Consider the following 57025-nt stretch of genomic DNA (forward strand, 5'->3'; position numbering starts at 1 on the left):
GACTCGCCCGGGCTTGTCAAGCACTTTTTTGAAGTTCTTTTCAAGCGAACCGGCTATCCGGCCTGCCGCGGCGTCCTGCCGCAACAGCTTGTTTAGTATATCCTCTTTTTAGTCTATTGTCAAGGAAATTTTTCTACAAATTTTATAAAACGTCGCAAAACAGGAAAAGGCGGCGGGAAACCCCTGCCGCCTCGCCTGATTTATGCTTATTCAGCCATTTTATAAATCTTATATATATCGGCCGACGTCAGCTGCCCGAAGCAGCCTTCTTTGACCATATCCCGCTTCGTGCATTTCTTCGCCATGTCCCAATACTGTTCTTCCGTCGGCTGGATGCCCAATTCCGTCAGCGACGTCGGCATGTCGATTTCTTTAAAGAAGGCTTCCATCTTGGCGATGCCTTCCAGGGCCGCCGCTTCCTCGTCTTCAGTCTGCACGTCGAAGACGAGACGGGCTAATTTAGCGAAGCGCCCTACGTCTTTATGCAGGACGTACCGGGCCCAGCTAGGCCAGATAGCCGCCAAACCGGCGCCGTGGGCGACGTCGAACAGGCCGCTGACTTCCATTTCGATATGGTGCGTGCCCCAGTCGCCGCGGCCGTTGCCGCCGTCGAACAAGCCGTTATGAGCGAGGCTACCGGCCCACATGATTTCAAAATTGGCGTTGTAGTCCTTCGGATTTTCTTTTACGATGCGCGCGTTTTTGATGACGTTGCGGATGAGAGCCGCCGCCATGGAGTCGGTCAGGTCGTCTTCTGCATTCGGGTTGAAGAACCGTTCCAGCACGTGCATGATCATATCGACGTTGCCGCAGGCCATCTGATACGGAGGCAGCGTGTACAACAGCTCCGGATTCATGATGGCGAAAATCGGGCGAAGGATGTCGTTCTGATAACCGATTTTATACCAGCCCTTTTCGTTCGTAATGACAGAAGCCCAGCTCGTTTCGCTGCCGGCTGCGGCGATGGTCAGAATGCAGCCCAGGGGCACGACCCGTTCCGGGACGGCGCGGCGCAGATAAAAGTCCCACACGTCGCCGTCATAGTAATAGCCCATGCCGACGGCTTTGGCTTCGTCAATAACGCTGCCGCCGCCTACGGCCAAAATGAAATCAATCGATTCCTGTTTTGCCAATGCAATAGCTTCGTGCGTATGCGAAAGGAGCGGATTCGGGTGCACGCCGCCGAAGGCAACATAGGACACGCCGACGTCTGTCAGGGCCTGTTCCACCCGGTCGAGCAAACCGGAACGCTTGACGCTGCCGCCGCCGTACAGGACCAGCACCTTCGTTGCGCCGTAGCTCTTCACGATATCGCCGACCCGCCGTTCTTCGTCTCGGCCAAAAAAGACCTTTGTCGGCGTATAGTAGGTAAAATTATTCATAGTCATCCCTCCATATCTGATTCTGCGTTGTGATGATACCTTCATTATATAAGGTCGTCCCGTTCTGTGCAATCAAAACAGATGGGGCAATCTGCACGCATACGATACGACCTTGCGCGCTGTATGCAAAAAAAGAGACTCCGCAGAGCCTCTTTTCAGCAGATATTATGCGTCGAACAACGTATCCTGCGAATCCTCTTCGCCTTCTACAGTGATCGTATCTAACGCAGCGACTTTATCGTCGCCTTCCAGTTTTTGAATCTTGACGCCCGACGTATTGCGTCCCTTCTTGATGCCGATGCTTTCGATATCCGTGCGGATGACGATGCCGTTCGACGTAATGAGCATGAGCTCCTGATTTTCGTGGACGACTTCTACGCCGACAATCGCGCCGGTCTTCGGCGTAATCTTGAAATTCTTCACGCCTTTGCCGCCGCGCAGCTGTATCTTATAGGCGTCCATGTTGTTCCGCTTGCCGAAGCCTTCTTCGCTGACCGTCAGGACCTGGCAGTCCGGCTCGAGCACGTCGGCGCCGATGACGCTGTCCCCTTCGGCCAAGGAAATGCCGCGGACGCCGCGGGTATTGCGGCCCATGGGACGGACGTCGTTTTCATTAAAGCAGATCGCCATGCCCAGCTTCGTCGCCAGAATAATGCGCTGATCTCCCTTCGTCAGGCGCACCTTCGCCAAGTGGTCGCCTTCCATGAGGGAAATGGCGATGAGGCCGTGGCGGCGGACGTTTTTAAATTCCTTCAGCTCCGTCTTCTTGACCAGCCCCTTTTCCGTCGCCATGAACAAGTTCATAGACGGGTCTACCTGGTCCAGGTCGATGAGGGCGTTTACCTTTTCCCCGCTGGCCATCTGCGGCAGGATGTTGATCGCGGCGATGCCCTTGGAGTTGCGGCTGTTCGCTTCGGGGATTTCGTAGGCCTTCAGGCGGTATACTCGGCCAAAGTTCGTAAAGAACAAGACCGTATTGAGGGACGACGTATACAGCAAGTGGTTGACGGCGTCTTCATCCTTTGTGCTCATGCCCTTGATGCCCCTGCCGCCCTTATTCTGCGTATGGTATACGTTGGCGTTGATGCGCTTTACGTAGCCCCGGCGCGTCAGGGTAATGACCATCCGTTCGTTCGGAATCATGTCTTCGATAGCAAAATCGGACGAGTCGGCTACGATTTCCGTCCGCCGTTCGTCGGCAAATTTCTTCTTTGCGTCGAGTAATTCCGCCTTGACGATTTCCATAATCTTATGGTCGTCAGACAGGACGTCGCGCAAGTAGGCGATCCGGTCCTGCACTTCCTTGTATTCCTGTTCGATTTTTTCCCGTTCCAAGCCGGTCAGGCGGCGCAGGCGCATGTCGAGAATCGCCGTGGACTGCTTGTCGCTGAGGCCGAATTTGCTCATCAAGGCCTGTTTGGCGATTTCATCGGTCTGAGATTCGCGAATCGTCCGGATGACTTCGTCGATGTGATCCAGCGCAATGAGCAGGCCTTCCAAGATATGGGCCCGGGCCAGCGCCTTTTCCAGCTCAAATTTGCAGCGCCGCGTAATGACGACCTTCTGGTGGTCCAAATAGTAATGGAGGACTTCCTTCAAGGTCAAAATGCGGGGATGGCCGTCGACGAGGGCCAGCATGATGACGCCGAAGGTTTCCTGAAGCTGCGTGTGCTTGTACAGCTTGTTCAGGACGATGTCCGGGTTGGCGTCGGCCCGCAGCTCGACGACGATGCGCAGCCCCTTGCGGTCCGATTCGTCCCGCAGGGCCGTAATGCCGTCGATTTCCTTATTGCGCGACAAGTTGGCAATCGATTCGATGACCCGGGCCTTGTTGACCTGATAGGGAATTTCCGTGACGACAATGCGGTTCTTCCCCTTCGCCATGGGCTCGATGGACGCGCAGGAGCGCATCTTGATGCTGCCGCGGCCCGTAGAGTAGGCTTTTAAAATGCCGTCGCGGCCCATGATTTTCGCGCCCGTCGGGAAGTCGGGGCCTTTGATCTTGGTCATGAGCTCGTCCAGGCTCGCTTCGGGATTGTCGATGAGCATGACGCAGCCGTCGATGACTTCGCCTAAGTTATGGGGCGGAATGTTGGTCGCCATGCCGACGGCGATGCCGGCGGAGCCGTTGACCAGCAGATTGGGGATCTTAGACGGCAGCACGACCGGTTCCTGGAGAGAACCGTCGTAGTTAGGCATAAAATCAACCGTATCTTTGTCGATATCTTCCAACATTTCGCCGGTGATCTTAGCCATACGCACTTCTGTATAACGCATGGCAGCCGCGGAGTCGCCGTCGACAGAGCCGAAGTTTCCGTGACCGTCAACAAGAGGGTAGCGCGTGGAGAAATCTTGGGCCAGGCGGACTGTCGCGTCATATACGGAACTGTCACCATGGGGATGATACTTACCTAAAACTTCCCCGACGATACGCGCTGACTTTTTGTACGGCTTGTTCGGCGTCATGCCCGCTTCATGCATGGCGTACAAAATACGGCGGTGAACAGGCTTGAGCCCGTCCCGTACATCAGGCAGTGCGCGCGTAATGATAACGCTCATGGCATAGTCGATGTACGACGTCTGCATTTCGCTTTCCAGACAAACCGGTAATACTTTATCAGATTGTTGTTCGTCCACAATGTCACCTCAAATATAATGTAATAATATAAATACTGGGACCTCCTGCACATATCATTATAGATATATATTTAGGATATCTGTTCTATTATACCAAAAAATCAGCGAAATAGATAGCTCCGCCGAAAAACAGCCCTGTATCTGCCTTGACGCGCCTTTTATAAAGGATGTAGAATAGAGAAAAAGCATTCTTTAGGGAGAATCCATCATGACAACTTCGCCTATTATACCCGATGATCCGGCAAAGGAAATCGGAAAAATTTTAAAGCGCATCCGCTTTGACCGCGACTTGACATTGGATAATGTCGCCGCCATGACCGGCGTGAGCAAAACCATGTTGGGACAAATCGAACGTGGCGTATCCGTACCGACGATTTCCGTCTTGTGGAAAATCGCCAAGGGCCTGCAAATTTCCTTGTCGACCTTGCTGAACGAACCGCCGCAGCAATACCAGGCCGTCGACATCCTGAAGGATCTGCAGCCCATTTACGATGAAAACAACAACATGATATTGTACAATATCTTCCCCTTCAATCCCCTCAGCGGCTTTGAATATTTCTACATCATCCTTCAGCCCGGCACGAAGCATCATTCCGACGCCCACCGCAACATTGCCGAAGAATACGTCATCGTCACGGAAGGCACCTTGACCCTGCAGGTCGAACAGCAGACCTTTACGCTGACGGCGCCGGCTAAGATCAATTTCCGGGCCAACGCGGACCACTACTACATCAACAACACGGATAAGCCGGTCATTTTCCAGAATATCATGAAATATTAATGCACGCCCGCAGCAAGGGCTGCAGCAAAAAACCTCTCTGCCTCCTATCCCATGGATAGGAAAGCAGAGAGGTTCTTTTTTATTTAAAGGATACGGCGCGGACGCCTTCTCTTTCGATGATATCGGTTAAATGCTGCAGCTCCTCCTGCGTGGGAGTCCGGAACTCGCCCTCGTCATAGGGCATTCCCAGCTGCACATACTTGTCCACGCCATACGGATGATAGGGCAGCAGCTCGATCTGCGGGTCGCGGAGATGGGCCTTGACAAACTGCGCCGTGCGGCTGATGTTGTCGTCGTCGCCGTTGACGCCCATAATCGTCGGAATGCGGACGACGATGCCGCCGCGCTGCGCGCCGAGAGCGGCGATATTGCGCAGGATGAGGTCGTTGTCGACGCCGGTAAAGGCGAGGTGCTTGTCCCTATCCATGTGCTTGATGTCCAGGAACAGCAAGTCGATTTTATCCAACGTAGGCTGCAGGGCCTCCAAGTCGAAATAGGCGCTCGTCTCGATGGCCTGATCCAGCCCCATGTCGTACACGGCGTCGACGAGCTCTGCCAGAAATTCCGCCTGCATGGTGCATTCGCCGCCGGAATAGGTGACGCCGCCGCCGGAATTGCGGAAAAACCGCAGCTGCGATTCCAATTTGGCCACAATCTCATCAACAGTATACTCTGTGACAGTATTCTTGCGTGCCTTTTCCAGGCAAGCGTCGACGCAGGCGCCGCATCCCATGCAGCGTTCCCTGGCCTGGGGCGACTGGAAATCGAAGGGGATGCCTTCGGGGCATACAGCTTCGCAGCGGCGGCAGCCAATGCACCGCGACGCGACGTACAGGATTTGATTTTTCGGCGTATATCCTTCGGGATTTGCGCACCACCGGCAGCGCAGGGGGCATCCGGCGAAAAAGATCGTCGTCCGGATGCCGTCGCCGTCGTTGACGGAATAATTCTGCAGCTGTAAAATGCGGCCCTTAGAAGCCATCGTGAACGCTCCGGCGAATGATGGAATCCTGCAGCGTCTTGGAAAGGTGGACGAACTGCGTGCTGTATCCGGCTACGCGAACCAGGAGGTCTTTGTAATCTTCCGGATGCTTCTGCGCTTCGAGGAGCGTTTCCGTAGACAAGGTGTTGAACTGTACGTGGAAGGCGCCCATATCGAAGAAGGTCTGTACCATAGCGGCCAGGTTGCTTCTGCCCCGTTTCGTCTTGACCAGGTCGTGGCTTAAGCGCATGTTGAGCAGCGTGCCGCCGGAGTGAACGTCCTGGTTCATCTTAGCGCAGGAATTCATAGCGGCCAAAGGCGTAGACGTATCGGTGCCGGCAACAGGCGAAACGCCTTCGGAAATCGGTTCGCCGGCCTTGCGTCCGCATGCCGTCGCGCCGATAACCCGGCCGGTCGGAATGAAGTTGGAAATGCCCATAAAGGCACTCGTAAAGGGATTGCCGTAAATATCCGTGTATTTATGCGTTTCTTCATAGAAATGATTGGAAATGCGCTGGGCGATGTCGTCGACAAAGTCGTCGTCGTTGCCGTACTTCGGCGCGTTCTGAGCCTGCTTGCGCAATTCTTCGTAGCCTTCCCAGTTCTTGTCCATGGCGTCGAGGATTTCGTCCATCGTGCAGACCTTATCTTCGAACACGAGCTTCTTAATCGCCGCCAGGCTGTTGGCCGATTCGGCCAGGCCGATGCCGGTCAGAACGGGGCCGACGTTGTACTTGGCGCCGCCGTCGACGAGGTCCTTGCCCTTTTCCAGGCAGTCTTCAAACAACGCCGAGAAATAGGGACGGGGAATCATGTCCTTCTGCAGGCGCTGGGCGATGAGCGTACCCGTGACGGAAATGTCGATGAGGTTGTCGAACTGTTCCATGAAGGCTTTTTCTACGTCTTCATACGAAGCGAACTTTCTGTCCTGATAGATAGGCAGGCCCATTTGCTTGCCCGTCATGCGGCTCTTGCCGCCGTTCGTCGCATATTCGAAAGCGCCGCTGAAGTTGACGTTTACGGTGCTCGTCCATTCAAAGGTCTTGCGGAAGTGGGGAACAACGCAGCCGCAGTTATTCCAGTCGCGGGCGTCTTCCGTATCGTAGCCGAGGTTTTTCAGCATCTGGTAGCCCGTCTTATCGCTGTGAATGGCCGGGAAGCCCGTACCCAGGGCGATGAGGTCCATGACGGCGTCGACGAATTCCTTCGGGCTGTTCTGGGAAATGCGGACGGATAAGCCCGGCTGATGAGTCTTTACTTCAGCCGTCGCCTTCAGCGCCAGGTAGCTCAGCTCGTTCGTCGCGTCCTTGCCGTAGCGGTCGCTGCCGCCGACGGTCAGGTTCTGGAACTGGTTATAGCCGGCGAAGAAGTCTGCCGTGTTGGCCGAAATCGTCCAGACCCATTCGGACAGCTTGAGCCAGTAGCATTCGATGAGCTCTAAAATACCGTCGTCGTCGTGGAGCTTATTGTCGATATCGTAGCGGTAGTACGGATACATGTACTGGTCGAAGCGGCCCGGGTTGAGGGACAAGGGATTTTCCATCAAGATGCCGCCGAGCTGATAGAACCAGATCATCTGCAGGGCTTCCTGGAAGGTCTGAGGCGGGAATTCGGGAACGCGGCGGCAAATCGCGGCAATCTGCTGCAATTCGCTCTTGCGCACGGCGTCCGTCTCAGCCGCAGCCATTTCTTCCGCCTTGTCGGCATAGCGATGGGCCAGGATAATCATGCCTTCGCCGCACAAGATGACGGAGCGGTAGAAATCGTATTTTTTCAGCGCGTCGGGCTGGGAAAGCTTGAGCTGGGCCATTTTTTCCCGGCACGTATCGATAATGCCGCGGAAGCCTTTCTTAAACAAGACGTCCTGGTAGTCCGGCGTAATTTCGCCGACGGACTGACGCCATTTGGAGTCGATGTCGATGATGCCCGTGTCGACGGCTACCTTCGCCGTTTCTGCCGGAATCTGGGCCAAGAAGGCTTCTTCCAGCGATTTGCCCTTCCAGTAAGGGAAGATATTCTGGCGAACGAAGGCCCGCTGTTCGTCGGTCATTTCATAGGGGTCCTGCACGCGATCGGAGAAATGATCCATTTCCCGATCTACCCAGGTCCAGGAAAATTCAGGCGTCAGGATGCCGCACTTGCGGAATTCGCCGACGGCGCCGACGATGAGCTCGCCGGGGAAAATCGTGACGACGAGTTGTTCGCATACGTCTTTAAACGCCTGGGCGCGGCGAATCGGTTCCGTCTGGCCTTCCGTTTTTTTATACGACTCGGTCCAGATTCTGGCCCGGTCATAAGAAATAGCCGGTTTGTTATTTACATATTCATTTTTTGCTCTTTGAATTCGTTCCGTAAGCATAGGATGTGCCTCCTCTTCGAAGCACAAAGCATTTTGTGCGCTATAACGTCTTTCATGACTTCAATGTATCACATTAATGCTCCATTGTCAATAGAAAAAAGCAGGTCCTTTGCCGCATGCCATCGGGCCCGGCGGCGCGAGCTCCGTCGCCGCTGCGCCTCGCCCTTCGGCGCAATAAAAGGGCCGCCCCGCCGCTGGCGAGACAGCCCTTCATCGTCCGATCCCGACGGAAGGAGCGCCGTCGTCAGGACAGGTTATCCATTGTATTCCTTATATAATTCGTTCAGGATGTGCCGTCTCGTCACGAGACCTACGAGCCGGTTGTTGTCGATGACCGGAATCAGCTTGAGATGCTCCGATACCATGATGCCGGCGATCTGTTCGACCGTCGCCTTCGGCGAAGCGACGACGACGTCCGTCGTCATGAGCTCCTTCGCGTTGCAGGCCATCTTCTTCTGATAGCCCTTTTCATACTCGTTCATGCCGTTGTAATAGACGTTTTCTCCGAGCAAACTGGAATAATGGGCCATATGGGGCTTAACTTTTTTATACACCAGGTCTGCTTCCGTCACGATGCCCGCCAGAGCGCCGTCGTCCCGTACAATGGGAATGACGGCTACGTTATGCTCTACCATCATGTCGATGAGGTCAAAGACAGACGTGTCCGGAGCGGCCGTGACAAAGCTTTTTTCCATAATATCGGCAACAGTACGTTTTTCCATCGAAAACCTCCCCCTCTCAGCGTACTTGTCTGGAATAGGTCGTATGCAGCAGCTTGTGGGCTTTTTCACCCAGCGGCTCGCCCAGCCAGTTTTGATACAGCGCCTGAATCTGCGGATTGTCGTGAGATTTGCGGAGACGGCTGGCGTCGTCGATGCGATACAGCGCTTCCATTCTCTTTTTCTTGATAGCCATGCTCGTCGGAACGGGCTGGCCGCCGCCGCCGATGCAGCCGCCGGGACAGGCCATGATTTCAATGAAATCATATTCGGCGTTGCCGGCCCGGATGCGGTCCATGATCTGCTGCGCCGCTCCCAGGGAATTGCAGACGGCAATGCGGACCTTATGACCGGCTACGTATACTGTCGCTTCTTTCGTCTGATACAAGCCGCGGACGGCCGTATATTCGATGTCCTTCAGTTCTTCGCCGGCTACGATATCGGCGACGGTGCGCAAGGCCGCTTCCATGACGCCGCCGCTCGTGCCGAAGATGACGCCGGCACTGGAGCCGAGGCCAACCAAGGGATCGTCGAAGTCGCTGTCCGGCAGGGACTCAAAGCTGAGCCCGTCTTCACGGAGCATACGGCCCAGTTCACGCGTCGTAATGGAAATATCGACGTCCTGATAGCCCGACGCGCGCAGCTGCGGCCGCAGGCATTCGGCCTTCTTAGCCGTGCAGGGCATGATGGACACGCTGACGATGTTCGCCGGATCGACGCCGGCCTTTTCGGCCCAATAGGTCTTGATGATGGAGCCGAACATGCCCTGCGGCGATTTTGCCGTCGACAGATGATCCAATAAATCGGGATATTTCAATTCACACATATTGACCCAGCCGGGGCTGCACGACGTAATCATCGGCAGGACGCCGCCGTTCTGTACCCGCTGCAGGAATTCGTGGCCTTCTTCCATAATCGTGAGGTCGGCGCTGAAGTCCGTGTCGAATACGCGGTCAAATCCCAGGCTCTTCAGGGCCGATACCATCTTGCCCGTTACGATACTGCCCGGTTCCATGCCCAGCTCTTCGCCGAGAGATACGCGGACAGCCGGCGCGATTTGGCATACGACGACCTTGTCGGGATCGTGGATGGCGTCCCATACGCGTTCCGTATCGTCCTTTTCGCGAATCGCCGCCGTCGGGCACACGCTGGCGCACTGGCCGCAGTAGGTGCAGGCCACGTTGGACAAATCCTGCTCGAAGGCCGTCGAAACCATGGAGTCAAAGCCGCGGCGGGCGTAGCTGTACACGTTCATCTTCTGCACGTCGCGGCACATGCGGATGCAGCGCCCGCAGAGGATGCATTTATCCTGGTCGCGGACGAGGCAGGGGTTGGAATCGTCAATCGTATGGGTTTTCACTTCCCCGCCGTCGAAGCGCCGCGTGCGGACGCCCAGGTCGGCGGCCATCTTCTGAAGCTCGCAGTCGCCGTTTTTCTGGCAGGACAGGCAGTCCTGAGGATGGTTTGCCAGCAGGAGCTCCATGACCATGCGGCGGGCCGCCCGCACCTTGCTCGTATTCGTCTTGACGACCATGCCTTCGGCTACGGGATAGCAGCAGCTGGCTACCAGGCCCTTGGCGCCGCTGACTTCGCAGATGCAGAGACGGCATGCGCCTTCAGGTTTCAAATCGGGATGATAACACAAAGTAGGAATATATATACCGGACATCCGCGCCGCTTCCAAAATAGTAATTCCTTTGGGAACCGTGACGGTCATGCCGTTTATCGTTAAAGTAATCGATTCCATAACACACTCTCCTTACGCCTTTTTAACAGCCTTGAACGGACATTTACTCATGCAGACTCCGCATTTGATGCAGCGCTGCGGATCGATGACGTGCTTTTCCTTCGGCTGGCCCGAAATCGCGTGGACCGGACAGTTGCGGGCGCACAAGCCGCAGCCCTTGCATTCGTCAGAAATGACGTAGTGCAGCAGGTCGGCACAGACGCCGGCAGGACATTCCTTGTTTTCAATATGGGCCTTGTATTCGTCGCCGAAGTAGTGAATAGTGCTCAGTACGGGATTGGGAGCCGTCTGGCCCAGGCCGCAAAGAGCAGACAATTTAATATTATTGGCCAAATCCTGGAGGAGATCGAAATCGCGGCGCGTCCCCTGGCCCTTTGTAATGCGGACGAGGATTTCCAGCATGCGCTTCGTCCCTTCGCGGCAGGGAGCGCATTTGCCGCACGATTCGGCCTGCGTAAAGGTTACGAAGAATTTCGCCACGTCGACCATACAGGTCGCTTCATCCATGACGACCAAGCCGCCGGACCCCATCATTGCACCGATGCCGGACAAGGAATCAAAGTCGACAGGCGTATCAAGCATGGCTTCAGGCAGACAGCCGCCGGAGGGGCCGCCGATCTGCACGGCTTTAAAGGCCTTGCCATGAGGAATGCCGCCGCCGATTTCAAAGATGATTTCCCGCATCGTAATGCCCATGGGCACTTCGGCCAGGCCCGTGTTGTTGATTTTGCCGGTCAGGGCGAAGACCTTCGTCCCAGGAGACGTCTTCGTGCCGATGGAGTTGAACCACGACGCGCCGTTGCGGATAATCGAAGCGACGTTGGCCCACGTTTCGACGTTGTTGTTGTTCGTCGGCTTGCCCCATAGGCCGCTGTTGGCCGGGAAAGGCGGACGGGGACTCGGCGTGCCGCGGCGGCCTTCAATGGAAGCGATGAGAGCCGTTTCTTCGCCGCAGACAAAGGCGCCGGCGCCTTTCTTGATATGAATCTTAAAATTAAAGCCGCTTCCTAAGATATTATTGCCGAGCAGGCCGATTTCTTCTGCCTGCTTGATCGCGACTTCCAATCGGTGAATAGCCAAGGGATATTCAGCGCGGCAGTAGATATACGCTTCGTCGGCGCCGATAGCGTAGCCGCCGATGCACATACCTTCCAATACAGAGTGGGGGTCGCCTTCAAGAACGCTGCGGTCCATGAACGCACCCGGGTCGCCTTCGTCGGCGTTGCAGATGATGTATTTCTTATCGCCCGGCGCGTTGCGGCAGAACTGCCATTTTTTCCCCGTAGGGAAGCCTGCGCCGCCGCGGCCGCGCAGGCCTGAGGCAACAACTTCGTCGATGACGGCCTGCGGTTCCATGGTCAGCGCTTTCGCCAGGCCCTGATAGCCGTCCATGGCGATGTATTCGTTGATGTTTTCCGGATCTACGAGACCGCACCGTGCCAGGACGCGCCGTACCTGCTTCTTGTAAAAGGGAACTTCGTCGTTTGTCTGAACGCGCGTTTCCGTCACGGGGTCCATGTACAGCAGCGATTCTACGACTTCGCCCTTCATGATATGCTGTTCTACAATGTCTTTGGCGTCGCCGGCCTTTACGTGGACATAAAAGGTATTTTCCGGATATACCGTTACGATAGGGCCGTTTTCGCAGAAGCCGTGACAGCCCGTCTGAATCAGCTTAACCGCCGCCGACAAGCCGTTGTCTTCCAAAGCCTTCTGAAAGGCCTCCTGCAACTTTACGGAATTGGAAGCCACGCAGGCCGTACCGCCGCAGACCAGGATGTGCTTCTGCACGCCGGGACGAGTCCGGTCGACAGGCGTTACGGGAACGTTCTTTTCCGGCATCCGTATTTTCATATAGTCTTTCAGGGATTCGCGCAATGCGTTTAATTCTGTTATGGATTTCATTCCTGTATGCTCCCTTCACGGTAAAATGAATCGATCTTATTCGTAGCTGGCCAAAATACGGGATATATCGTCGCTCGTCAGCCGGCCGTACGTTTCGCCGTTGATCTGCATGACCGGAGACATGCCGCAGGCGCCCAGGCAGGCAATGGTTTCCAGCGTAAACTTCTGATCGTCCGTCGTGTTGCCGGCTTTGATGCCCAGCTGCTTTTCCAGCTCGGCCAGAATGTGCTTGCCGCCGCGGACGTGGCAGGCCGTCCCCTGACAGCAGCAGATGATATTGCGTCCCCGCGGGTTCAAATGGAACTGGGAATAAAAGGTTACGACGCCGTACACGTCGGCAATCGGCACGTGAAGCCGTTCGGCAATGTACACCAGCGACGGCCGGGGCAAATAATTAAATAAATCCTGCACGTCCTGCAGGACGGCGATCAGCGAGCCTTCCTGCCCTTCATACTTCCTCATGATTTCATCAATTTTATCTTTTTTCTGTTCAAACGCTTCTTGTACGCTATTCGATGTCATCATATCCGCCTCCCATATTATGCAATTTTCTCATTTTCCAATTGCATTTCGATAATGATACTATACAACTTTTTTATCAAAATGTAAACATTTAAGTATAATATGCATTCTATTTAATTATTTGTGAATCTTTTAACTTTATTAAACGTTTTTGTAATAATTTTCGTCAACTATAAAAAACAGGGATGCAAATAGAGTACGGTCTCCATCTGCATCCCTGAGTCTGCGCCCAAAAGGCTGTATATGTAATTGTCAAACTAGCTGCTGCATCCGCTTGTATACGGGAAGCTTCCGCAAGTGAGCGAGCGTAAAAGAGGCCGTTACGCCGATGAGAATCCCCGTGCCGACGCCGGCAACGGAAAGCACCGGCAAATACAGCATGATTTTGATATTTTCCACGACCAACGAAGCGACGATGACTTGTCCCAGATTATGAAACACGCCGCCGGCTGCGCTGACGCCGATCAAGCTGAACCGTCCCGCCCGTTTCAGCGCAATCATGCTCACCAGACTAAAGGCCGCGCCGGCCGCGCTGTACAAAAAGGCGTTGATGCCGCCGCCGAAGGCCGTCGATAAGGCGACGCGCAGCAGCAAAATCAGGCAGGCGTCCCGCTTTTTCGGCAGGGCGTACAAGGCGATGACCGTAATGAGATTGGCAAGACCCAGCTTAGCGCCCGGCGCAATGAACGGCACGGGCAGCATGCCCTCGACGATATATAAGACGAGGGACTGGGCGACAAACAGGCTCAATATGATGATGCGAAAGGTTTTGTTCATGTGACACCTCTACCGGGCGGGAATAACATCGGGCTCGCCGCCATGGGACGAGCGCACTTCTACGAGGACTTTGTGAGGCAGACAGACCGTCGTCGCACCGGGCTGGGAAATAAAGCCTTCTCCGATGCAGATTTTATCGGGGCAGTCCGCCTCGACGATGCCGATTTCCTGATCTCTCACGACGACCGTATTATAGCCCGACTCGGTACGGATCGTAAACGTATCCGTACCGTGATGATCTGACAGCGGTACCGTTTTATATTCTTTTCCATCGACCTGTATGACGGCGTACGTCCCGCCCTTGTCTGCCGAATTGCCGCCGAGCAGGAATACTCCCTCGGGAATGAAGGAAGCCGCCAGCAGCGCCGCTATGAGGATAATATCCCATTTTTTTATCATGACACGACTCCTATCCGCCGAAAGACAGCCATTCCTGCCTCATCGGCGCGGTGCAGCACCGGTAATCAACGTATTCTAATTATAGCAAATTTTAGTATAATAGGGAAAAGAAATACTATTTGAAAAAGGAGGCCTCGCCATGAAATACAAGATATGCCTCGCCGTCTTAGCGTCCGTCCTCGCCCTCTCCGCCTCGGGGTGCAGCTCATCCCAAGACGAAGGGCAGCCAAACATGCCCCAGCAACAGCAGTCCGAGACGAAAACCGCGCCGCCGATCAGCGCTGAATCAGAACGATTTTGCCAGGAAGGACTGGCCGCCTACAGCCGGTTCGAATACGACGCGGCCATCGCCGCCTACGACAAGGCCATACAGACCGACGGCCGCAATTACCAGGCCTTATCGGGAAAGGGCGTCGCTTTAGCCATGCGCGGCAACGAGACGGGCAGCCGTCAGGACGTCGCCGACGGCATCGCGTCCATCCAAAAGGCCCTGGCCCTGCAGCCCGATTACGTCCCGGCCTTTTACGACCTGGCCCTAGCGTATAAAATCGACGGCCAGTACGACAAATCCATATCCTATTTTCAAAAGGTATTGACAGCTGACCCGAACAATACGTGGAGCTATTACGGCATAGCGACCATATACGGCGATAAGGGCGACGCCAAAAACGCCGTAGTCTATTTGAAAAAGGCCGCCGCACTGGACAAAGAAAACGTCTTGGAAGCGGCCCGCACGCAATCCCACTTTGACTCCATCCGCAATGACGCGGAGTTCCGCGCCCTCATATCGCCGTAGCAGAAATATCTGCAAAATAGGCATTAAGTATCCTCTAATATCATACAATGGTTATAATAAGTCACCGTTTCTTCACAGCTTTAAGCATTACCTTAGTCGCTCTATAATACGCATTTATTCGAGGAATATCCAGCAACGCCACATCCCGTTCTGCCGCTTGTACAAAAAGCTTCGATAATCCATCCCATTGCCGGATATCACCTTTTTCTTTCAGTGTCCATCCCAGTTGTTCCAACGTAAAGTTACCTTTCGCTAAGTTATTCATCATCGACGTCGTTACCCAATTTGATGAATCGTCTATCCCGCCAAGCGAAACGGGTATGATATGGTCTATGGTCGGCTGCCATTCCCAATAAGCTATGTGGCATGCGTCAGTTTTCCAGTGAGGATGATATGGAAATATATCGTTTAATTCTTCCGATCTTCCGACATGACGCGAAGCATACCTGGATTGATAAGTCGTTGTCCCGAATACCTATCAATAAAGCCGTCTTGAAAAAACTGGTTTATCATTTCTTTAACTGAATATTTCCGTTTGTTCGCTGCTACAGGAATAAAGGGATAGCGTTCTTGAATGAGATGTTTTGCCTGCTCTTTCTCATCGGCATTTAAACAGAGCGCAGCTTGAACTAATGCTTCTATATGTAAATCATTCACGATTCGTTTCTCCACCTAAAAACAAAGCACCGGATCCTGCCAAGGAATTCGGTGCTTTTGCAAATTGAATTTACATGTCTTCTTCGGCAATTTCACAGAGGATATGGCCGATCATGATGTGCATTTCCTGGGCCCGGGCCGTCGTCTTTGCCGGAACGGCCAGGATGACGTCACACAGCTCCTTCATCTTGCCGCCGCCGATAGCCGTCATGCCGATGACCTTCATGCCTTTGGCCTGCGCTTCGGCAATGGCCGCCAGGACGTTGCCGCTGTTGCCGGACGTCGAAATGCCGACGAGGACGTCGCCTTCGTTCCCCAAGGCCTGAACCTGGCGGCTGAATACGGTTTCATAGCCGTAATCGTTGGCCACGGCCGTCAGGACAGACGTATCGACGGTCAGGGCAATCGCCGGAAAGGCCCGCCGTTCCTTCTGGAATCGGCCGACGATTTCCGCCGCCAAGTGCTGCGAATCTGCGGCGCTGCCGCCGTTGCCGCAGAACAGGATTTTATGGCCCGTCTGCAAGGCCGTCTTGATTATATCGCCGGCTTCGGCAATGGCCGGGGCCAAGGCCTTCGTCGCCTGAAATACGGCTTCATGTTCTTTCATACGTTCTTCAATGATATTCATACGATAGCGCCTCCTCATCAGACATTGGAATTATCGTCTACTACGCGGATTTCCCCGCTGTGCGGATGGATGACCATGCCATAGACAGCGATATCCTTCGGTAAATAGGGATTAGCGCGCAGCCGCCGTACCGTTTCCTTTACAGACGTATCGACGTCGCCGATCGGGTCGGCCCATTGCCGCAACTTCGGCCGCACGGCTTCGATGACGGCGCTGTCGATGCCGGCTTCGGCCATTTTCCGGCTCAGGCTGTCCGACGTCGTGTTGAGCATGCCGCAGTCGTCGTGGCCCATGACGACGATATCATGGACGTGAAGCTCGTACACAGCTACCATCAGGCTGCCGATTACGCTGTCAAAGTCGTCGAAGGCCGTGTTGCCGGCGACCTTGATGATCTTCGCTTCGCCGCGGCGTAGCCCCATGGCCGGCTCGAGGAAATCGAGAAGGCGCGTATCCATGCAGGTCAGTACGGCCAGATTGCGGTTCGGGTATTTGCTCACTTCGTCCAAACCGCCCTGGGCCAGGGCTTCCTTGACAAAGGCTTCGTTTGCCGTCGTAATTTGCTGTATCAATGCTGACATGATCTATTCCTCCTATGGCCGCGCGGCTCCGGCGAGCCGTTCAGCCTTAATATATTCGTCTATTCGTTTCTATTCATTTCGTCGACTCCGAACGCCTTCCTATCGCCGCATTTCACGACGCCCATAGGAAACAGGCCGTCCGGACTGGCTCATAGATAAAAAAATGGTGCGCCCAAGATGACTCGAACATCCGACACGCAGTTTAGGAAACTGCTGCTCTATCCAACTGAGCTATGGGCGCACAATAATACTATACGCTATGTATGATAGCATGAATCTATAAAAAAATAAAGTGGAGATTGCGCAAAGACCGGTTCCCTTCACACAAAAAAACGTCGCCTCATCGTCGGAAAACGCGGAGGCGGCGTTAGTTATGATTTATATATTCAGTTAATTCGAAGCGAGTTTCCGGCTGTCCTGACGATGGAGGAACGTTTCTCCCGCAATTCCCGGCTTCGTCATCTCTTGCGGCGAAAGAATGACGTCGAGCTGCTCTTTCGTCAAGGTGCCGTGAGCCAGGATGATGTCCCGAACGGGCCGTCCCGTGCTGTACGCTTCTTTCGCCAGCATCGCAGCTTCTTCGTAGCCGATATGGGGCAGCAGCGCCGTAATCACGCCTACGCTGCGGTCCACCCAATGCCGGCATCCTTCCGTATTCGCCTGCAAATCCTTCAGAAGGTAATCTACAAAGGTCTGTACGGCGTTCGTCAAATAGTCCATGGAATGAAAGAGATTAAAAGCCATGACCGGCTCCATGACGTTCAATTCAAACTGGCCGTTTTCAACGCCGAGCGTAATCGCCATATCGTTGCCAATAACCTGATAACAAGTCTGATCCAGCACTTCGGCGATAACGGGATTCACCTTGCCCGGCATAATAGACGACCCGGGCTGACGGGGCGGTACGTTTAATTCATGAAGGCCGCATCTCGGTCCGGACGCCATAAGGCGGATGTCGTTTGCCATTTTAATCAGCACCAGCGCCGCCGACTTCATGCTTCCCGATACGTCGGCAAATACATCCGTATTATTCGTAGCATCGATCATATTGCGGGCCGTAACAAACATTTCCCCCGTCAGCTCCGACAACTTTGCCGCTGCCAGCTTGCTGTATTCCGGTTCGGCGTTCAGCCCTGTGCCGACAGCGGTGCCGCCCATATTGACGACATGCACGTCGTCCAGAGACGTTTCGATTCGCCTGCGGGCGCGGCGGACGGCAGACGCATAGGCGGCCATTTCCTGTCCTAACGTAATCGGCACGGCGTCTTGCAAATGCGTACGGCCCATTTTCAATACGTCTCGAAATTCATCGGCTTTTTCGTCCAGCCAAAATTCCAGCGTCCGCAGCGTACTGGCCAAGGCCTTCCCCTTTGCGGCAAGACATACTTTGATGCTCGTCGGAAATACGTCGTTCGTCGACTGGGCCATATTGGCATGGTTGTTCGGCGAGATGATGTCGTATCGTCCCTTCGGCTTGCCTAAGATTTCCAGAGCCCGATTGCAAAGGACTTCGTTCATATTCATGTTGATAGATGTGCCGGCGCCGCCCTGAATCGGATCGACAGGAAATTGATCGAGCCACCGTCCTTCTATAATTTCATCGGCTGCGCGCGTAAGCGCCTTCCCGACGATATCATTCAGCCGCCCCGTTTCCATATTCGCCAATGCCGCCGCTTTTTTCACAGTCGCCATCGCCTTAATAAAGTCCGGATCCAGCCGTTCGCCCGTAATGTGAAAATTCTTAACGGACCGCATCGTCTGCACGCCGTAGTATGCTTCATCGGGTACGTTCATCGTCCCTAAAAAGTCATGTTCTTTTCGCATGGGTGTCCCTCCAATTATACATTAAACGAAATACAACAGGCTAAACTAACCGCGTCTTGCCGTTTTTCGTCACGGCGCTGACGAGAACAAATACGATAAAGTTCGCCGCTAAGGCGATAAACCCGGCGTTAAAGTGTCCGCCCAGCACTGGCAGCGGGTCCATCTGATTCAGCATGAGATAGAACACGAGGGCTTCGCCGACGACCAGGCCGCAGAGGGCGGCTTTCTTACTGGCCTGCTTCCAAAACATGCCCAAGACCAGCAGCGGGAAAAACTGGGTGACGCCGGAATACCCCGTCAGCAGCAGGTTGACGAGCAGATTGGAGTGGAAAATAGACAGATACAGCGCCGCCGCCGTCAAAATGAGAATCAAGTATCGCGCCGTCCGCTTCATGTGCTCCGGCGAAATCCCTTCGTCGCCGCGGCGCAGCCCTTTAATGTATATATTGCGGGAAATGAGAAGGGACGTGGACAGCAGCAGGTCGGCCGCAGGAATCATGCAGGCCAGGGCGCCGGCCCCTCCGATAATTCCCAGCACCCATACGGGGAAGGAATCCTTGACCATGTATAAGAAGGCCATGTCGGCGACGGGAATCGGATTGTCCGCATATACCAGGACGGCCGTAAAGCCGACGATCATCGGGAAGATGAGAAACAGGTGGCACACGGGCAGCCATACGGCGTTATGCCGCGGCACATCGGGATCCTTGGCGCTGAAGGTGTTCGTCGAAAAATGCGGCCACATGTAAAACCCCGCCGCCATGACGACGAGGGTCGTCATAGCCCAGATGATATCCAGATTGCCTGTGCCTCCGGGAAACATCATAAACCCCGGCTTCATCGCTTCGACCTGGGCAAACATTTCGCCGATGCCGCCGCAGTAATGGTACGGCAGATATAAGCCGAAGAACAACATGGAGCCCATCATCATGACGTCTTTGACGACAGCCGTCGACGCGACGCCTTTCAAGCCGCTCAAAAATACAAACAAAGCGACCATGACGAAGGCGATGACCATGGCGTATACCCGCGGAATCGCGCCCAGGGACGTGACCTCTACGATAAGGCCCAGCGCCGTCAGCTGCAGCTGCAAATACGGAAGCAGAAAGGCGACGCCGATGCAGGATACTAAAATACCTAAAGGCCGGCTGTCGTACAGGTATTCGACCAAGTCGCCCTGCGTGACGAGCTGATGGCGATGGCCGTACTGGCAGACCCTCGGCAGAATATGATAGCCGACGACGTAGGCCAGCGCCCCGTAGCCAAGGATATAGAAGGTCGGGCCGCCCTTGGCGTAGGCCCAGCCGCTGGCCCCCAAAAAAGCAAAGGCCGTATACACCTCGCCGGCCATGATAAACCAGTTCAGCCAGCGTCCGAAATTCCGTCCCCCGACGGCCCAGTTCTCAGCGTTCATGTGCTTATCTTTCAATCCGGGAATTGCGCCCAGTACGGCGATCCCGATGATGAAGACAAATAAAATAACCAGTGCGCTCATTGCCTCCATAATACATTCCCCCTCGCGAACAAATATACTTTACGACGTCGCCTTATCGAGCACGGCCTGCATCCACTGGCCGATCATCGCGCCGACAGTCAGACGTGTTTCATCAAAAGCATGGTCGGCCTCCAGCATATCGAACTGCTGCACAGCCGCCGTCTCATGGAGCTGCAGCTGCCGCCACAGCGGCCCGATCATGTCTGCCGCCGGCGCGACGTCGTCTTTCGCCGCGCCGATGAAGTACAGGTTCCTGTCTTTGAGGTCTTCGGCGGCATGGCGAAGGCCGAACTCGGCGTGAAGACAATACTGCGCGTCTTCATATAAGTCCTTTATACTGGACAGGCGCAGGACGTCGGCTCCCTGAATCAGCAGCTCCTTCAGCGATTCTTCGTCTCCCCTTTCAAACAACGACGGAAAATCGTAAGGAGCCATGACGGCGGCGCCGCAAATCCAGGGGAGACGCCGCATGGCGTTCACGGCGGCAAATCCTCCCATGCTGTGGCCGATGAAGAACATCTTGTCCGTATCAATGCCGTATTTAGAAGCCGTTTCCGTCGTCCGGGCCCACTCCGCCGCAGCCACGGCGTCTTCGATGATGCCCGACAAGGTATATTGGCCTTCGCTTCCCCAACAGCCGCGGTACGATATGCTCACGGCGACGGCTCCCATCCGGCGCAGCCCCTGGCCGATATCGAACAGCGACGTATATCCCGGATACCCGTGCAGCAGGATTGCGCAGGGACGCCGTTCCCCCGGCGGCCTTCCCGGCGTCATCACCTTTCCGTATATGTGGGCGTCCCCGCCGCCGCTGAGAATACTCAGCCCTTCCAGAGCCGGCGGTATCTCTCCGGGACGGCAAGGCGGGTCCTGATACATATATTCCAAATGCAGCGTCATATTACATCTCCTTCTTAGACCGCAGCCGGTCTTTTTTATCCAATACCCACAGCGTATGGATACAGGCCACCGTTACGATGACGCCGGCCTGAATCCAAAAGGCCAGGAAGGGCAGCCCGGCAATCTGCGGATGAAAGGTATTCACAAACGGCAGGGCCGCAATAATCCAAATAAATGGAATCACCGTCAATAGGCATTTCATAGCATGTTCCCCCTTTTCACTGCAAAACAATTTGCGGCGCGGCTGTTAGGAATGAAGCCGCAGCCAGTCTACGGCATACATGGCGTAGATGCCGGCCGCTCCCGGCAGCGCCGATTCGTCAAGCGTAAAGGTATCGCTGTGATGGGAATGCACGGCGCCGACGTCGGGATTATAAATGCCGATCAGTGCGAAACACCCGGGCTTCTTCTCCAGATAGTAGGCGAAGTCTTCGCCGCCCGTCGTCTTTTCCAGGGTCGTCACGGCGTCGCCGCCCAAAATCTTTCTGACCGCGTCTTCTGCAATGGCCGAGCAGCCTTCCTCGTTGACGACGGGCGGTACCATGACCCGGTACTGCAGCTCGGCCGAAGCGCCGTAAGCCGCCGCCGTGTTCTGAACAATCCGTTCCATCGTCGTCTTGATGTCTTCGGCCATTTCCTTTTTGAAATACCGCGTCGTACCGCGCAGCTCCGCTTCGCCGGAAATGATGTTGAACCGCGTTCCGCTCTTCATGGTCCCGACTGTCAGGACGACCGAATCCAGCGGACTGACATGACGCGACACGACGCTCTGCAAATTCAGGACGATGGCCGACGCGACGACCGTAGCGTCCACGGTCTGCTGAGGCTGCGAGCCGTGGCCTGCCCGGCCGTGTACGAGAATGGTGAATTCATCGGCAGCCGCCATCCGTTCGCCTTTTTCGACGGATACCTTCCCCGACGGCACGTCGATCCAAAGATGGCCGCCGAAGATGGAGCCGATTTCTTCATACCAGTTTCCAAAGCGTATCATATACGGCGCGCCGCGCCCCGTTTCTTCGCCGGGCTGAAAAATCAAATACACCGTGCCGTACAGCCGGTCCTTCATGTTGACCAGCATGCGCGCCGCCCCTAATAATGCAGCGATATGGCCGTCGTGGCCGCAGGCGTGCATACAGCCGCTGCAGCGCGATTTGAAGGGCACGTCGTTTGCTTCCTGTACGGGCAGGGCGTCTATGTCGGCCCGCAGGGCCACAGCTTTTCCCGGATGATCCCCTTCAATCTTGGCGACTACGCCCGTATGCTGCTCCGGATTCACTTCGCACGGAATGCCCATGTCTTCCAGAATATTGACGATTCGCAGCGTCGTCCGCCGTTCCTGAAAGCTCGTTTCCGGATATTCGTGGAACTGCCGCCGCCACTGGCGAATCTGTCCTTCGTATGTTTTCATATATGTTTTAATCATATCGGCGTCGTTCATCAGTAGTTCCCCCTCTGCCGTTCAGATTCTTTCACACTACGCGCCGCGCGGCTCCGTTTTCCCTCCAGCCGCGCAAAAAAGCGCCGTTGAATGCAGATTCAACAGCGCCTTTGCCGCACGTACTATGAAATTAAAGCCATTATAGCGGTTCCCTTTCGCCTTGTCAATAAAAGCCCCGTATTTTTTACAAAATAGTTAGAAATAGTTTAGAAAAAGTAAGGCTTGCGCGTCTATGCCATCCTTTCTATAATGGAAGGTATAAGTAAAGAAAGGACCTCTGCATATGATTGATCTCCACGCTATCGCAACAGAACAGCGCAACGAACAGACGCGGCATATAGACCGGCTGTCTACGCTGGATATGATACGCCTTATCAACGAAGAAGATACAAAGGCTGCCCTCGCCGTCGGCGCTATCGCCCCGGCCATTGCCGACGCCGTCGACTTGATTGCCGGCCGGCTGCGGCAAGGAGGGCGGTTATTTTACATCGGTTCGGGTACGTCGGGACGGCTGGGCATACTCGACGCCGTCGAATGTCCGCCGACGTACAGCACGGACCCCGACATGGTCCAGGGCCTCATCGCCGGCGGGTACGAAGCCATCTTCCGGGCCAAGGAAGGTGCCGAAGACTCACAGGACATGGGACGGGCCGACCTGGCAGCCAAGGCCGTGACGGCAAAAGACGTCGTCGTCGGCCTCAGCGCGTCGGGACGGACGCCCTACGTCCTCGGCGGCCTGCAGTACGCCGCTTCCGTCGGCGCAGCGACGATTTCCATCGACTGCTCGCCTCAGGCCCCTATCGCCCAGTATGCACAAATCGACTTATGCGCCCTCGTCGGCCCGGAGGTCATCACCGGCTCGACGCGCATGAAAGCCGGCACGGCGCAGAAGATGATCCTCAACATGCTGTCTACAGGGGCCATGATACGGCTCGGCAAGGTATACGGCAACCTCATGGTCGACGTAAAGGCCTCTAATGAAAAGCTGAAAGAACGAGCCTGCCGCATCGTCATGACGGCGGCCCAATGCGGACGAAGGGACGCCGAACAGGCCTTGCTTCAATGCCGCGGGCAGGCTAAAACGGCCATCGTCATGCTGCGCCTCGGCGTGTCCGCCGCCGAAGCGGAACGGCGGCTTGCCGCGCACGGCGGATACATAGACCGGGTATGCAAGGAGACGCCTCATGACCGATAAAGAATTAGCGGAACAGCTGCTGGCCGCCGTCGGGCCGGCCGAGCGCATCGTCCACGCCTACAACTGCATGACCCGCCTGCGCCTTCACGTCAAGGACGGCGGCATCCCTGCCGAGGAAATCAAAAAAATTCCCGGCGTCTTAGGCGTCAACAAGTCCGGCGACGAATGGCAGATCGTCCTGGGCCCCGGCAAGGCCACCAAGGTGACGAAGGAGTTTAAAGCCCTTCTGGAAAAAGACAGCGCGACGCCCAAGTCCGACGGCGGCACGATTTCCTCCCTTGCCCAGGCCGCGTCGGTCGGCGACGGGAAAGAGCTCCACGACGCCATACAAAAAAAGAACGCCACGCCGGCTAAGCTGGCCTTAAAGAAAATTTCCGCCATTTTCGTCCCCATCATTCCGGCCTTCATCGCCTGCGGCCTCATTACGGGACTGCTGAACGTCGCCTTGAAGATAGAGCCGTCGTGGGCGGCGTCGCCTATCGCGCAAATGCTGGCCGTCGCTGGCAGCGCCGCCTTCTTCGGCCTGAATATATTCGTCGGCATCAACGCCGTCAAGGTCTTCGGCGGGTCACCTATGATCGGCGGCGTATTGGCCGCCGTCATGAGCCATCCGTCCCTGGCGTCGATTTCAGCCGACGGCATCGCCTTTGCGCCCGGCCGGGGCGGCGTCGTCGCCGTCCTCCTCGTGTCGCTGTTCGCCGCCTGGCTGGAAAAAAAGCTCCATCGCCATATTCCGGACATGTTTGACCTCTTTGCGACGCCCCTAATTACAGTCCTCCTTTCCACCTTCGCGGCTCTCTGCATCTGCCAGCCCGTCGGCGGCTGCATATCCGAGGCCATCGGCGCGGCGGCGACGGAGTCTATCCGTTCCGGCGGAGCCGTCACGGGCTTCCTGTTAGGCGGAGCCTTCCTGCCCATGGTCATGGCCGGCGTGCACCAGGGCCTCACGCCGATTCACGCCGAGCTGCTGGCCCGCTACGGCGTGACGATTCTCCTGCCCGTCCTGGCCATGGCCGGCGGCGGACAAGTCGGAGCGGCCCTAGCCGTATATGCCAAGACGAAAAACAAAGGGCTGCGCAAAACCATCGCCTCGGCCCTGCCCGTCGGCATCATGGGCGTCGGCGAGCCCCTCATCTACGGCGTCACCCTGCCCTTAGGCAAGCCCTTTATCGGAGCCTGCATCGGCGGAGCCTGCGGCGGCGCCGTCCAGGCCTACTACATGGTCGGCTCGGCAGCCTTAGGAATTTCCGGCCTGCCCCTGGCGGCCAGCACCGATAATATTCCCATCTACCTGCTCGGCCTGGCCGTATCCTATGCCGTCGGCTTCATCGCCGCCTGGATTCTCGGCTTCGATGACCCCGAGCCATAAGGAGGAACGACATCATGAAAACGGGAATCTCCCTGTACCCGGGCCTGCACGGCACGGCAGAAGAACATTTGGCATTACTGGAAAAGGCCGCCGACGCAGGCATAGTCCGCGTGTTTACGTCCCTGCACATTCCGGAAGCAGACACTGCGGCGCTGCGCCGGGAACTGCGCGCCCTGCTGCAGACGGCACGGCGGCGCGGCCTGGACGTCGTCGCCGACGTATCGCCCCAAACGGCGGCCATCCTCGGCGTCGACAGCCTTCAGCCGCAGCAGCTGCGGGAACTGGGCATCACGACAGCCCGCCTGGACTACGGCTTCGACGTGCGAAAGACGGCCTTATTCAGCCGCATCATGTCCATCCAGCTCAACGCCTCGACGGTACAGCCCGAGTATTTAGACGCCCTGCGCGAAGCCGGCGCGGATGTTTCCCGCATCGACTGCCTGCACAATTTCTATCCCCGGCCTCATACGGGACTGAGCGAAGCCTTTTTTACCGCCCAGACGGCGTGGCTCCAGCGGGAAGGCCTGTCTGTCGGGGCCTTCATTCCCAGCCAGCACGGCCGGCGCGGGCCTTTATTCGAAGGGCTGCCGACGCTGGAAGACCACCGCCGCCTCGACGTCAGCCTGACGGCCCGTCATCTGGCCGCCTTAGGCGTCCAGTCGGCCTTCATCGGCGACGGCCAGCCGTCCGACGCGGAGCTGGAAGCCCTCGCCGCGGCGGGCCGCGAAGAGAAGGGCGTCGTCGTCTTAAAGGCCCGCCTCTGCAGCCGCGAGCCCTGGGTCCGCGATTTCCTGTCCTATACCTTTACGTCCCGCCTGGACCCGTCCCGCGATATGATACGGACGCAGGAAAGCCGCTCTCATGCGAGCGGCTCCATTGTAAGAGACGAGGCTTGCCCCCGCCGCGGCCTGCGGCGCGGCGACGTAACCATCGACACGGATATGTACTTGCGGTACCGGGGAGAAATGGCGATTATGACGGCCGACGCCGAAGAAGACGACAAGACGATGATCGCCGCCCAAATCCTGCCAGAAGAACGGTTTTTGCTGAACTATATCACGCCAGGGCGGCGATTCCGCTTAGAATTCGTCCGCTGATCAGGATTTGCAGTTCAGCAGCACGACGGCTCCCAAAATACAGGCGATACCGCCGAGGCCGGCCGCCGTAAGGAGTTCGTGAAATACGGCGACGCCGACGAGGGTCGACGTCAGCGGTTCGACAGACGCCAGGATAGACGCTTTCCCCGCTTCCATCTTATTGAGCCCCAGCGTATACAGGCCGAAGGGCAGCGCCGTCGACACGACGCCCAGCAGGACGAACAGAGCCGCCGCTTCGGGCACTGCCAGGACGACAGCGGCAATCTGTCCGGCATGGCTGAAACCGATAAGCCCGGCCGCGGCGACGACAAAGGTCCACGTCGTCACGGCAAAGGGCGTGTATTTCGCCAAAGCATAGCGGGCAAAAATCGAATACAAGGCGTAGCCGAAGCCGGCTCCCAACCCGGCCAGGACGCCGGGAACGTTGACCTTCCCTACGCCCAGCCCGCTGACGAGGACGCACCCGGCAAAGGCCAGGACCAGGCACAGGGCTTTCACCGGCGTGAAGGCTTCTTTAAACAACAGGACCGACAGGACCATGACGATGCTCGGCGCGGTGTACAGCAAAATGGCCGCCATGGACAAGGTCGTCAGCTGAATCGCCGTGAAATAGCAGATGTTGAAAAAGACGATGCTGCACAGGCCCGTCCCCAGGAACATCCATATATCCCGTTTGGCAATAGCCAGCTCCGACGCCCTCGTGCCGGCCATGAACAGCACCATGACCGCCGCCGTCACAAAGGAGCGGCCAAAGGCAATCTGGACCGGCGAAAATCCCAGCGCCGCCAGCTGACGGGAAAAAATCCCGATGACGCCCCAGCAGATGCCGGCGGCGATAATAAAAAACGGCGCCGTCTTGCCGTCAAGTCGTATAGTCATAGTCCATCCCTTCTTTTCCCTTTGTTATGCGTTTCATAGTAAAAGACTTTCGTCTCATTGTCAATACGCTGCCTTACGCGCCGCTATCGCCGCGCGCCTATGGCATGGTATACTACATGTATATGCACGATGTATAGTCACGGTATCTGCTTCGCCGATACCGCCTCTGCCGCCCTGCCTGCGCAGGAGAAAGGAGACCTCTCATGTCCGCATCATCATGGAAACGCGCGGCCATACGCGCCGCCATCTGCATCAGCCTCAGCACCGCCATTGCGCCAGCCGCGCCGGTTCAGGCCATTGACCTCGGCACCATCGGCACCCTCATCGGAGCCGGCGTACAGTACGCCAGCCTGAACAAACAGCTCAGCTATCTGGACAACGAAGGGCGCGACGAATTCATGGAACAGGTCAAGGCCCAGTACGGCGTCAATTACGACCCCCAGGCCAACGCCATGACGGCCCGCGTCATGGCAAACCTGTCCCGTTCCGTCGCGGCCATCGACCCATCCATCCTGGATAAGCCGTACAATTATTTCGTCAACAACGACACGTCCTTCAACGCCTTCTGTACTATCGGCCACAACATGAGCGTCAACATCGGCCTCTTCGAGCCCCTGAACTACAACGAAAACGAAGTCGCCTTCGTCCTGGCTCACGAAATGGGCCACGGCCAGAAAAACCATCCCATCGAAGGCGTCAAGAAATCCATGCCCCTTGATTTGCTGGCGTCGCTGGCCGGAGCCAACGGCAGCGCGGCCCAGCTCGGTTCGGCCATCTTGTCGCAAATCGGCACGGCGAATCTGGTCACCAAGCCCATGGAAAAGGAAGCGGACAAGCTGGCCTTCGAATACGCCGTCGGCGCAGGCTACAACCCCGGCGCGGGCGCCGCCTTATGGCAGCGCATGCTGGAAAAGGGCGGCTCCGTCAAGACGAGCGGCGTCATGGAGCTGTTCAACGACCATCCGACCAACGTCAGCCGCCGCGACACGTACAGCAAGACCCTAACGAAATGGAGCAACAACGTCGTCAAGGTCGACGCCGAAACGGGCATGATTTCCATCCGCGGCAAAGAATGGTTCGCCCCGGCCGATACGGCTTCTATGAGCGGCCGGGAACAGGCCTACCTAGTTGCCGGCAACCTGGCCGCCGTCTACCATCAGAACAAGCGGCCGACGGCCTCCGTCCATACACAGGGACAGATGCTCTACGTCGGAGCCCAGCCCATTGCCGATTTGAGCGCCGAGCCGAACCCAGCTGCCGTGACGGCCCGCCTGCAGGCCCTGCTGTAATCGGCATAACACAATATCTTTTATTTTCCCGGCCTAAATGATACAATAGCAGGCAGGAGGAATCACATTTATGGATCATGAAATGAAATTAGCCGTCCTCATCGACGCGGAAAATATTTCCAATAAATACATTGACGTCATCTTATCGGAAGCCAACAACTTAGGCGACGTCATATACAAGCGCATTTACGGAAACTGGACGACACCGCAGATGGCCTCGTGGCGCAGCACCATTCTGGACAACGCTATCCAGCCCGTGCAGCAGTACAGCAACACGACGCGCAAGAATTCGTCCGATTCGGCCCTCATCATCGACACGATGGACCTGCTGTATCAGAGCCATCTCGACGGCTTCTGCATCGTATCGTCGGACAGCGACTTTACCCGCCTGGCATCGCGCCTGCGCGAATCGCAGAAATACGTTCTCGGCATGGGCGAAAGCAAGACGCCCCGCTCCTTCATCTCGGCGTGCAACAAGTTTCTGTATTTAGACGTCCTGCTGGAAGAAGCGGAAGAAAACGAAAGCGAAGAAGCTAAGCCTGTTTCAACGCCGGATACAGCCGTAGCGGCCCAGCCTTACGTACCGGCTCACGAAAAAACGCCGGGCAAGGATTTCCTGACCATCAAGCAGGCTCTCATCAAGCTGACCGAAGAAAACTCCGACGACAACGGCTGGATTTTTTCCGGCACCCTGGGGAATTTGCTGAGCAAGCAGTTCTCCGACTTCGACGTGCGCAACTTCGGCTACAAGAAATTCGTCCCCTTTATCGAATCACTGAAGCTGTTCGACGTAAACACCATTACGGACGACAAGAACAAGACGGTAAAGCACAATTACTTCCGCCTCAAGTCGCAGACGTCGTACCGTCCGGCCCGCTCGTCCCATCCGTATCACAAGAATTACCGCTAATACGGCGAGGTACAATGGAACGGCCCATCCCGTTCCATGGCACCTCGTTTTTCCTATCGGCCTGCTCCCTTGGAAATACAGACGAAAGGAAGGGTTCCCATGTCTGACGAACAAATGCAGAAAACGCTCGAATCGCTGTCCCGAAAGCATCCGAACCGGCCCATCGCCGTGACGGCCGATTTGGCCAACGACAACTTAAACAGCATTTGCCGCCTGTCCCTGGCATGGATCAGCGACGGCAGCGTCCACGGTCTCACCTTCTTGATCAAGCCGCCGACGGACGAGTTTACGTGCCGCAAAATCACGGCCGACATGGTCGCCGACTGCCAGCCCTTCGCCGACGTCTGGGACGGTGAAATCAAGATATTGCTGAAAAACGCCGTCCTTTCGGCGTATTCGTCAGAACAGCTCTTCCTGGCCATCAAGGCCAGCTACGAAGCCAGCGGCAAGCCCTTTTCCATGGAAGACGCCTACGTCCGCGACCTGAAATTTCTCGCCGCGGCCTATATTGCCGACTTGGAAAACTTTTCTTTTTTATCGATTATGCATTACATGAACATTTCTGTAGACCTGGACAATTCCCTCAGCCGGGCTATGGCCTGCGCCTGCGGCATGAACTGGATGGAAAAGCTGTATCCCATCGGCAACTACGGCCTGCCCCTGTCGGCGGTCATGGCCGGCGCGCTCCACGAGCCGACAGAGGAAGAAACGCAGCGCAAGGCTGAGACGCACAAAACGCTGGAGCAGGCCGCTCGCTATTTGCAGCTCCTCTTCCTGCCCTTCGTCCTGCTGTGCCTGATTCTGGCCGGCTACTACCTGTACGCGCTGCAGGAAAACGCCAAGACCCACGTCGACTTTTCGCAGTACTCGTCAGTCAAGGCCGTGCCGCCGGAGCAAAAGCCCTCCTTTCCAGCCATCGAGACGAATAAAGAGTACCTGATGCTCCGCGGCACCTACATCGTCTGCGACGCCAGGACTATTCCAGAATTTCTCGACGCCTTTCAAAACCACGACGTCGAGATGATTCGCCAGATGGTGCGCTCCGACGAGGTCATCGTCTTTATGAATCCGACGCGCGTAAAATCACTGAGCCCGGCCGATGAAAAAGGCTTCGTCCTCGTAAAAATCCTCGGCGGCGAATACGACGGCGCGACGGGCTACGCCCACAGCATGATGCTGGAATAAGACTGTACTTCACATACCGACATACGCCCTCTTTATAGAAAGGACACGATATTGATTATGAAGCACTCTCCTATAGTTACGTTTCTAAAAGGCTTGATCGTCGGCGGAACGATGCTCGTTCCCGGCGTCAGCGGCGGCTCCATGGCCATCGTATTAGGCATATACGACAAGCTCATTCACGCCGTCAGCGCCCTGACGCGGCTCGATAAGGCCTCCTTTTTCTTTCTGTGCGCCTTCTCCGCCGGCGGCGGCCTCGGCATCATCGCCTTCGCCAAACCGCTGCTCCACTTCATGGAAACGTATCCTATTCCCACGTCGTACTTCTTCCTGGGCGCCGTAGCCGGCAGCGTCCCCATTACCTTCCGTCAGGGAAATATTTCCAGCCTGTCGGCCAAGGCCGTCCTGTATATCCTCTTAGGCGTGGTCATCGTCGCCTTGTTTGCCGCCGCGCCTATAGACGGGCTGCACGCCCAGACCGACGGCGGCCTGTTCTTCCTCATTCTGTGGATCGTGACGGGCTTCGTCGCCTCTATCGCCCTCATTCTGCCAGGCATCAGCGTATCGTACCTGCTGTATCTCTTAGGCGTATACGACCAGATACTGCTGGCCATCAGCAGCCTGTCCTTTTCCTTGCTCATCCCCTTGGGCGGCGGCGTCATCGCCGGCATCGTGGCGACGACGAAATTGCTGGAAAAGGCCATGAACCGCTATCCCCAGGCGACGTATCTCATCATCTTAGGCTTCGTCCTCGGCTCCATGTGGGAGCTGTTCCCCGGCGTCCCGACAGACCTGCTCTCCCTCGTATCCGCCGCCGTTCCCCTGGCTGCCGGCTTCGCCGTCATCTACACCCTTTCAAAGCAAGAGCTTTCCTAAATACTTTATAAAAAAAGCTGAATGCACGCGTTATAGGCGTATGCATTCAGCTTTTTTAGTATGCTCTTACATGATGGATAGCTGCGAATTCAGGACGTCTGTAATGAACATGTATCCCGGCGCATGGGTAATCATGAACTCAGGCTTCACGGCCATGGCCACGGCCTGAGGCGTGACGCCGCAGGCCCAGAAGACGGGCACTTCGCCCGGCTTGATGTCGGACCGTTCGCCGAAGTCGGGCTTGTCGATGTCGGAAATGCCGATGGCTTCGGGATCGCCGATGTGGATCGGCGCGCCGTGGACGAAGGGCATGCGCGTCGTAATCTGCACGGCCCGGATCGCATCGGCAGGCTTCATGGGCCGCATGGACACGACCATGGGACCGTGAAATACGCCGGCCGGCACGCACTCGATATTCGTCTTGTACATGGGCACGTTGTGGTTGTCCGTAATGTGGCGGATTTCCAGGCCCGCCTCTATCATGGGGCCTTCAAAAGAAAAACTGCAGCCCAGCAAAAAGGCCACCAAATCGTCGCGCCAGAACGGCGCGGCATCGGTCACTTCGTCAGTCAGCTCGCCATGGCGATAAATGCGGTACCGCGGTATGTCGTGCCGCAGGTCGGCCTCGGGAGCCACGAGCTTCGGAACGGGAGAGCCGGCTTCCGTCACGTCCAATACGGGGCAGGGTACCTTGTTGCGCTGCGTAAACAGCAGGAAATCAAAGGCCAGCTCCTTCGGCAGCACGGCCATATTGGCCTGGGCGTAGGGAGCGCACATGCCGCTCGTCGGCTTATCCAATTCTCCGGCCCGGATGAGGCTTCGCACTTCTGCCGGAGATGCTTTCGCTAAATCCATGACAGTTCCCTTCTTTCTACGTATTTAAAATCTCTTCCAGATGCTCTTCCAAATAATTCGTGTTGACCTGGCCGCAGCGGAAGGCGTCCGTCATCAATATCTTCCGCTGCAGGGGGATATTCGTCGTCACGCCTTCGATTTTAAAATCAGCCAGGGCTTTTTCCATCTTGTCGATGGCTTCCAGCCGCGTCGGGGCCCATACGATGAGCTTGGCAATCATCGAGTCGTAAAACGGCGTAATGACGCAGCCTCTGTACATGGCGCTGTCCACGCGGATACCGCGGCCGAAAGGAGGCGTGTAGCGCGTGATTTTCCCCGGGCAGGGCATGAAATTGTGCATCGGGTCTTCGGCATTGATGCGGCATTCGACGGCCCAGCCGTTCATGCGGATATCGGCCTGCGTCCACGGCAGCTTTTCCCCTGCCGCGACGAGTATTTGCGCCTTGATCAGATCCGTCCCCGTCACCATTTCCGTGACGGGATGTTCGACTTGGATGCGCGTATTCATTTCCATGAAATAGAAATTTCCCGTATCGTCTACGATGAATTCTATGGTGCCTGCGCCGCTGTAGTCGACGGCCTTGGCGGCCATGACGGCGGCTTCGCCCATCTTCTTCCGCATGTCCGGCGACACGGCGGGCGACGGCGCTTCTTCAATGACCTTTTGGTGACGGCGCTGCGTCGAGCAGTCCCGTTCGCCCAGGTAGACGACGTTTCCGTAATTGTCGGCCATGATCTGAATTTCTACGTGCCGCGAATGGGATAAGTATTTTTCCAAATACACGCCGGCGTTGCCGAAGGAGCGCTCCGCTTCCTGCGAAGCCTGACGCAGGGCCTTGACCAGCTCCGTGCTGTCTTCGACAATGCGCATGCCCTTGCCGCCGCCGCCGGCCGTGGCCTTGATCAGCACGGGATAGCCGATGGCTTCCGCCGTGCGGCGCGCTTCGTCTTCATCGCAGATGACGTCTTCCGTCCCCGGAATAACGGGCACGCCGACGCGCTTCATCGTGCTGCGGGCCATGGCCTTGTCGCCCATGTGGCGGATAGCCTCACCGCTGGCTCCGATGTAGGTAAAGTGATAGTTTGCGCAGGCGTCGGCAAAATCGGCGTTTTCCGACAAAAATCCGTAGCCCGGATGGATGGCGTCGGCCTTGGCCGCCTTCGCCGTCTCGATAATGCGGGCAATATCCAAATAGCTTTTCTTGGCCTGGGCCTGTCCGATGCAGTACGCTTCGTCGGCCAGGCGGACAGGCAGGGAATCGCGGTCGGCTTCGGAATACACGACGACGGCGCTGATTCCCAACTCATGACATGCTTTGATAATTCGCACGGCAATTTCGCCGCGGTTGGCAATCAATACTTTCTTAAACATATGCCCAAGCCCTTTCTATACGCCGACATGGCCTTTTTTCACCTTGAACAACGGCTGGCCGAATTCGACGAACTCGCCGTCTTTTGCCAGCACTTCCGTAATCTCGCCTTCGACCATCGCTTCGACTTCCGTAAAGAGCTTCATCGCTTCCAATACGCAGACGACCGTATTTGGCGTCACGGCGGAACCGACCTTTACGAAGGGAGGCGCCTTGGGGTCCGGTGCGCTGTAGAAGGTGCCTACGATAGGCGCCGTAATTTCGACGACGTGCTCGCCGGGCTGCGGGGCTTCAGCCGGAGCGGCGGCAGGCGGCTGGACAGCCGGCATCATCGGCTGCGGCACGGCGACGGCGACGGGCGCGCCGCCCTTTTCCAGCAGGACCTTTCCGTCCTCGTAGGCCAGTTCCATCTTATTCAGGGACGACGTTTCAAGAATTCGTACTAATTCCTTGATTTCTTCTAACGATAACAAACAAATCCCTCCTAGTTATAGCATGCCTGCGACGGCAATCTTTATATTTTCCATGCAGCGTTCCATGTCGATAAACAGACGCTCGCCTTCTTCGTTGCTGATCAGCCTGAAATACATGCGGTCGCCCGGCTTGAGCTGGGCCACGCGGGCCACGTCTACCTGGGCGACCTGGCCGATGACGGGATAGCCTGCCGTCGTCTGGTGGTCAGCCATCAGGATGATGGGCATGCCGTTGGGCGGCACCTGTACGGTTCCCAGCCCGGCAACTTCGGAAATCATTTCCAGGGGCCGCTTCATTTCCAGCTTAGGGCCGTTCAGGCGATAGCCCATGCGGTCGGACTGTGTCGTAATGAGAAAGTCCGTCCCGAAGAAGTCGTACTTGGCCTTTTCCGTAAACTCGTCGTACTGCAGTCCGGCCATGACCTTAATCGGCTTGCGCAGCCGCTCCGGCGTCGTATGAACCTTGCTGATGCTCCAGCGGGCATGCGTAAAGGAATGAGCGCCGCGGGTCAGCAGGTTGAACATCATCTGCTGGCCGTACTCGCTGGGCTCCTTCGTATTCAGCAAATCGCCGCGGCGCAGGGCCCGCCCTTCCAACCCGCCGAACTGAGCCCGCAGATAGGTGCTCTTGCTGCCCATGACGACGGGCACGTCGTACCCGCCGGCCACGGCCAGATAGGCCCGGCAGCCGACGACACAGGGGCCGAAGCGCAGGATCGCGCCGGCCTTGACGGCGACGGGACGGTGCATGGGCACCTTCTGGCCGTCGATCACCGGGCCGAAATCGCCGCCGGTAATAGCGATGAGCGTATCCGACGTAAACTCGATCGTCGGCCCCATGAGGGTGATTTCCAAAGCCCCTTCGGTTTCATCATTGCCGACCAGTATATTCGCCAGCCGCAGGGAATACACGTCCATCGCCCCTGAAGGGATGACGCCGATCTTCTGGTATCCATAGCGTCCCGTATCCTGAATCGTCGTCAGCAGGCCCGGGCGGATAATGTTAAGACTCATGGCCGTATTCCTCCTTTAAGGCTGCAAATTCTTCTTCCGATACGGCGTAAAACTTCACGATGTCGCCGGCGTGCAGCAGGCTCGGATCGTCTTCCTTCTTCAAGGAAAACATATCCATCGGCGTGCGCCCGATAATCTGCCAGCCGCCGGGCGTGCTCAGGGGATATCCCCCGGTCTGTTCGCCGGCAATGCCGATGCTGCAGGCCGGTATGGCTACGCGCGGCGTATCGCGGCGCGGCGTGGCGATGCGCTTGTCCATGCCGCCCAAATAGGGAAATCCCGGACAGAAGCCGATCATGTACACCAGGTATTCCGGCTCCGTATGGATGGCGATGACTTCCTCTACAGACAAATGATTGTACTGGGCCACATAGTCGATATCCGGCCCGTATTCTCCGCCGTAGCATACGGGAATCTGCACGACCCGGGCCGTTTCCTTCTGTACGTCGGCCAGCTGTTCCATGCATCTGCAGAGGTACGCCGACGTAATCTCCAGGGCCGAGTCGCTTTTATACTTACCGGCCTGCTTTTTGACGACGAAGGGATTGTAGTACACGGCCAGGCTCGTATACGAAATGACGTATTCTATCATCCCGGCGAAGGGATGGGTTTCCAAATAATCGGCCAGCGCCTTGACCTTGCAGTGAATTTCCGGGCTGATCGTACTGCCGAAATTCACGAGGACGCCGGCTTCGCCTAACGGTTTTATCGTAAATTCATGGTTCAAGCGTAACAGCCTCCCTGTCACATAAACAATTTAGGCAGCTGCTTCATAATAGTCAGCACGCCCATGTACGCCGTCATGATAACGACGATGACGCCGAAAATGCTCATCCACACCGGATGCTTGTAATCGCCGACGATCGATTTCTTATGGGCCGCGATGATCATGACCAGCAGCGTAATCGGCAGGATCAGACCATTCAGCGTCCCTACGAGGATCAGCGTCTTGACGGGCTGGCCGACGAAGGCGAAGACGACCGTCGAAAAGACGATGAAGGCGATGACAAACCAGCGGTAGTTGTTTTCGATTTTAGGGCTGAAGGTGCGGATAAAGGAAACGGACGTATAGGCCGCGCCGATAACCGACGAAATAGCCGCCGACCACATGACGACGCCGAAGACCTTGTAGCCGATATCGCCGACAGCCAGCTTGAATACCGAAGCCGGCGGATTGGCCGGGTCGAGCTGCAGGCCGCTGGCTACGACGCCCAGCGTCGCCAGGAACAGGAATACGCGCATGACGCCGGTCAGGCAGACGCCGGTAACGGAGCTGCGCGTAATCTGGGGCAGCGCTTCCTTGCCGACAACGCCGGCGTCGACCAGGCGATGGCCGCCGGAGAAGGTAATATACCCGCCGACGGTGCCGCCGACGAGGGTGACGATCGCCAAGGGATCGATGACGTCGGGCACGAAGGTCTTCATGACCGCTTCGCCTACAGGCGGGGCCGAAGACACGGCGACGTACAAGGTCAGCACAATCATGACGACGCCTGCGGCCTGGGTGAATTTATCCATGAGCACGCCTGCTTCTTTAAACACGAAAATCGAAACGGCGATGACTGCGCTGATGGCCGCGCCGGTTACGGTATCCATGCCGAAGATGACGCTGAAGCCCATGCCGGCGCCGGCGATATTGCCGATGTTAAAGCCCAGGCCGCCCATGACGATCAGGGCCGCCACGACGTATCCCAAGCCGGGAAGGACCATATTGGCCACGTCCTGGCCGCGCTTTCCCGAAATGCCGATGACCCGCCATACGTTGAGCTGCGAGCCGATATCCAAAATAATAGACGTCAAGATGACGAAGCCAAAGCTGGCCAGCAGCTGCTCCGTAAACACGGTCGTCTGCGTTAAAAATCCCGGGCCGATAGACGACGTAGCCATCAGGAAGGCCGCGCCCATCAGCACGCTGAAATCAAATCCTTTTTTAGTTTTCATACTCTCGCCTCTTCCTCCTTCATCTCAAGACACCCTTACCGGTGTATAAAGGACGTTATCTGAATCTGTTCCTTCTGCAGCGCCTCGCCGATGCTCTTAGCAAAGACCAGGGCCTTCGGGCTGTCACCGTGAATGCAGACCGTATCGGCTTTGACGGGAATATCCTTGCCCGTCGCCGTACGGACCTTGCCTTCGGTAATCATCGTCAGCACCTGCCGTATCGACGCGGCGTCGTCTGTAATCATGGCGTTCGGCTGCGTCCGCGGCGTCAGCGACCCGTCTTCCTGATAAGTCCTGTCGGCAAATACCTCGCTGGCCGTCTGCAATCCCGCCGCTTCCCCGGCTTTGACCAGCCAGCTGCCGGCCAGGCCGAACAGCACCAGCTGCGGGTCAACGTCGTACACGGCCTTGGCAATCGCTTCGGACATGGCCTGATCCTTGGCCGCCAGGTTGTACAGGGCGCCGTGGGGCTTGACGTGCTGCAGCCTGCCGCCTTCGGCCTTGACAAAGGCCGACAAGGCGCCGACCTGATAGACGATTAAATCGTAGATTTCATCGGGCTTCATGGCGATATTGCGGCGGCCGAAGCCGTTCAAATCCATAAAGCCCGGATGCGCGCCGACTGCCACGCCCCGTTCCAGAGCCAGGCGCACCGTCTTGTGCATGACGAAGGGGTCGCCGGCATGCATGCCGCAGGCGATATTCGCCGAGCTGACGTAATTCAAGACGTCGCTGTCGTTGCCGATAGTATACATGCCGAAGCTTTCGCCCAAATCGCTGTTTAAATCGATTTTCATCATCTGAAATTCCTCCCGTTTATTTTCATATTTTATACAAAAAAGCGCTGAATATTAAACATACTCAGCGCTTTTATCCAGTAAAGTATATTTATAATTCATTATAATATACCACGGAAACCCTTGTCAATATATAGTCATTTCGACTATTTTCTTAAATTTTTAATAAAAACAGGGCCTATCTTCCGTTCTAGCGGTACATTACATATTTTCACATACTTTAAAGATTTTTATTGCATCAATATAAATTTTTTTATTTTTATCGCTATAATCCTGCGTTTTTATTTTCAAATGAAATTTAATTGCGCCATTCGAAAACGCCGCGGTTCAGGACAGCCTTCCCCGTCGTCTTGTTGACCAGCTTGAAGTAAGCCGTTCCTTCACCCATCTTCCAAAGCTGCAGCATAACCGGCGTATCGGGGAACAAGACTGACGTCATCTGCGCCGCCATGCGGGTCATCCGTTCCGGCTCGCCCGGAATCAGCGCGCCTATCGCCATGCGGCAGGCAAAGCCGAAGGAGCACAGGCCCTGCATGAACGACGTTTCAAAGCCCATCTTCTGGGCGTACTGCGGGTCGACGTGCACTAAATTCGTATCGCCGGTCAAGCGGTACAGGAGGTTCTGCACGGGGCTGATATAATCGTCGATTTCAACGTCGGGACCCCTGTCGGGAATCTGGACGGGGCTCTTGGGCATGGGCGCGCCGCCGAAGCCGCCGGCTTCGTGAAAAAAGGTCGTCGAGTAGTTGGTGCATACGTCGTTGCCCGCCTCGTCGCGCACGTCGATGCGCGTACGCACGACGGCGCCCTTGCCTTCGCCGCGGTCGTATACGTCTGTAATAACATCCTGGTACTGGAAGGTTCCCTTAATCGGATCGATAGGCCGGTGCATGATAATTTCGTGGTCCATGTTCAAGAAGGAAATAGTCGGCTTGATGATGTCATTGGCCAGCATAGACGCCGGCAGAGGCATCCACTGATACGGCCGGACGTTGACCGTCCCCCAGTACGGCACGGTACCGTAGGTCGGGATGGCCTTCAAATACTTCTCATAGGTATACATCAAATCGTCCCGCTTGGCTCCGACTGCCAAAGCGTACAATACGACGTCGCGCCAGTTGTACTCCAGATAGCGCGGCTCCATCTTTTTTCCTACGAGGATTTCATCCAATTTCAGCTTCATCATACGTCACTCCTTTATGCGTTCTCGCGTCTAGTATCTACGTACTATTGTACACGATGCACAAGGGAATATCTACAGGACCGTATGCCCCCTGGCTGGACTTTTATTGCCAATACCTGTCCAGACGGGCGGCGGCAGCCTCGATGTCGTTGATCAGCTTGCACGTGTGATACCCGTCGGCCACGGCGTGATGAACTGAGACGGCCAGCGGCAGCAGCACCTTTTTCCCGGCAGCCTCGAATTTTCCGAAGCGGATGAGGGGGAACAGGAGGGAGTTTTCAGCGTACGTATCCTGAGAAAAGGACGTGAAGTGAAGCCACGGCACTGCCGACACGGGACAGAAATTCGGCGGCTGATCCGGCTTGGCCTTGACGAAGCCTTCGCCGTCCTTGTAGGCCTCTATGTCTGCGGCGACGCCGTCGTAAAAGGTCCGCAGATCCGCGTCGTACTCACTCCAAATATCGGAAAAGGTCTTATCTTTTTCGTGAAAGACCGTATAGCAGGGCGCGACGACATCCCAGTACCCCAGTCGGCCGTCGCCGTCAAAGCTCATGCGGAATTCCCGGTTTTCATTGACGGCCCGCATGATCGCGTACAGCATGAGAGGAAAAAACCGCAGCCGCCGCTGCTTTTGGAACTCCCGCAGCGGCGCAATATTGATATGGGCCGTCAGCGTGTAGCGGCACTTGATTTGATTATAATAATAGTTGAAATGGTCCCTGCGGGACCACGTTTCCCAGTCGATGAGATGAAACATACGGTATCGCTCCTAACTATTCAGATATAGGTCAACGGACGGCCTTATACGATTTTTTCGGCAATCAGTATATCCATCGCATGCTGATGCGGCGCGCCGCCGCTGACGCAGTCGAAGATGATTTCTTCGCAGCGGTGGAATTTCCAATCGGCAAACAGCGAAAACAGCTCGCCTGACCGCCAATAGCCGCCGTCGATTTCTTCGTCAGGCGGAGGCGGAATAAAGGGCTTCTGGACGAATACGTTCAAGGCGCACAAGCCGCCGGGCCGGATGCGGCGCTGGTACTCCTGCAGGATGGCTCCTCGCCTGTCCGGCGGAAGATAGTGCAGCACGCCGCTTGCAAACAGTATATCATATTCCTGCTGCGGCACATACTCCAGCATGTCGGCCCGGAAGAATTCTGCCGCCGCCGTCGGATACTGGCTCGCCAGCCATTTCGCCTTCGCAATGCCTTCGACGGCCAAATCAAAGCCGACAGCCCGATATCCGCACCGCGCCAGAAACACGGCGTCCTTTCCCTCGCCGCATCCCATATCCAGGACAAGACGCCGCTGCAACGGCGGTTTCAGCCGCAGGATATCGTAGCACATCTCATTGGGCTCCAGGCCCCAATAAAACTCGTCGGCCTGATACCGGTCGGCATAGACAGTCTTTCCATACTGCCGATGATGCCCCAGCAGCTCGTCGGTGCTCGTCTGCAGCAAATCCGCCAAGGCCGGCAGCAGCAGGATGTCGGGCATCGTCTCGCCCCGCTCCCATTTGGAAATGGCCTGAGCCGATAGGTGCAGGGCCTTCGCGATATACTCCTGCGTAAAACCCAGCTCCTTGCGGCGGCGCAGCAGTATATTTCCAAATTGTGTCTTCATCGCTTTCACCTCTCCCTCTAATGGTACGGCACGACGCTTTGCTATGGCAATAACTGCCTGCGGGAATTATTCAGACAAATTCCCCTATCCGTTGATATGGCAGAATTCCTCGAAATATCCGAATCACTCAGCCCAACGTTGCGATGTATCCTAAAATCAGCTATCATCAAATAAAAACCATATAGGAGGGCAGCTTCATGGCACAACACATCATCGTCGTCGACTACGACCCTTGCTGGGAACAGAAATACCTAGCCGAAGCGGAAACCATACGCGCCATTCTGGGCGAAAACTGCACGGCAATCTTCCACATCGGCAGCACCGCCGTCAAAGGACTGAAAGCCAAGCCCATTATCGACATCATGCCCGTCGTCCGCGACATAGCCGCTGTAGACGAAAAGCAAGGCGCCTTCGAAGGAATAGGCTACGAATACTTAGGCGAATTCGGCATGGCCCGCCGGCGCTACCTGCGCAAAGGCGGCGACGAGAGGACGCACCAGGTCCATATCTTTCAGGAAACGGACAGAGCCAATATCGAACGCCATCTGGCTGTCCGCGATTTCCTGCGGGCCCACGGCGAGATCGCCCGGCAGTACGGCGCGCTGAAGGAAACCCTGGCCCGCCAATATCCCTACGACATCGAAGGCTACTGCGACGGCAAAGAGGCCTTTGTAAAAGACCTGGAGCGCCAGGCCCTGCGTTGGAAACAGAAGGAGCCTTCATCTATTTGACGAGGCGACGCCCAGATGATATAGTAAAAATCAGATACGTTAAACATATGGGCTGCGTCCGTCATTTTCTTTATATAATAAACACTTATGCTCTATATCTCTTGTTTTTAAATGCGATCATGCCATATAGCATCAAATAATGCCATTACGGCATCGTACGAAAGGAGTTTTGCCCTATGAAAAATACCGTCGCTACGCTGCAGGCGCAAAAGGACAACCACGACAAGATTACCATGCTCACGGCCTACGACTATTCGACGGCCAAGCTCATGGACGAAGCAGGCATCAACATGCTGCTCGTCGGCGATTCCCTCGGCATGGTCATGCTCGGCTATGAAGACACCCTGCCGGTCACAATGGAAGACATGATCCATCACACCAAAGCCGTATCGCGCGGCGCAAAAAACGCCTTCGTCGTCGGCGACATGCCCTTCATGTCCTACCAGACATCCATTTACGACGCCGTGTACAACGCCGGCCGCCTCATGAAGGAAGGCCGCTGCCACGCCGTCAAGCTCGAAGGCGGCATGAGTGTATGCCCGCAGATTCAAGCCATCGTCGAAGCGGGAATCCCCGTCGTCGGCCACATCGGCCTGACGCCCCAGTCGGTCAACGCCTTAGGCGGATTTAAAGTACAAGGCAAGAGCGAAGAAGCGGCCCGCAAGCTCATCGAAGAAGCCAAGGCCGTCGAGGCGGCCGGAGCCTTTGCCATCGTCCTCGAATGCGTACCGGCAAAACTCGCCGAGCTCATTACGGCATCCCTGCGCATCCCGACCCTCGGCATCGGTGCCGGCGTCCACTGCGACGGCCAAATCCTGATTTATCAGGACATGCTGGCCCTGTTCAGCGACTTTACGCCGAAATTCGCCAAGCAGTTCGCCAACGTTGGAGCCCTCATGAAGCAGGCCTTCGCCGACTACATCAAGGAAACAAAGGAAGGCGCCTTCCCCGGCCCGGAACACGGCTTTAAAATCGACGACGAAGTCATTGAAAAATTAAAACAGTAGGAAACAAAAAAAGCTATGCCATCCCATGGGAGACATAGCTTTTAGTCATTTATAATCCATATGCAAAATGTATATACGACAGACTTTGACATAGCCCGTATATCGCATATACCAACCATCTAGGCGCTGCAAAAAGCGGCAGGCCGTTAATCCTAGCCCCGGAAATGGGCGATGCCTTATGACACCATACGCCCTGTTGACCTTCGTATTCTTAGTGGTACTTTGTATTATTTCATTGAAAGCATAAAAGGAAATCCGCCCCACAGCTACCAACTATAGGCGGATTTTCTTTTTTCCTATGATATGGGGCTGACCGTTGCCGGCAGCGACTTTTTTCTATGTTTATTATACGTAAATCCTGCCGACTTATCAAATATGCGGGGTGCTACGGCTCGTAAATATCATCGTATTCCTTATGCCGTTTAAGCCACGCCGACGCATAGGAACACGACGCACCGGTTTTACAGCCTGTACTGCGGATATAGTCCGCCGCAGCCTGCACCAGCTTTCCCGCCGTTCCCTGCCCCTGCTGCGACGGGTCGACGCCCGTATGGACAATATCGTATTTCCCGTTCTGATCCTGAAGGAAATCAATCTCACCGACAGTCTTTCCCTCTTCATCTTCTATCCAAATTCGCTTGTCGCTGTATAACATCTTCATGGCATATCATCTCCTTTATTTCTAGTATATCCCATGGAGGCTGCCATGTATGTTGTTTTTCTAACAGAAAAGTATATCAAAAAAGAATGCTATTCCCATTTAATCCTTTTTGAATCATCTACATACAGCTCTTTATTTCGAATATCCTTTTTCAGCATGGAAAAGAAGGTAATCAACAGCAAGGCAATAACCAAAAGCAGCGGAATAACGATGAGACTTGTAACAGACTGTATTGTTGTCAGCACATTTAATCCCGGTACAAACTGCTCTAAACAAAGAATTCCTAATGGTAAAAGCAATACTAAAAATCCCCAAAAAACCTTATACCAGCTTGCAGGCTCTTCATCGTTTTTAAGATTTTTAGACGTTAACGTTGCAACTACCGTCGACGCTGCCGTAGCACCGCAAGCTAAGGTAACAAATACGACGACCATATACACGACGATAGCTATTGCCGACAACGGGAGAGACTGCAAAACAGCCAGCACGGCTACATTATTTCCGCTGTCCATTGCAATTTGAGATAATTGCAGTCCGTTGACCAACTGTTGATAGATGCCGTAATTTCCCAGTACGGCAAAAGCCAGCCAGCAAGCCAAGGTGGTCCAAATGCATCGAACGATTGCAATCTCACGGAAGGTTCTTCCGTATGAAACACGAGCCAGCCATAAGCCGTCCGAAATAGTACAGCCTAAATACCATGCCCAGTAAAATACGGTCCACTGCTGCACAAACCCAGTTTGCGCAATAGCGTCGGTATTAAAACTCATGTGAACAAATTCGCGAATATTCGTACCAACAGCCATTGTAAAATTATTGATAATAAACGACGTCGGTCCCGCCAGAAGGATAAACAAGAAAAACGCCAAAGCCAATTTAACATTGAAATTACTGATAATGCTGATGCCTTTTGCAATACTCTTAGATGTTGAAAGGATAAAAAACACCCCAAACACGACGATAACAGCTATCCGCAACCCAAAAGTAATTTCAACGCCTAACAAATATCCAGCTAATTCTGCCAAGATAGACGTCCCCAAGCCAAATGTGCAAACTAAGCCACCAATATATCCAAAAGCTACTAATCCATCTATTACTTTCCGAAGAACTTTTATCGGCAAAGAGTTTCCTTTTAACACAGATTTGCACAAATCCGAAAGATTTAGAGAATCAACTTTTTTGTTCCAAAAGATATAGCCTAAGGCTAACGACACAGGCAAATAGATCGCCCAAGCGGCAAATCCCCAATGAAACATTCCGTAAGGCAATGCATACTCATACGCCTGAATAGATTGCGGCGCAATGCCAAAGGGCGGCGTCTCCACATAATACATCCATTCAACCATACCAAAAATAAAAATTCCCGCACCGGCAGCAGAGCACATGTTCATCGCCGCCCAGGAAAACGTCTTATAGTGAGGCTTCGCATTCGCGCCGCCAAGACGAATATCTCCGTATTTGGAGAACATAATAAATACAGCAAAGACAGAACTAAGAAACGCAATCAACATAAAGGCCCAAGGAAAATTTATTGTCATGACATCGTAAAAAACGCTAATGACATACGCCGTTCCTTCGGGAACAACAATCATAGGAATGACCAAAGCAAATAGTAATCCTACGCCTAATAATGCAACAGGCAGATTGATATTTTTTAACATTCCATTTCCCCCTTTACTTAGCTTTTGCAAACACAGTAAGAGCTTGGCGAAAATCAGCAATTAAGTCCTGTACGTCTTCTATGCCGACAGAAATGCGAATCAAACCTTCTTCCATTCCCATTTCAATCAACTGTTCTGGAGTAAATTCAAAACGAAACGCCGTTGCCGGATGAGCAATGGTGGTCTTATAGCCGCCCAACGTGCCGAGATATTTAACAAGCTTGAGCCGATGCATGAATTCGTTCACTTTTTCCCGATTATCTTCTACTCGAAAGCTGAGCATTGCACCGCAGCCATTCGGCATCAAATGCATCGCCAGCTCATGCTGGGGATGATTTGTCAATGACGGATAGTTAACGTACTGCACATGGTCGTCTTTCTGCAGCGCTTCAGCCAATGCCTTTGCATTCGCAAACTGTCGGGACACCCGCATCTCCATTGTTCGAATACTTCTCAGCATAAGCCAAGAGCTATTCGGATCCAAGCAGGTTCCAAACAATAAATAATCAGCATATATCTTTTTCATCAGTTCATTGCGTCCTGTAATGCAACCAGCCGTGAGATCGCTGTGTCCACCGAAATATTTCGTCATGCTGTGGATAACAATATCAGCTCCGTGTTCAAGGGGACGCAGGGCAAAGGGGGTAGTAAACGTGCTGTCCACAACGACCAGTGCTCCGACACGATGAGCTATATCGACAATACTGTCTATATCTACTACGCGAATAAGTGGATTCGTTATAATTTCCGTATAGATAATCTTCGTATTGTCTCTAACAGCACGCTGTACTTCCTCGCGATTTGTTAAGTCAACATATGTCACTTCCATGCCGAATTTAGTAATAATCCGGTCAAACAACTCAATCGTTTCACCATAAATTGCATTGCTTGTAATAATATGATCGCCAGCCTTCGCTAACGAAAGGAGGGTTGTAGAAATAGCAGCCATCCCGGAAGAACACACTAAAGATTGTTCTCCCTGTTCCAGAAAAGACACTGCATCCGCTACATTATCCCGATTCGGATTTGCTGTGCGGCAATAATAATATTTATTGCCCTGACTGGCGTTATCATAATCGTCCATATCGCAGATAATATTCGCCGTCGACACATAAATAGGCGGGGTTTCCGGCCTCTCCACCGGCATTTTAGGTTCGCTGCCCACATAAAGAATTCCTGTCTTTTTAGTTACGGTTTCATACATCATGCATTCGCCTCCATTAAATATTGTCAAAATATCGGTTCTTTTCTTTCTACGTAAAGGGTAAACCTTAAGGTCGGAGGCGAGTCAAATAATTCTATATTGAAAAAAAGAATAGCTCCGCTATAATGCAGCGCTATTCTTCTAAAAAAACGATAGTATGCAACTGATTAATTGCATTTTTATCATCACTTTATACATTTTCCTTTGCCTGTAACCTTCTTGCTACAACAATGTTGCGCAAAAACGCCTTATGAAATATAAATTTGAATCTCATACGGCGCATTGCTCCAATCTACCAGATTTTCTTCAAATTCAAGCGCCAATACCATATTCGGCAAATTATGATCGGGAAAAAATTTTTTCAGCGCGTTTACGTCCCACTGTTCTTTCAATATAGGCGTCCTAAAACAAAGATATTCCCCTGCGGGGAGCACCTTATATTCTGAAACATATTCCTTAGGTCGGCGCGTTAAATACGTAAAATACGATTTAGGCCTGAATGTGCCGGAAAAAAAGTCGGAAACAGACATAACATATCCATATTGTCTCCGATAAGGCAAATCCCGAAGACGATCCGAGCCCTTCGCCTCTGCCAAACGGATTTCCATATCGGCCAATTCATCCGTGTCATAGCAAGGCACCTGAATGATATGCCGTTCGGGCAAGTATAAATGATACCATTGCTGCAAATCCGACGTTCGGCTCATATAGGTAAAACAATCAATGTACCATTCTATATCTTTTATACGCTCTTTAACCCGCTCTAATTCCCGATGTGCATTTCGCCATTCTGCTTCTAAGGCTTGAATCATAGCCTCCGCCGTTCCATCTTTAATAATCGCGCCAATTTCCGCTAGATTAAGGCCCAACCCCTGCAAATATTTTATCCGATCAATGATATGAAATTGATCGTACGTATACCATCGATACCCCGTATCTTCTGATATTTTCTTAGGTTTTAAAATTCCGATTTTCTCGTAATGCCTAAGAGTCGTTGTTGTCACGCCTAATAATTTTGCTGTTTCCCCGATAGAGTAATACTCTTTCATCATATTATCCCCTATATACCGCGATTAAAACGCATCCCATTCGGCAAAGCGCTCGTTCATGCGCTTTTTCTTTTGCTTCGCCTTTGCCGGCCCTTCTGACGCCGGGCCGAAGGGCATTCTTCCTGCTTCTACGGTGCGCTTATAAAACAAGGCGACGGCTTCTTCTTCGCTTAATCCCATGCGGGCAAAGATGGCCGCCGCTTCCTTGCGCAGCTGTTCATCTATCATCTTGGTGTTCCGCCCCTTTCTCCATACGCCTGCGATGGCGTTCTTCCGCTTCGCCGTTGATGCCGTCGAGCGTCGCCATATGCCCTACGGCATACAGCATCGTCTTCAGCATGACGACGCCCAGCACGGCCCCTGTGCCTTCACCCAGGGCCATGTCGGCGTGGATGAGCACGTCGTATTCGTCTATACCGCACAGCCGCAGGGCCGCGCTCATGCCGGGCTCGCGGGAAATGTGCGACGGCAGCGCGTACTGCCGCACGGCCGGATGGGTCTTCACGGCGCAGGCCAGGGCTACGGCCGTAATAAATCCGTCGATGTAAAAGGGAAGCCTAGCCTCGGCGCAGGCCAGCATCGCGCCGTACAAGGCGGCCAAATCGAAGCCGCCGACGCAGCGCAGAGCGTCCTCCGGCGACTGGATTTCCTCTTCATATTTTTGCAGCGCCTCCTTGACGACTTGCTCTTTGTGAAACCAAAGGCGGTAATTGCCTCTAGCCGAGCCGTGGCCGACGAGAAACGCGCTGCCAGCCGGCGCTATGGCCGTCAGCACGGCGGCCGACGTCGTCGTGTTTCCTATGCCCATTTCACCGAAGGACAGGATGTTGCATCCCCGGGCTTTCGCCGCTTCGACCCGTTCCCTGCCGACGGCGGCGGCGCGGGTAAATTGTTCCGTTGTCATCGCCGGCTGTACCGAAAAATCGGCCGTCCCTCTGGCGATTTTCCTGTCGACGCCGACGGCGTCTTCACTGTCGATGCCGACGTCTACGACTTCGTAGGGAATGCCGTGACAACGGCAGAAACAGGTCACAGCCGACGTTCCTTCCGTCATATGCACGCTCTGCATGTACGTAATATCAGACAGCTGAGCTACGACGCCGGAGCGGACGACGCCGTTGTCCGCGGCAAAGATAATATGGCGGGGACGAAGTTCCTCCTGAAAGGAGCCCCAGGCCAGGAAAACCTGACGCACCTGCTGCTCCAGCAGGCCCAGGCTTCCCGGCGGCTTGGCTAAGTTATGGAGCCGTTCGTCTACTTGCGCTGCAAAATCCATTATACCGTCATCCCTTTATAAGCCCAATAGGCGCGCCGCCGCGCCTCACCCTGCTCATCCAGCGCCGGCAGCGTTACGCCGTGGGGCCGGGCCTGTCCCGTTTCCTCTTCGATATGGACGAAGGATACGAAGCATTCCGCCGCCATGGCCCCGTCGGAGCGCCGCGTCATGGCCATATGCGCGCCGACGCTCGTCGTCCCGGCATAGACGACGGTACTGGAAATGTCGATGGTGTCGCCTTTGCGGACCGGCCGGAGAAACCGCAGCCCGTCCAATCCCAGGCAGACGATATGGCCGCTGTTCAGAAAGCTTTGCACGGCCAGAAAGCCGCACTCGATCATATACGACGCCGCCTGCCCGGCAAACAACGTATCATGCGGATTCAAGTCCTTTCCCAGTACCATATGGGCCGCCGATACGCGCTTGTCTATTCCCGTCATAGTCATTCCTCCCCAACTCACCGTTAATGTATCTATTGTATCATACTATAGCGAGGAAATAAGCCTATTCTAGCCTTGAAAATTCGTTTTTTTTATGTCAAAATAAAACAATATAGAGGGGGTATAGTATGTCTACGATTAAAGATATCGCTCGTGAAGCCGGCGTTTCCATCGCCACCGTTTCCATCGTCCTGAACGGCAAGGGACAGGAACGAAAAATTTCCAAGGAAACGCAGGCCCGGATACATCAAATCGCCAAACAGCTGAAATACGTGCCGAACCAGTCGGCTAAAAAGCTGCGGGCTACGCAGAAAAACAGTTACGCCATAGCGTTTTATTGGGCGACGGACTTCCGCATCAATTACCTGGCCCGTATTACGCTGGGTATTCAAAAAGAAATTATGCAGCAGAATAAGGTCGTCCACCTGACCGTCGTGCCCTACGAGGTCGACAACCTGAAAAAGCAGATGGAAACGACGCAGAATGAATTTTTTAACGGCATCATCATCGCCAATATGTCTAACGCCGACATGGAATATTTAAACTCCTGCGACATTTCCTATCCCGTCGTCCTGTTCAACAGGGAATCGCCGAAATACAGCAGCGTCACCATGGACAACTACGAAGTCGGGGCCCAGGTCGCCCGCCATTTTCTCGACAAGGGAATCTACGACGCCGGCGTGCTGACCCACGACACGACCTTCCCCATCATGCGCATGTGGATGAAGGGCTTTCTCGACACCTTTGCCGAAGCCGGCCATCCCGTGCCGGAGGAAAATATCGTCCTGTGCGACACGTCGTCTTCCAGCGCTATCGACGCGACGAAGAAGCTCTATGCAGAAAAGCGCCTGCCGAAGGCCATGTTCTGCGAATCCGACGTACTGGCTCACGGCATGCTGTTCGCCTGCCATGAATTAGGCGTCTCCATTCCCGGCGACGTAGAAGTATTTACCATCGGCATCAACATGGCCGAATTCAACGATTACGCCATTCCGTCCTTGTCCCGCATCGATATTCCCATGCGGGAAATCGGCGAAAAATGCCTCCATCTCCTCGTCGACCTCATCGAAAAGAAGACGCCGAATCCGACAGTCGTCTACGCTGAGGGCATTAAAATCATCGGCCAGTCGTCGCCGGAAGCCTAAGGGCCCGGCCGGAGGAGAGGGGATTCCGTTGCGCCGACGCGGCAAACATGGTATACTGAACCTATCTTGGGGGAGTATGGGTTCTGGTGTGCCCTCTGGTCTTCAAAACCAGTATGAGGAGTTAAGAGCTTCTTAGGTAGGTTCGATTCCTACACTTTCCCGCCAACTACCAGACAAGGCAGCCCGCAAAGCCGCCTTGTCTTTTTTAGTATCTAGCCGCTCCGTTTGCCTTTGCAATAGAAGCAGCCCGATAAAAAAGCGAAGACCCGTAGTCGCGGGCTTCGCTGTTTTTACGTTATCCTTCGGCTACGGCCTTGGCAATTTCCGTGCAGATCAGGGGAAATTCGTCGTCCCGCAGCGTCCGTACGGACAGGTACAGCCGGTCTTGCTGCACTCTGGCGACGACGGGGACTTCGGCATGGCGCAGGCGGCGTTCCAATTCTGCCGCCGTCAGGCCTTCCGACGCGACGGCCGCGGCGTACCCCGGCAGCGTATATTCCGGATAGGAACCGCCGCCGACCATGTCGCGGACCGGCACGGTCTGCACCTGCAGGGCCGCGTCGGCAGTCCGCAGCATTTGAGCCAGCATATCGGCCCGCCGCAGGCATTCCTTCTGCGTCCGCGCCAGCATCTGCAGCGCCGGAATAGACCGTATCGCCAGGTCTTCGTCCCGGTACAGCTGCAGCGTCGCCTCCAAGGCGGCCAGGGTCATCTTATCGACCCGCAGGGCCCGCAGCAGCTGGTGTCTTTTCATCGGCTCGATATACTCGGCCTTGCCGACGATAATGCCGGCCTGCGGCCCGCCGAGGAGCTTGTCTCCGCTGAACATGACGACGTCGCAGCCCTGTTTCAGGACTTCCTTTACCGTCGGCTCGTAGGGCAGGCCGAAGCGGCGCATGTCGACGAACAATCCGCTGCCCAGGTCGTTGATGAGGGGCAGGCCCTTGGCGTGGGCCAGCTCGGCCAGCTCTTGGGCGGGCACGCTTTCAGAAAACCCTATGATGCGATAATTGCTCGTATGGACTTTCATAATCGCGCCGGTACCTTCGCCGACGGCCCGGCTGTAGTCCGACAGATGGGTCTTATTGGTCGTCCCGACTTCCCGTATCGTGCCGCCGCTGGCTTCGATGACGTCGGGAATGCGGAACAGGCCGCCGATTTCCACGAGCTCGCCCCGGGAAATAACGACTTCTTTCCCTTTCGTCATCGACGTCAGGGCCAGCAGCACGGCGGCAGCGTTGTTATTGACGACGAGGACGTCCTCCGCTCCGGTCAGCTCTTTGAGCAGCGACTGCAGGTGAGCATAGCGGGAGCCGCGCCGTCCTTCGTCCAGATCGTATTCCAAGTTTGAGTACGACGCGGCGATTTCGCCTACGTGCCGTCCAATGTCTTCACTCAGCACAGACCGGCCCAGATTCGTATGAAGAATCGTCCCCGTCGCGTTGACGACTTTTTTCAGTCGCAGGGATTTCTGCCGGCGGAAATAGGCCAGCACCATGGCATCCAGCTCGTCCTCTGCCGGTACGTCGCTGCGGCGTTCGGCCAAAATATCCCGGCGCAGTCCGGCCAATACGTCCTGTACGGCCTGCTTTATCAGGCTGCGGGACAGGCTTTGTTCCCATTCGGCCAAGGCCGGCCGCTGCAGCAGTACGTCTACCTTGGGAAGCTGCCGCAGCAGCTGTCTCGTATCTTGTTTCATTGCCTCACCTGCTTTCTATGCGGTCTGCGCCGTCGCCAAGGACTCGCCCGCCGTCGGCGCGCCGCGTCACGTGCTGTTCATCCATGTAATCCAGTAATTGAAGGGCCCCTTTGCGCCCGATGCCTAAGAGATCGCGGAAGGCGGCCAGCTCAATGGGCCCCTTTTCCCGCACGTAGCGGCACAGGCGTCGCACGGCGTCGTCATAGGCCCGGCGCGCCACAGCGTATTCCGGCGATAAGATTACGGCCATCTTCCCCCGCATGGCTTCCAGCACGGCCCGGCCATCCGGCCAGGGAGCGATCAAATCGCTGATCTTTACAGGCGTATAGCCCGATTGGATTAAGGCCGCCGTCATGGCGTCGCGGGCCTTTTTCTGCTCCGGCGTAAAGACGACGCGGAACCGGCTGGCCGCTGCGACGGCATCCTCTATGCGGCAGCTCCCGTCTCCTTCCATGAGGCGCAGGATCTCGCCGGCTTCTTTTTCCGACAAGGAACCGCCCAAACGAGAGCGGAACTCGCCGAGGGGCATGCCCGGGCGCAGGGGATATTCCTTGTGATAGGCCAGCAGGAGCTGCACGGCCCGGCCTTTAAGCTTTTGATACGCCTCCCGATGGATATAGCCGGCCGCCGTCTCGTACAGAACGCCCTCTTCCGAAAGGCGGGCTGCAGCTGCGTCCAGTACGGCGGCATCTGCTCCCAAGGCGGCCTGCACGTCGGCCTGACGGGCAAAGGATTTCGCCTTGTGGAGCAGGTAATCGCAGAGCCCTTCGTCGAGGCTGCCGCTGTCCTTCGCTTTTAAGCTCTCCAGCACGGCTTCCTTAAAGCGGCGGTGCTTGCGGGGATTAGCGTCCAGTACTTCGCCGCCGCCTAGGGTGCGCATGGGGGAAAAGGTCCGCAGGATAAATCGATCCCTTGCCTTGACGACGATTTCATCCCCTTCCAGCCGCAGCTGCACAAAGCCTTCCTGTCCGGGAAGAATCGACTCCACGCCCAGGGGGACGGCCCGGACCATGACTTCCTGCGTCCCGACGAGGAGGCGCAGGCGGTCCCACATCTGAATCGGACAGCTCGCTCGCTTCAAGCAGGAAACCTTGGCGTCGATCATTCTCGTCGGCGTCAAATCGCCGGAAGCGCACAGTACGCCGCCGCGGCAAACTTCATCAGTCCCTATATTGGCTAGGTTGAGCGCCGTCCGCTGGCCCGCCTCGGTCTGTCCGACGTTTTGCTCATGAACCTGTATATTCCGGACCCGCACGGCCCGCTTCTCCGGATACAAAAACAGCTCGTCGCCGACGGATACAGCGCCGTCCAGCAGCGTCCCCGTCACGACGGTGCCGAAGCCCTTTACGGAAAAGGCGCGGTCGATATTCAGCCGGGCCGCGCCGTTGGAGCCACGTTCCGCCAGCCCTTCCGTCGTCGCCTGTATCTTGGCGACGAGGTCCGAAAGGCCCCGGCCCGTAAGGGCGTCCGTTTCGACGATGTCAGCGTTGGCAGCTGCCGTATCGGCCAGTTTGGCGCGAATATCCTCCTTGACCAGCTCCAGCATATCTTCGTCGACCGTATCGGCCTTCGTAATGACGACGAGATACTTTTCAATTCCCAGGAGCGTCAAGATATCCATATGCTCGACCGTCTGTGGCATGACTCCTTCATTGGCATCTACGACCAGCAGCACCATGCCCAGTCCGGGCAGGCCGGCGACCATGTTCTTGATAAATCGCTCGTGGCCGGGAACGTCGACGATGCCGGCGCGCGTGCCGTCGGGCAAATCCAAATAGGCAAAGCCCAGGTTAATCGTCAGGCCCCGCCGCTTTTCTTCCTGCGTCGTATCCGTATCGATACCCGTCAGGGCCTTTACCAGGGTCGTCTTGCCATGGTCTACGTGGCCGGCCGTCCCGATGACGACATGTCTTGCCATTTACGCACCGCCTCCCTGTTTTTCATAAGACACCTTCAATCCGTCCCGCACGGCATGATACAAGTTTTCGCAGGAAAGGCCGCATTGCGCCAGCAGCGCCAGCAGCGCCCCTTCCTCCTCCAGGTCGTAGCGCAGGGAAAATCCGCAGCTGGCGTAAATTTTTCCCGGCGTCGGCACGATGCGGGCCTTTATCTGATGCCGCTTAGCTTCCGCCTCGGCCTGCATCGCGTCCTTCGTATTGTAAAACAAAGCGATGCCATACGTTTCCATAGGCCCTCCTACGGCTTGACAATACGGTCGGCCGTCCGCATCAATTCGACGATGCGGTACATATTCGTGATTTCGCCGACAGCGACTTTATCCGTCAGCCCGTAAAAATTGAGGCAGGCGCCGCAGGCGTAAATCGGCACACCCATCTGCGCCAGCTTCTGCAGGTCTTCCAGCGATTCCGAGCCTTCCGTTACCAGGGGCACGCCGCCGTTGTAAAAGACGACGCACTGAGGCAGGACGTCCTGCTCCGTCAGGGTATACAGGAAGGTCTTGAGCAGGCTTTTGCCGAAGGCCTCGTCGCCGACGCCCATGTACGGCGAATTGACGACGACGATATACGAATCGGCGGCCTTCGCCGTTTCGGCTGCTGGAGACGAGACCGCCGCCTGCCCGTTCTTGGCGATGACGACGACGTAGCGATCCGTCGCTTCTTCCGTCAGCGTATACGTGCAGCCCAGCTGATCGGCCAGGCGCTTCAAGTTTTCCGTCGCAATCCGGTTGTCGACAATCGTTTCTACTACATCGTGTTCCTTCAGGGCTTTATGGGTTTGTATTACCGGAAGCGGGCAGGCCTTGCCCGTCATATCGATTTTAAACATGTTGCCATTCCTCCTTATACGATACGTTCTATTTCATCATGTTCCGACAATCTCACGTCTCCATGGCGGCAATATCCTGCAGGGCTCGTACGGCCGCCGCGACGTCGTCTTCCGTCGTAAACCGGGAAAAGGAAAAGCGCACGGCGCCGCGCCGCTCCGTATGGAGCTGCTCGTGCATGAGCGGGGCGCAGTGAAATCCAGACCGCGTCGCCATGCCGTATTGATCCCATAAGATATCGCTGACCAAGGCCGAATCGGCGTCGCCGACATTCAGGGCGTATACGCCGACGCGAGGGCCGGAAAAGTCGCCGTACAGCGTAACGTTCGGCAGGTCCCGAATTCCTTCCGTAAAGATGCGTCCCAGACGATCCTGATGGCGGACTGCCGCCTCTAAGCCTTCGTCAAGCAGCACCTGCACGCCTGCAGCCAGGCCGGCAATCCCGGCGACGTTGGCCGTGCCCGCTTCGAATACGCCTGGAATCTCCTTCGGCTGTTCGCGGGCAAAGGAATGGACGCCGTCGCCTCCCGTAATATACGGCCGCACCTCCGCGTCCTTTCGGATGCAGACGCCGCCCGTTCCTCCCGGCCCATAGAGCGATTTATGGCCCGTAAAGCACAGGGCCGTGACGACGCCGTCGGACAAATCGATAGGATAGGCCCCGGCCGATTGGGACGCATCGACGACGAGCATCAGGGAATGGTTCCGGCAGAAGGCCCTGATGCGTTCCAAGTCCATGACGTTGCCCGTCACGTTCGATGCATGGTTGCACACGACGGCCTTCGTCGACGGCCGCAGCTTCTGTTCCAGTTCATCGTACCGCAGGGCCCCCGTGCCGGCTTCCGAGCCGATAAAATCGACGGCCGTTCCCTGCTGCTCCAGCTGATACAGGGGCCGCAGGACGGCGTTGTGTTCCCATGTCGTCGTCAGGACGTGATCACCCGCTCCGAGCAGCCCTTTCAGCACCATGTTGAGAGCCGCCGTGGAATTATGCGTAAAGGCCACGTCGTACGCCTCGCCGGCATGAAACAGCGTCTTAATCAATTCCTTCGCCTGCAGCACTAACCCGTAGGCTCGCAGCGAATAGGCGTGGGCGCCCCGGGAAGGATTGCCCAGCAGGCCGCCGCTGAGGGCGTCGTACACGGCCTGGGCCACGGCCTGCGGCTTCTGCGCCGTCGTCGCGGCGTTGTCAAAGTAATACATGTCCATCGCTCCTTTCCGCAGAACTCCTAACCGATTTCATTTGTTAAAAAAAGGCAGCTCGCAACGGAGCTGCCTTTTATCTTGCCTGTAGGCGAATTAGAGGCCAAAGCGGGCAAAAATCGTATCGACATGGCTGAGCATCTTATGAACGTCGAAGCAGGCTTCGATGTCTTCGTTGCTCATGAATTTAGCAATATCTTCGTCTTTTTTGAGGTTTTCCAGGAAATCTTCCCCTTCGAGCCAGCGCTTCATGGCGTTGCGCTGTACCCAGCGGTAAGCCTGTTCGCGGACCGCGCCCTTTTCGACGAGGGTGTTGAGAAGAATCGGGCTGTAGATGAGGCCGCCCGTCAGGTTCAGGTCCTGCATCATCTTTTCCGGATATACGATGAGGCGGTCGACGACGCGCGTAAAGGTCTGGAGCATGTAGTCGAGGGCAATGGTGCTGTCCGGCAGGATAACCCGTTCGACAGACGAATGGGAAATATCCCGTTCATGCCAGAGCGCTACGTCTTCCAGGGCCGCCTGGGCGTTGCCGCGGATGACGCGGGCCAGGCCGCACATGCGTTCGCACGTAATAGGATTGCGTTTATGCGGCATGATAGACGAGCCCTTCTGTTTGGGGCTGAAATATTCTTCCGCTTCGCGGACTTCCGTACGCTGGAGGTGGCGGATTTCCGTAGCGAATTTATCGATGGAGCTGGCAATGACGGCCAGCGTCGTCACAAATTCGGCGTGGCGGTCGCGCTGCAGCGTCTGGGACGAAATCGGCGACGCGGCGATGCCCAGGTGTTCGCAGACGTATTTTTCTACGAAGGGATCGACGTCAGCGTAGGTGCCGACAGCGCCGGAAATCTTGCCGACGGCGATCGTTTCCTTGGCTCGTTTCATGCGTTCGATGTTGCGTTCCGTTTCAGCCAGCCAGTTGCAGAGCTTGAGGCCGAAGGTCGTCGCTTCGGCATGGATGCCGTGGGTACGGCCGATGCAGGGCGTATATTTGAATTCAACGGCGCGGCGGCGCAGAACGTCGCGGAAATCTTCCAGATCCTTGATGAGGATATCCGAAGCCTGCTTGAGCATATAGCCCATGGCCGTATCCTTTACGTCTGTCGACGTCAGGCCCAGGTGAACATATTTGCCGGCTTCGCCGATGTTTTCCGAAAGGGTGGAAACAAAGGCGGCAATATCATGATGTGTTTCCGCTTCGATTTCATGGATGCGTTCGACAGAAAACTTCGCTTTTTCGCGAATTTCCTTGGCCGCTTCCTTCGGCACGTTGCCGAGCTCAGCTTGGGCTTCGCTGGCCAGGATTTCTACCTGTTTCAGCGTATCCCATTCGTTGAATTCTGTCCAAATATGACCCATTTCCGGTTTCGTATAGCGTTCAATCACGTTGAATCTCTCCTTTTAAATAGATGCGTATAGTTAATAGCGATTCTAGTTCATTATACACTATCTATCCCCGTGTAGCTAGTTTTATTTCACGCCTTTTTTCCCTAAAACGCGATAATTTTCTACTCGTTTCGTTACTTCTCCAGCATCAGCATATTCTAAAATAAGCATAGACGACTTACGGCTAGACTTT

At 55.5% G+C, this 57025-nt stretch carries 56 protein-coding genes and 2 tRNA genes (1 of these 58 cut by a window edge); 13 read left to right on the top strand and 45 right to left on the bottom strand.

Features of this window, described 5'->3' with window-relative positions:
• Positions 1–206: 206 nt before the first annotated feature.
• The gene (locus B5F80_RS07045; protein ID WP_087478119.1) at positions 207–1382 is read right to left on the bottom strand and encodes an iron-containing alcohol dehydrogenase; all 1176 of its coding nucleotides are present in this window, start codon (positions 1380–1382) and stop codon (positions 207–209) included.
• 165 nt (positions 1383–1547) lie between these two features.
• Positions 1548–4019 carry a DNA gyrase subunit A gene (gyrA, locus tag B5F80_RS07050; RefSeq protein ID WP_087478120.1) on the bottom strand — a complete coding sequence of 824 codons (2472 nt, stop codon included), beginning with the start codon at positions 4017–4019 and terminating at the stop codon, positions 1548–1550.
• 208 nt (positions 4020–4227) lie between these two features.
• On the opposite strand from gyrA, the gene B5F80_RS07055 reads away from it, so the two are divergent.
• Positions 4228–4800 (top strand): XRE family transcriptional regulator, encoded by a 573-nt coding sequence (locus B5F80_RS07055; protein ID WP_087478121.1) that lies wholly within the window; start codon positions 4228–4230, stop codon positions 4798–4800.
• Positions 4801–4879: 79 nt separating this feature from the next.
• On the opposite strand, the gene B5F80_RS07060 is transcribed toward B5F80_RS07055, so the two are convergent.
• The 8 genes from B5F80_RS07060 to B5F80_RS07095 all read right to left on the bottom strand — a co-directional run bounded on the left by B5F80_RS07060 (position 4880) and on the right by B5F80_RS07095 (position 14210).
• On the bottom strand, positions 4880–5782 hold the full coding sequence (locus tag B5F80_RS07060; RefSeq protein ID WP_087478122.1) for a glycyl-radical enzyme activating protein: 903 nt from the start codon (positions 5780–5782) through the stop codon (positions 4880–4882).
• A complete protein-coding gene (locus B5F80_RS07065) occupies positions 5772–8141 on the bottom strand; it encodes a pyruvate formate lyase family protein (RefSeq protein WP_087478123.1) in 2370 nt (789 codons plus the stop codon). The genes B5F80_RS07060 and B5F80_RS07065 overlap by 11 nt, the downstream gene beginning before the upstream one ends.
• A gap of 254 nt (positions 8142–8395) precedes the next feature.
• The gene (locus tag B5F80_RS07070) at positions 8396–8863 is read right to left on the bottom strand and encodes a CBS domain-containing protein (RefSeq protein ID WP_087478124.1); all 468 of its coding nucleotides are present in this window, start codon (positions 8861–8863) and stop codon (positions 8396–8398) included.
• Between the two features lie 16 nt (positions 8864–8879).
• Entirely contained in the window at positions 8880–10607 is a 1728-nt protein-coding gene (locus B5F80_RS07075) for an NADH-dependent [FeFe] hydrogenase, group A6 (protein ID WP_087478125.1), read from the bottom strand.
• Between the two features lie 12 nt (positions 10608–10619).
• Positions 10620–12512: an NADH-quinone oxidoreductase subunit NuoF gene (gene nuoF / locus B5F80_RS07080; protein WP_204246359.1), complete on the bottom strand. Its 1893-nt coding sequence runs from the start codon at positions 12510–12512 to the stop codon at positions 10620–10622.
• A 36-nt stretch (positions 12513–12548) separates the two neighbouring features.
• On the bottom strand, positions 12549–13037 hold the full coding sequence (gene nuoE / locus B5F80_RS07085; protein WP_087478126.1) for an NADH-quinone oxidoreductase subunit NuoE: 489 nt from the start codon (positions 13035–13037) through the stop codon (positions 12549–12551).
• A 249-nt stretch (positions 13038–13286) separates the two neighbouring features.
• Positions 13287–13811 carry a Gx transporter family protein gene (locus B5F80_RS07090; protein WP_087478127.1) on the bottom strand — a complete coding sequence of 175 codons (525 nt, stop codon included), beginning with the start codon at positions 13809–13811 and terminating at the stop codon, positions 13287–13289.
• Between the two features lie 9 nt (positions 13812–13820).
• On the bottom strand, positions 13821–14210 hold the full coding sequence (locus B5F80_RS07095; RefSeq protein WP_087478128.1) for a NusG domain II-containing protein: 390 nt from the start codon (positions 14208–14210) through the stop codon (positions 13821–13823).
• Positions 14211–14349: 139 nt separating this feature from the next.
• Between B5F80_RS07095 and B5F80_RS07100 the strand changes: the two genes are divergently transcribed.
• Positions 14350–15006 carry a tetratricopeptide repeat protein gene (locus B5F80_RS07100; RefSeq protein WP_087478129.1) on the top strand — a complete coding sequence of 219 codons (657 nt, stop codon included), beginning with the start codon at positions 14350–14352 and terminating at the stop codon, positions 15004–15006.
• A 61-nt stretch (positions 15007–15067) separates the two neighbouring features.
• On the opposite strand, the gene B5F80_RS11345 is transcribed toward B5F80_RS07100, so the two are convergent.
• From B5F80_RS11345 to B5F80_RS07150, 10 genes are all read right to left on the bottom strand, one after another.
• On the bottom strand, positions 15068–15274 hold the full coding sequence (locus B5F80_RS11345) for a hypothetical protein (protein WP_204246360.1): 207 nt from the start codon (positions 15272–15274) through the stop codon (positions 15068–15070).
• Between the two features lie 140 nt (positions 15275–15414).
• Positions 15415–15663 carry a hypothetical protein gene (locus tag B5F80_RS07110; RefSeq protein WP_087478131.1) on the bottom strand — a complete coding sequence of 83 codons (249 nt, stop codon included), beginning with the start codon at positions 15661–15663 and terminating at the stop codon, positions 15415–15417.
• Between the two features lie 70 nt (positions 15664–15733).
• Positions 15734–16291: a D-sedoheptulose 7-phosphate isomerase gene (gene gmhA / locus B5F80_RS07115; protein ID WP_087478132.1), complete on the bottom strand. Its 558-nt coding sequence runs from the start codon at positions 16289–16291 to the stop codon at positions 15734–15736.
• A gap of 17 nt (positions 16292–16308) precedes the next feature.
• Positions 16309–16872, bottom strand: a complete 564-nt coding sequence (locus B5F80_RS07120; RefSeq protein WP_087478133.1) for a carbonic anhydrase — start codon at positions 16870–16872, stop codon at positions 16309–16311.
• A 164-nt stretch (positions 16873–17036) separates the two neighbouring features.
• Positions 17037–17113: transfer RNA gene (locus B5F80_RS07125), tRNA-Arg, on the bottom strand.
• 149 nt (positions 17114–17262) lie between these two features.
• Complete coding sequence (locus B5F80_RS07130) at positions 17263–18696, bottom strand: aspartate ammonia-lyase (RefSeq protein WP_087478134.1); 1434 nt, start codon at positions 18694–18696, stop codon at positions 17263–17265.
• A gap of 40 nt (positions 18697–18736) precedes the next feature.
• On the bottom strand, positions 18737–20200 hold the full coding sequence (locus B5F80_RS07135; RefSeq protein ID WP_204246361.1) for a sodium:solute symporter family protein: 1464 nt from the start codon (positions 20198–20200) through the stop codon (positions 18737–18739).
• Positions 20201–20230: 30 nt separating this feature from the next.
• Positions 20231–21091, bottom strand: a complete 861-nt coding sequence (locus B5F80_RS07140) for an alpha/beta fold hydrolase (protein ID WP_087478136.1) — start codon at positions 21089–21091, stop codon at positions 20231–20233.
• 1 nt (position 21092) lies between these two features.
• Positions 21093–21293 carry a DUF3311 domain-containing protein gene (locus tag B5F80_RS07145; protein ID WP_087478137.1) on the bottom strand — a complete coding sequence of 67 codons (201 nt, stop codon included), beginning with the start codon at positions 21291–21293 and terminating at the stop codon, positions 21093–21095.
• A gap of 45 nt (positions 21294–21338) precedes the next feature.
• Entirely contained in the window at positions 21339–22529 is a 1191-nt protein-coding gene (locus tag B5F80_RS07150) for an amidohydrolase (protein WP_087478138.1), read from the bottom strand.
• Positions 22530–22812: 283 nt separating this feature from the next.
• Here B5F80_RS07150 and murQ point away from each other — a divergent pair, with 283 nt between their 5' ends.
• The 3 genes from murQ to B5F80_RS07165 are packed head-to-tail and all read left to right on the top strand — an operon-like array spanning position 22813 to position 26190.
• Positions 22813–23724 (top strand): N-acetylmuramic acid 6-phosphate etherase, encoded by a 912-nt coding sequence (gene murQ, locus B5F80_RS07155; RefSeq protein WP_087478139.1) that lies wholly within the window; start codon positions 22813–22815, stop codon positions 23722–23724.
• Positions 23714–25093 carry a PTS transporter subunit EIIC gene (locus B5F80_RS07160; protein ID WP_087478140.1) on the top strand — a complete coding sequence of 460 codons (1380 nt, stop codon included), beginning with the start codon at positions 23714–23716 and terminating at the stop codon, positions 25091–25093. The genes murQ and B5F80_RS07160 overlap by 11 nt, the downstream gene beginning before the upstream one ends.
• Before the next feature lie 14 nt (positions 25094–25107).
• Entirely contained in the window at positions 25108–26190 is a 1083-nt protein-coding gene (locus B5F80_RS07165; RefSeq protein WP_087478141.1) for a MupG family TIM beta-alpha barrel fold protein, read from the top strand.
• On the opposite strand, the gene B5F80_RS07170 is transcribed toward B5F80_RS07165, so the two are convergent.
• Complete coding sequence (locus B5F80_RS07170; RefSeq protein ID WP_239386320.1) at positions 26191–27069, bottom strand: EamA family transporter; 879 nt, start codon at positions 27067–27069, stop codon at positions 26191–26193.
• Positions 27070–27272: 203 nt separating this feature from the next.
• Between B5F80_RS07170 and B5F80_RS07175 the strand changes: the two genes are divergently transcribed.
• From B5F80_RS07175 to B5F80_RS07190, 4 genes are all read left to right on the top strand, one after another.
• Positions 27273–28358 carry a M48 family metallopeptidase gene (locus B5F80_RS07175; RefSeq protein ID WP_087478142.1) on the top strand — a complete coding sequence of 362 codons (1086 nt, stop codon included), beginning with the start codon at positions 27273–27275 and terminating at the stop codon, positions 28356–28358.
• Between the two features lie 70 nt (positions 28359–28428).
• Positions 28429–29268 (top strand): NYN domain-containing protein, encoded by an 840-nt coding sequence (locus tag B5F80_RS07180; protein ID WP_087478143.1) that lies wholly within the window; start codon positions 28429–28431, stop codon positions 29266–29268.
• Positions 29269–29367: 99 nt separating this feature from the next.
• The gene (locus tag B5F80_RS07185; protein WP_239386321.1) at positions 29368–30453 is read left to right on the top strand and encodes a hypothetical protein; all 1086 of its coding nucleotides are present in this window, start codon (positions 29368–29370) and stop codon (positions 30451–30453) included.
• A 57-nt stretch (positions 30454–30510) separates the two neighbouring features.
• Positions 30511–31326 (top strand): DUF368 domain-containing protein, encoded by an 816-nt coding sequence (locus tag B5F80_RS07190; RefSeq protein ID WP_087478184.1) that lies wholly within the window; start codon positions 30511–30513, stop codon positions 31324–31326.
• Between the two features lie 66 nt (positions 31327–31392).
• Here B5F80_RS07190 and B5F80_RS07195 read toward each other — a convergent pair whose 3' ends face one another.
• The 10 genes from B5F80_RS07195 to B5F80_RS07240 form a co-directional block, all read right to left on the bottom strand.
• Entirely contained in the window at positions 31393–32181 is a 789-nt protein-coding gene (locus tag B5F80_RS07195; protein WP_087478144.1) for a putative hydro-lyase, read from the bottom strand.
• A 16-nt stretch (positions 32182–32197) separates the two neighbouring features.
• Positions 32198–33553, bottom strand: coding sequence for an acetyl-CoA carboxylase biotin carboxylase subunit (gene accC / locus B5F80_RS07200; RefSeq protein WP_087478145.1), 1356 nt, complete (start codon positions 33551–33553; stop codon positions 32198–32200).
• A gap of 15 nt (positions 33554–33568) precedes the next feature.
• Positions 33569–34024: an acetyl-CoA carboxylase biotin carboxyl carrier protein gene (gene accB, locus B5F80_RS07205; protein ID WP_087478146.1), complete on the bottom strand. Its 456-nt coding sequence runs from the start codon at positions 34022–34024 to the stop codon at positions 33569–33571.
• 15 nt (positions 34025–34039) lie between these two features.
• Positions 34040–35038, bottom strand: coding sequence for a biotin-dependent carboxyltransferase family protein (locus tag B5F80_RS07210; RefSeq protein WP_087478147.1), 999 nt, complete (start codon positions 35036–35038; stop codon positions 34040–34042).
• Positions 35028–35765 (bottom strand): 5-oxoprolinase subunit PxpB, encoded by a 738-nt coding sequence (gene pxpB / locus B5F80_RS07215; RefSeq protein ID WP_198643501.1) that lies wholly within the window; start codon positions 35763–35765, stop codon positions 35028–35030. The genes B5F80_RS07210 and pxpB overlap by 11 nt, the downstream gene beginning before the upstream one ends.
• A gap of 17 nt (positions 35766–35782) precedes the next feature.
• Positions 35783–36979 (bottom strand): NRAMP family divalent metal transporter, encoded by a 1197-nt coding sequence (locus tag B5F80_RS07220; RefSeq protein ID WP_087478148.1) that lies wholly within the window; start codon positions 36977–36979, stop codon positions 35783–35785.
• A gap of 35 nt (positions 36980–37014) precedes the next feature.
• The gene (locus B5F80_RS07225; RefSeq protein WP_087478149.1) at positions 37015–37779 is read right to left on the bottom strand and encodes a 5-oxoprolinase subunit PxpA; all 765 of its coding nucleotides are present in this window, start codon (positions 37777–37779) and stop codon (positions 37015–37017) included.
• 295 nt (positions 37780–38074) lie between these two features.
• Positions 38075–38962, bottom strand: a complete 888-nt coding sequence (locus tag B5F80_RS07230; protein WP_087478150.1) for a MaoC/PaaZ C-terminal domain-containing protein — start codon at positions 38960–38962, stop codon at positions 38075–38077.
• A 100-nt stretch (positions 38963–39062) separates the two neighbouring features.
• On the bottom strand, positions 39063–39716 hold the full coding sequence (locus B5F80_RS07235; protein ID WP_087478151.1) for a CatA-like O-acetyltransferase: 654 nt from the start codon (positions 39714–39716) through the stop codon (positions 39063–39065).
• A gap of 44 nt (positions 39717–39760) precedes the next feature.
• A complete protein-coding gene (locus B5F80_RS07240) occupies positions 39761–40582 on the bottom strand; it encodes a methyltransferase domain-containing protein (protein ID WP_087478152.1) in 822 nt (273 codons plus the stop codon).
• Between the two features lie 197 nt (positions 40583–40779).
• On the opposite strand from B5F80_RS07240, the gene B5F80_RS07245 reads away from it, so the two are divergent.
• Complete coding sequence (locus B5F80_RS07245; protein ID WP_087478153.1) at positions 40780–41313, top strand: GrpB family protein; 534 nt, start codon at positions 40780–40782, stop codon at positions 41311–41313.
• 176 nt (positions 41314–41489) lie between these two features.
• On the top strand, positions 41490–42320 hold the full coding sequence (gene panB / locus B5F80_RS07250) for a 3-methyl-2-oxobutanoate hydroxymethyltransferase (RefSeq protein ID WP_087478154.1): 831 nt from the start codon (positions 41490–41492) through the stop codon (positions 42318–42320).
• Between the two features lie 385 nt (positions 42321–42705).
• On the opposite strand, the gene B5F80_RS07255 is transcribed toward panB, so the two are convergent.
• The 7 genes from B5F80_RS07255 to B5F80_RS07285 form a co-directional block, all read right to left on the bottom strand.
• Positions 42706–42981 (bottom strand): GNAT family N-acetyltransferase, encoded by a 276-nt coding sequence (locus tag B5F80_RS07255; RefSeq protein ID WP_087478155.1) that lies wholly within the window; start codon positions 42979–42981, stop codon positions 42706–42708.
• A gap of 89 nt (positions 42982–43070) precedes the next feature.
• On the bottom strand, positions 43071–44642 hold the full coding sequence (locus tag B5F80_RS07260; protein ID WP_087478156.1) for a BCCT family transporter: 1572 nt from the start codon (positions 44640–44642) through the stop codon (positions 43071–43073).
• Between the two features lie 13 nt (positions 44643–44655).
• The gene (locus B5F80_RS07265) at positions 44656–45849 is read right to left on the bottom strand and encodes an aminotransferase class I/II-fold pyridoxal phosphate-dependent enzyme (RefSeq protein WP_087478157.1); all 1194 of its coding nucleotides are present in this window, start codon (positions 45847–45849) and stop codon (positions 44656–44658) included.
• A 245-nt stretch (positions 45850–46094) separates the two neighbouring features.
• Positions 46095–46898, bottom strand: a complete 804-nt coding sequence (locus B5F80_RS07270; RefSeq protein WP_204246362.1) for a helix-turn-helix domain-containing protein — start codon at positions 46896–46898, stop codon at positions 46095–46097.
• Between the two features lie 21 nt (positions 46899–46919).
• A complete protein-coding gene (locus tag B5F80_RS07275; protein WP_239386322.1) occupies positions 46920–47123 on the bottom strand; it encodes a type II toxin-antitoxin system RelB/DinJ family antitoxin in 204 nt (67 codons plus the stop codon).
• On the bottom strand, positions 47113–48171 hold the full coding sequence (locus B5F80_RS07280) for a nicotinate-nucleotide--dimethylbenzimidazole phosphoribosyltransferase (RefSeq protein ID WP_087478159.1): 1059 nt from the start codon (positions 48169–48171) through the stop codon (positions 47113–47115). The genes B5F80_RS07275 and B5F80_RS07280 overlap by 11 nt, the downstream gene beginning before the upstream one ends.
• Positions 48171–48611 (bottom strand): hotdog domain-containing protein, encoded by a 441-nt coding sequence (locus B5F80_RS07285; protein ID WP_158099964.1) that lies wholly within the window; start codon positions 48609–48611, stop codon positions 48171–48173. Before B5F80_RS07285 ends, B5F80_RS07280 begins: the two co-directional genes overlap by 1 nt.
• A gap of 128 nt (positions 48612–48739) precedes the next feature.
• On the opposite strand from B5F80_RS07285, the gene B5F80_RS07290 reads away from it, so the two are divergent.
• On the top strand, positions 48740–49756 hold the full coding sequence (locus B5F80_RS07290) for a LacI family DNA-binding transcriptional regulator (protein WP_087478161.1): 1017 nt from the start codon (positions 48740–48742) through the stop codon (positions 49754–49756).
• A 68-nt stretch (positions 49757–49824) separates the two neighbouring features.
• Positions 49825–49921, top strand: a tRNA-Sec gene (locus B5F80_RS11270).
• A 130-nt stretch (positions 49922–50051) separates the two neighbouring features.
• On the opposite strand, the gene selA is transcribed toward B5F80_RS11270, so the two are convergent.
• The 7 genes from selA to selB (B5F80_RS07325) form a co-directional block, all read right to left on the bottom strand.
• Positions 50052–51455 carry an L-seryl-tRNA(Sec) selenium transferase gene (gene selA, locus B5F80_RS07295; protein WP_087478162.1) on the bottom strand — a complete coding sequence of 468 codons (1404 nt, stop codon included), beginning with the start codon at positions 51453–51455 and terminating at the stop codon, positions 50052–50054.
• Between the two features lie 4 nt (positions 51456–51459).
• Positions 51460–53373 carry a selenocysteine-specific translation elongation factor gene (gene selB / locus B5F80_RS07300; RefSeq protein ID WP_087478163.1) on the bottom strand — a complete coding sequence of 638 codons (1914 nt, stop codon included), beginning with the start codon at positions 53371–53373 and terminating at the stop codon, positions 51460–51462.
• Positions 53374–53643, bottom strand: coding sequence for a DUF3343 domain-containing protein (locus B5F80_RS07305; RefSeq protein WP_087478164.1), 270 nt, complete (start codon positions 53641–53643; stop codon positions 53374–53376).
• 8 nt (positions 53644–53651) lie between these two features.
• A complete protein-coding gene (gene yedF / locus B5F80_RS07310; protein ID WP_087478165.1) occupies positions 53652–54242 on the bottom strand; it encodes a sulfurtransferase-like selenium metabolism protein YedF in 591 nt (196 codons plus the stop codon).
• A 52-nt stretch (positions 54243–54294) separates the two neighbouring features.
• Positions 54295–55443 carry an aminotransferase class V-fold PLP-dependent enzyme gene (locus B5F80_RS07315; protein ID WP_087478166.1) on the bottom strand — a complete coding sequence of 383 codons (1149 nt, stop codon included), beginning with the start codon at positions 55441–55443 and terminating at the stop codon, positions 54295–54297.
• A 96-nt stretch (positions 55444–55539) separates the two neighbouring features.
• On the bottom strand, positions 55540–56832 hold the full coding sequence (gene purB / locus B5F80_RS07320; RefSeq protein ID WP_087478167.1) for an adenylosuccinate lyase: 1293 nt from the start codon (positions 56830–56832) through the stop codon (positions 55540–55542).
• 84 nt (positions 56833–56916) lie between these two features.
• On the bottom strand, positions 56917–57025 hold the end of the coding sequence (gene selB / locus B5F80_RS07325) for a selenocysteine-specific translation elongation factor (protein ID WP_087478168.1). 1853 nt of this gene lie beyond the right edge of the window; the window shows 109 of its 1962 coding nt (coding positions 1854–1962); its start codon lies beyond the right edge, outside the window — the gene reads right to left on this strand; it ends in the stop codon at positions 56917–56919.

Origin of the sequence: Megasphaera sp. An286 (genome assembly GCF_002163455.1) — a bacterium.
GTDB classification, from domain to species: Bacteria; Bacillota; Negativicutes; order Veillonellales; family Megasphaeraceae; genus Megasphaera; species Megasphaera stantonii.

What these genes read in the sequence shown, in the direction of transcription:
- accC (WP_087478145.1), bottom strand. Translation starts at nt 33,553, where the DNA reads ATGTTTAAGAAAGTATTGATTGCCAACCGCGGCGAAATTGCCGTGCGA.
- selB (WP_087478163.1), bottom strand. Translation starts at nt 53,373, where the DNA reads ATGGCAAGACATGTCGTCATCGGGACGGCCGGCCACGTAGACCATGGC.
- B5F80_RS07060 (WP_087478122.1), bottom strand. Translation starts at nt 5,782, where the DNA reads ATGGCTTCTAAGGGCCGCATTTTACAGCTGCAGAATTATTCCGTCAAC.
- B5F80_RS07245 (WP_087478153.1), top strand. Translation starts at nt 40,780, where the DNA reads ATGGCACAACACATCATCGTCGTCGACTACGACCCTTGCTGGGAACAG.
- B5F80_RS07075 (WP_087478125.1), bottom strand. Translation starts at nt 10,607, where the DNA reads ATGGAATCGATTACTTTAACGATAAACGGCATGACCGTCACGGTTCCC.
- B5F80_RS07305 (WP_087478164.1), bottom strand. Translation starts at nt 53,643, where the DNA reads ATGGAAACGTATGGCATCGCTTTGTTTTACAATACGAAGGACGCGATG.
- B5F80_RS07055 (WP_087478121.1), top strand. Translation starts at nt 4,228, where the DNA reads ATGACAACTTCGCCTATTATACCCGATGATCCGGCAAAGGAAATCGGA.
- B5F80_RS07255 (WP_087478155.1), bottom strand. Translation starts at nt 42,981, where the DNA reads ATGAAGATGTTATACAGCGACAAGCGAATTTGGATAGAAGATGAAGAG.
- B5F80_RS07190 (WP_087478184.1), top strand. Translation starts at nt 30,511, where the DNA reads ATGAAGCACTCTCCTATAGTTACGTTTCTAAAAGGCTTGATCGTCGGC.
- B5F80_RS07120 (WP_087478133.1), bottom strand. Translation starts at nt 16,872, where the DNA reads ATGTCAGCATTGATACAGCAAATTACGACGGCAAACGAAGCCTTTGTC.
- B5F80_RS07145 (WP_087478137.1), bottom strand. Translation starts at nt 21,293, where the DNA reads ATGAAATGCCTATTGACGGTGATTCCATTTATTTGGATTATTGCGGCC.
- B5F80_RS07160 (WP_087478140.1), top strand. Translation starts at nt 23,714, where the DNA reads ATGACCGATAAAGAATTAGCGGAACAGCTGCTGGCCGCCGTCGGGCCG.
- B5F80_RS11345 (WP_204246360.1), bottom strand. Translation starts at nt 15,274, where the DNA reads ATGATGAATAACTTAGCGAAAGGTAACTTTACGTTGGAACAACTGGGA.
- B5F80_RS07285 (WP_158099964.1), bottom strand. Translation starts at nt 48,611, where the DNA reads ATGACGGGAATAGACAAGCGCGTATCGGCGGCCCATATGGTACTGGGA.
- B5F80_RS07095 (WP_087478128.1), bottom strand. Translation starts at nt 14,210, where the DNA reads ATGATAAAAAAATGGGATATTATCCTCATAGCGGCGCTGCTGGCGGCT.
- B5F80_RS07290 (WP_087478161.1), top strand. Translation starts at nt 48,740, where the DNA reads ATGTCTACGATTAAAGATATCGCTCGTGAAGCCGGCGTTTCCATCGCC.
- B5F80_RS07140 (WP_087478136.1), bottom strand. Translation starts at nt 21,091, where the DNA reads ATGACGCTGCATTTGGAATATATGTATCAGGACCCGCCTTGCCGTCCC.
- B5F80_RS07265 (WP_087478157.1), bottom strand. Translation starts at nt 45,849, where the DNA reads ATGATGTATGAAACCGTAACTAAAAAGACAGGAATTCTTTATGTGGGC.
- B5F80_RS07225 (WP_087478149.1), bottom strand. Translation starts at nt 37,779, where the DNA reads ATGATGAAAATCGATTTAAACAGCGATTTGGGCGAAAGCTTCGGCATG.
- B5F80_RS07280 (WP_087478159.1), bottom strand. Translation starts at nt 48,171, where the DNA reads ATGGATTTTGCAGCGCAAGTAGACGAACGGCTCCATAACTTAGCCAAG.
- yedF (WP_087478165.1), bottom strand. Translation starts at nt 54,242, where the DNA reads ATGTTTAAAATCGATATGACGGGCAAGGCCTGCCCGCTTCCGGTAATA.
- B5F80_RS07045 (WP_087478119.1), bottom strand. Translation starts at nt 1,382, where the DNA reads ATGAATAATTTTACCTACTATACGCCGACAAAGGTCTTTTTTGGCCGA.
- B5F80_RS07130 (WP_087478134.1), bottom strand. Translation starts at nt 18,696, where the DNA reads ATGCGAAAAGAACATGACTTTTTAGGGACGATGAACGTACCCGATGAA.
- B5F80_RS07165 (WP_087478141.1), top strand. Translation starts at nt 25,108, where the DNA reads ATGAAAACGGGAATCTCCCTGTACCCGGGCCTGCACGGCACGGCAGAA.
- B5F80_RS07185 (WP_239386321.1), top strand. Translation starts at nt 29,368, where the DNA reads ATGTCTGACGAACAAATGCAGAAAACGCTCGAATCGCTGTCCCGAAAG.
- B5F80_RS07135 (WP_204246361.1), bottom strand. Translation starts at nt 20,200, where the DNA reads ATGGAGGCAATGAGCGCACTGGTTATTTTATTTGTCTTCATCATCGGG.
- B5F80_RS07175 (WP_087478142.1), top strand. Translation starts at nt 27,273, where the DNA reads ATGTCCGCATCATCATGGAAACGCGCGGCCATACGCGCCGCCATCTGC.
- gmhA (WP_087478132.1), bottom strand. Translation starts at nt 16,291, where the DNA reads ATGAATATCATTGAAGAACGTATGAAAGAACATGAAGCCGTATTTCAG.
- B5F80_RS07220 (WP_087478148.1), bottom strand. Translation starts at nt 36,979, where the DNA reads ATGAAAACTAAAAAAGGATTTGATTTCAGCGTGCTGATGGGCGCGGCC.
- nuoE (WP_087478126.1), bottom strand. Translation starts at nt 13,037, where the DNA reads ATGATGACATCGAATAGCGTACAAGAAGCGTTTGAACAGAAAAAAGAT.
- selA (WP_087478162.1), bottom strand. Translation starts at nt 51,455, where the DNA reads ATGAAACAAGATACGAGACAGCTGCTGCGGCAGCTTCCCAAGGTAGAC.
- murQ (WP_087478139.1), top strand. Translation starts at nt 22,813, where the DNA reads ATGATTGATCTCCACGCTATCGCAACAGAACAGCGCAACGAACAGACG.
- nuoF (WP_204246359.1), bottom strand. Translation starts at nt 12,512, where the DNA reads ATGAAATCCATAACAGAATTAAACGCATTGCGCGAATCCCTGAAAGAC.
- B5F80_RS07100 (WP_087478129.1), top strand. Translation starts at nt 14,350, where the DNA reads ATGAAATACAAGATATGCCTCGCCGTCTTAGCGTCCGTCCTCGCCCTC.
- B5F80_RS07090 (WP_087478127.1), bottom strand. Translation starts at nt 13,811, where the DNA reads ATGAACAAAACCTTTCGCATCATCATATTGAGCCTGTTTGTCGCCCAG.
- B5F80_RS07070 (WP_087478124.1), bottom strand. Translation starts at nt 8,863, where the DNA reads ATGGAAAAACGTACTGTTGCCGATATTATGGAAAAAAGCTTTGTCACG.
- B5F80_RS07315 (WP_087478166.1), bottom strand. Translation starts at nt 55,443, where the DNA reads ATGTATTACTTTGACAACGCCGCGACGACGGCGCAGAAGCCGCAGGCC.
- B5F80_RS07170 (WP_239386320.1), bottom strand. Translation starts at nt 27,069, where the DNA reads ATGACTATACGACTTGACGGCAAGACGGCGCCGTTTTTTATTATCGCC.
- panB (WP_087478154.1), top strand. Translation starts at nt 41,490, where the DNA reads ATGAAAAATACCGTCGCTACGCTGCAGGCGCAAAAGGACAACCACGAC.
- B5F80_RS07235 (WP_087478151.1), bottom strand. Translation starts at nt 39,716, where the DNA reads ATGTTTCATCTCATCGACTGGGAAACGTGGTCCCGCAGGGACCATTTC.
- B5F80_RS07180 (WP_087478143.1), top strand. Translation starts at nt 28,429, where the DNA reads ATGGATCATGAAATGAAATTAGCCGTCCTCATCGACGCGGAAAATATT.
- B5F80_RS07065 (WP_087478123.1), bottom strand. Translation starts at nt 8,141, where the DNA reads ATGCTTACGGAACGAATTCAAAGAGCAAAAAATGAATATGTAAATAAC.
- B5F80_RS07230 (WP_087478150.1), bottom strand. Translation starts at nt 38,962, where the DNA reads ATGATGAAGCTGAAATTGGATGAAATCCTCGTAGGAAAAAAGATGGAG.
- B5F80_RS07275 (WP_239386322.1), bottom strand. Translation starts at nt 47,123, where the DNA reads ATGATAGATGAACAGCTGCGCAAGGAAGCGGCGGCCATCTTTGCCCGC.
- B5F80_RS07240 (WP_087478152.1), bottom strand. Translation starts at nt 40,582, where the DNA reads ATGAAGACACAATTTGGAAATATACTGCTGCGCCGCCGCAAGGAGCTG.
- B5F80_RS07150 (WP_087478138.1), bottom strand. Translation starts at nt 22,529, where the DNA reads ATGAACGACGCCGATATGATTAAAACATATATGAAAACATACGAAGGA.
- B5F80_RS07260 (WP_087478156.1), bottom strand. Translation starts at nt 44,642, where the DNA reads ATGTTAAAAAATATCAATCTGCCTGTTGCATTATTAGGCGTAGGATTA.
- B5F80_RS07210 (WP_087478147.1), bottom strand. Translation starts at nt 35,038, where the DNA reads ATGAGTCTTAACATTATCCGCCCGGGCCTGCTGACGACGATTCAGGAT.
- B5F80_RS07195 (WP_087478144.1), bottom strand. Translation starts at nt 32,181, where the DNA reads ATGGATTTAGCGAAAGCATCTCCGGCAGAAGTGCGAAGCCTCATCCGG.
- B5F80_RS07270 (WP_204246362.1), bottom strand. Translation starts at nt 46,898, where the DNA reads ATGATGAAAGAGTATTACTCTATCGGGGAAACAGCAAAATTATTAGGC.